This is a genomic window from Streptomyces sp. NPDC050423, from assembly GCF_040655445.1.
In the GTDB taxonomy this organism is placed as follows: Bacteria; Actinomycetota; Actinomycetes; order Streptomycetales; family Streptomycetaceae; genus Streptomyces.
The window spans coordinates 56930-114600 of sequence record NZ_JBFAJY010000017.1 but is presented as its reverse complement, the minus strand read 5'-3'; the positions used below and the strand labels follow the sequence as shown (position 1 = coordinate 114600).

Annotated in this window: 48 protein-coding genes (2 of these 48 running past the window's edge); 31 read left to right on the top strand and 17 right to left on the bottom strand. The window is 70.7% G+C overall.

The window, feature by feature from the left end; translation table 11 throughout:
* Together recA and recX are read left to right on the top strand one after the other, a co-directional pair.
* Positions 1-938 carry the 3' portion of a recombinase RecA gene (recA, locus tag AB0I52_RS15455; protein WP_363072702.1) on the top strand. Its footprint begins 193 nt before the window's first position, so 938 of the gene's 1131 nt are visible here — the last part of the coding sequence; its start codon lies off the left edge, out of view; the stop codon is at positions 936-938.
* A 3-nt stretch (positions 939-941) separates the two neighbouring features.
* A complete protein-coding gene (recX, locus tag AB0I52_RS15450; RefSeq protein WP_363072700.1) occupies positions 942-1688 on the top strand; it encodes a recombination regulator RecX in 747 nt (248 codons plus the stop codon).
* Between the two features lie 24 nt (positions 1689-1712).
* Here recX and AB0I52_RS15445 read toward each other — a convergent pair whose 3' ends face one another.
* The 9 genes from AB0I52_RS15445 to AB0I52_RS15405 all read right to left on the bottom strand — a co-directional run bounded on the left by AB0I52_RS15445 (position 1713) and on the right by AB0I52_RS15405 (position 9479).
* A complete protein-coding gene (locus tag AB0I52_RS15445) occupies positions 1713-2372 on the bottom strand; it encodes a hypothetical protein (protein WP_363072698.1) in 660 nt (219 codons plus the stop codon).
* Positions 2373-3025: 653 nt separating this feature from the next.
* Complete coding sequence (locus tag AB0I52_RS15440; protein WP_363072748.1) at positions 3026-3394, bottom strand: rhodanese-like domain-containing protein; 369 nt, start codon at positions 3392-3394, stop codon at positions 3026-3028.
* Between the two features lie 140 nt (positions 3395-3534).
* Positions 3535-4071, bottom strand: a complete 537-nt coding sequence (locus tag AB0I52_RS15435) for a cysteine dioxygenase (protein WP_363072696.1) — start codon at positions 4069-4071, stop codon at positions 3535-3537.
* A 74-nt stretch (positions 4072-4145) separates the two neighbouring features.
* The gene (locus tag AB0I52_RS15430; protein WP_311307652.1) at positions 4146-4232 is read right to left on the bottom strand and encodes a putative leader peptide; all 87 of its coding nucleotides are present in this window, start codon (positions 4230-4232) and stop codon (positions 4146-4148) included.
* Between the two features lie 33 nt (positions 4233-4265).
* The gene (locus AB0I52_RS15425) at positions 4266-5879 is read right to left on the bottom strand and encodes an FAD-dependent monooxygenase (protein ID WP_363072694.1); all 1614 of its coding nucleotides are present in this window, start codon (positions 5877-5879) and stop codon (positions 4266-4268) included.
* Positions 5880-6121: 242 nt separating this feature from the next.
* Positions 6122-7030: an amino acid ABC transporter permease gene (locus AB0I52_RS15420; RefSeq protein ID WP_363072692.1), complete on the bottom strand. Its 909-nt coding sequence runs from the start codon at positions 7028-7030 to the stop codon at positions 6122-6124.
* Positions 7027-7692 (bottom strand): amino acid ABC transporter permease, encoded by a 666-nt coding sequence (locus AB0I52_RS15415; RefSeq protein ID WP_363072690.1) that lies wholly within the window; start codon positions 7690-7692, stop codon positions 7027-7029. The genes AB0I52_RS15420 and AB0I52_RS15415 overlap by 4 nt, the downstream gene beginning before the upstream one ends.
* A gap of 74 nt (positions 7693-7766) precedes the next feature.
* Positions 7767-8609, bottom strand: a complete 843-nt coding sequence (locus AB0I52_RS15410; RefSeq protein ID WP_363072688.1) for a glutamate ABC transporter substrate-binding protein — start codon at positions 8607-8609, stop codon at positions 7767-7769.
* Between the two features lie 81 nt (positions 8610-8690).
* Complete coding sequence (locus AB0I52_RS15405) at positions 8691-9479, bottom strand: amino acid ABC transporter ATP-binding protein (RefSeq protein WP_363072686.1); 789 nt, start codon at positions 9477-9479, stop codon at positions 8691-8693.
* A gap of 333 nt (positions 9480-9812) precedes the next feature.
* Between AB0I52_RS15405 and AB0I52_RS15400 the strand changes: the two genes are divergently transcribed.
* Together AB0I52_RS15400 and AB0I52_RS15395 are read left to right on the top strand one after the other, a co-directional pair.
* Positions 9813-10505: a response regulator transcription factor gene (locus AB0I52_RS15400; protein ID WP_363072684.1), complete on the top strand. Its 693-nt coding sequence runs from the start codon at positions 9813-9815 to the stop codon at positions 10503-10505.
* A gap of 15 nt (positions 10506-10520) precedes the next feature.
* Positions 10521-11915, top strand: a complete 1395-nt coding sequence (locus AB0I52_RS15395) for a HAMP domain-containing sensor histidine kinase (protein ID WP_363072682.1) — start codon at positions 10521-10523, stop codon at positions 11913-11915.
* Positions 11916-11947: 32 nt separating this feature from the next.
* On the opposite strand, the gene AB0I52_RS15390 is transcribed toward AB0I52_RS15395, so the two are convergent.
* The gene (locus AB0I52_RS15390) at positions 11948-12949 is read right to left on the bottom strand and encodes a TAXI family TRAP transporter solute-binding subunit (RefSeq protein ID WP_363072680.1); all 1002 of its coding nucleotides are present in this window, start codon (positions 12947-12949) and stop codon (positions 11948-11950) included.
* 135 nt (positions 12950-13084) lie between these two features.
* Here AB0I52_RS15390 and miaB point away from each other — a divergent pair, with 135 nt between their 5' ends.
* Positions 13085-14605 (top strand): tRNA (N6-isopentenyl adenosine(37)-C2)-methylthiotransferase MiaB, encoded by a 1521-nt coding sequence (gene miaB / locus AB0I52_RS15385; RefSeq protein WP_363072678.1) that lies wholly within the window; start codon positions 13085-13087, stop codon positions 14603-14605.
* 87 nt (positions 14606-14692) lie between these two features.
* A complete protein-coding gene (locus tag AB0I52_RS15380; protein WP_363072676.1) occupies positions 14693-15406 on the top strand; it encodes a class III extradiol dioxygenase subunit B-like domain-containing protein in 714 nt (237 codons plus the stop codon).
* Positions 15407-15508: 102 nt separating this feature from the next.
* Here the strand turns inward: AB0I52_RS15380 and AB0I52_RS15375 are convergent, their stop codons facing one another.
* Complete coding sequence (locus AB0I52_RS15375; protein WP_363072674.1) at positions 15509-15745, bottom strand: antitoxin; 237 nt, start codon at positions 15743-15745, stop codon at positions 15509-15511.
* 239 nt (positions 15746-15984) lie between these two features.
* On the opposite strand from AB0I52_RS15375, the gene miaA reads away from it, so the two are divergent.
* The 6 genes from miaA (at position 15985) to hflX (ending at position 24007) form a co-directional block, all read left to right on the top strand.
* Entirely contained in the window at positions 15985-16923 is a 939-nt protein-coding gene (miaA, locus tag AB0I52_RS15370) for a tRNA (adenosine(37)-N6)-dimethylallyltransferase MiaA (RefSeq protein WP_363072672.1), read from the top strand.
* 107 nt (positions 16924-17030) lie between these two features.
* Positions 17031-17471: a hypothetical protein gene (locus AB0I52_RS15365; protein WP_363072746.1), complete on the top strand. Its 441-nt coding sequence runs from the start codon at positions 17031-17033 to the stop codon at positions 17469-17471.
* A gap of 91 nt (positions 17472-17562) precedes the next feature.
* Entirely contained in the window at positions 17563-18435 is an 873-nt protein-coding gene (gene dapF / locus AB0I52_RS15360) for a diaminopimelate epimerase (protein WP_363072670.1), read from the top strand.
* Positions 18436-18666: 231 nt separating this feature from the next.
* On the top strand, positions 18667-20781 hold the full coding sequence (locus AB0I52_RS15355) for an HD domain-containing protein (RefSeq protein ID WP_363072668.1): 2115 nt from the start codon (positions 18667-18669) through the stop codon (positions 20779-20781).
* Between the two features lie 109 nt (positions 20782-20890).
* Positions 20891-22354 carry a M1 family metallopeptidase gene (locus AB0I52_RS15350; protein ID WP_363072666.1) on the top strand — a complete coding sequence of 488 codons (1464 nt, stop codon included), beginning with the start codon at positions 20891-20893 and terminating at the stop codon, positions 22352-22354.
* Positions 22355-22486: 132 nt separating this feature from the next.
* Complete coding sequence (gene hflX / locus AB0I52_RS15345) at positions 22487-24007, top strand: GTPase HflX (RefSeq protein WP_363072664.1); 1521 nt, start codon at positions 22487-22489, stop codon at positions 24005-24007.
* A gap of 80 nt (positions 24008-24087) precedes the next feature.
* On the opposite strand, the gene AB0I52_RS15340 is transcribed toward hflX, so the two are convergent.
* On the bottom strand, positions 24088-25254 hold the full coding sequence (locus AB0I52_RS15340) for a hypothetical protein (protein ID WP_363072662.1): 1167 nt from the start codon (positions 25252-25254) through the stop codon (positions 24088-24090).
* A gap of 225 nt (positions 25255-25479) precedes the next feature.
* Positions 25480-26643 carry a hypothetical protein gene (locus tag AB0I52_RS15335; RefSeq protein ID WP_363072660.1) on the bottom strand — a complete coding sequence of 388 codons (1164 nt, stop codon included), beginning with the start codon at positions 26641-26643 and terminating at the stop codon, positions 25480-25482.
* A gap of 415 nt (positions 26644-27058) precedes the next feature.
* On the opposite strand from AB0I52_RS15335, the gene AB0I52_RS15330 reads away from it, so the two are divergent.
* The 5 genes from AB0I52_RS15330 to AB0I52_RS15310 all read left to right on the top strand — a co-directional run bounded on the left by AB0I52_RS15330 (position 27059) and on the right by AB0I52_RS15310 (position 35056).
* Positions 27059-28438, top strand: a complete 1380-nt coding sequence (locus AB0I52_RS15330; RefSeq protein WP_363072658.1) for a diaminobutyrate--2-oxoglutarate transaminase family protein — start codon at positions 27059-27061, stop codon at positions 28436-28438.
* Between the two features lie 28 nt (positions 28439-28466).
* A complete protein-coding gene (locus AB0I52_RS15325) occupies positions 28467-30359 on the top strand; it encodes an IucA/IucC family protein (protein WP_363072656.1) in 1893 nt (630 codons plus the stop codon).
* Between the two features lie 63 nt (positions 30360-30422).
* A complete protein-coding gene (locus tag AB0I52_RS15320) occupies positions 30423-31019 on the top strand; it encodes a GNAT family N-acetyltransferase (protein ID WP_363072654.1) in 597 nt (198 codons plus the stop codon).
* A gap of 60 nt (positions 31020-31079) precedes the next feature.
* Positions 31080-33035, top strand: a complete 1956-nt coding sequence (locus AB0I52_RS15315; protein ID WP_363072652.1) for an IucA/IucC family siderophore biosynthesis protein — start codon at positions 31080-31082, stop codon at positions 33033-33035.
* Positions 33036-33085: 50 nt separating this feature from the next.
* Complete coding sequence (locus tag AB0I52_RS15310; protein WP_363072650.1) at positions 33086-35056, top strand: ATP-dependent DNA helicase; 1971 nt, start codon at positions 33086-33088, stop codon at positions 35054-35056.
* Between the two features lie 82 nt (positions 35057-35138).
* Here the strand turns inward: AB0I52_RS15310 and lexA are convergent, their stop codons facing one another.
* The gene (lexA, locus tag AB0I52_RS15305) at positions 35139-35933 is read right to left on the bottom strand and encodes a transcriptional repressor LexA (RefSeq protein WP_363072648.1); all 795 of its coding nucleotides are present in this window, start codon (positions 35931-35933) and stop codon (positions 35139-35141) included.
* A gap of 519 nt (positions 35934-36452) precedes the next feature.
* On the opposite strand from lexA, the gene nrdR reads away from it, so the two are divergent.
* Together nrdR and AB0I52_RS15295 are read left to right on the top strand one after the other, a co-directional pair.
* On the top strand, positions 36453-36965 hold the full coding sequence (gene nrdR, locus AB0I52_RS15300; RefSeq protein ID WP_073737717.1) for a transcriptional regulator NrdR: 513 nt from the start codon (positions 36453-36455) through the stop codon (positions 36963-36965).
* Positions 36966-37124: 159 nt separating this feature from the next.
* Positions 37125-40031, top strand: coding sequence for a vitamin B12-dependent ribonucleotide reductase (locus AB0I52_RS15295; RefSeq protein WP_363072645.1), 2907 nt, complete (start codon positions 37125-37127; stop codon positions 40029-40031).
* Positions 40032-40134: 103 nt separating this feature from the next.
* Here the strand turns inward: AB0I52_RS15295 and AB0I52_RS15290 are convergent, their stop codons facing one another.
* Positions 40135-40671, bottom strand: coding sequence for a TerD family protein (locus AB0I52_RS15290; protein WP_363072643.1), 537 nt, complete (start codon positions 40669-40671; stop codon positions 40135-40137).
* Between the two features lie 228 nt (positions 40672-40899).
* On the opposite strand from AB0I52_RS15290, the gene AB0I52_RS15285 reads away from it, so the two are divergent.
* From AB0I52_RS15285 to AB0I52_RS15270, 4 genes are all read left to right on the top strand, one after another.
* On the top strand, positions 40900-41505 hold the full coding sequence (locus tag AB0I52_RS15285; protein ID WP_363072641.1) for a YdbC family protein: 606 nt from the start codon (positions 40900-40902) through the stop codon (positions 41503-41505).
* Between the two features lie 92 nt (positions 41506-41597).
* On the top strand, positions 41598-42257 hold the full coding sequence (locus AB0I52_RS15280) for a histidine phosphatase family protein (protein WP_363072639.1): 660 nt from the start codon (positions 41598-41600) through the stop codon (positions 42255-42257).
* A 10-nt stretch (positions 42258-42267) separates the two neighbouring features.
* A complete protein-coding gene (locus tag AB0I52_RS15275) occupies positions 42268-43164 on the top strand; it encodes an ADP-ribosylglycohydrolase family protein (RefSeq protein ID WP_363072637.1) in 897 nt (298 codons plus the stop codon).
* 233 nt (positions 43165-43397) lie between these two features.
* Positions 43398-45188 carry a DUF4153 domain-containing protein gene (locus AB0I52_RS15270; RefSeq protein ID WP_363072635.1) on the top strand — a complete coding sequence of 597 codons (1791 nt, stop codon included), beginning with the start codon at positions 43398-43400 and terminating at the stop codon, positions 45186-45188.
* A 112-nt stretch (positions 45189-45300) separates the two neighbouring features.
* Here AB0I52_RS15270 and AB0I52_RS15265 read toward each other — a convergent pair whose 3' ends face one another.
* A complete protein-coding gene (locus tag AB0I52_RS15265) occupies positions 45301-46854 on the bottom strand; it encodes an MFS transporter (protein ID WP_363072633.1) in 1554 nt (517 codons plus the stop codon).
* 253 nt (positions 46855-47107) lie between these two features.
* Between AB0I52_RS15265 and AB0I52_RS15260 the strand changes: the two genes are divergently transcribed.
* The 3 genes from AB0I52_RS15260 to AB0I52_RS15250 all read left to right on the top strand — a co-directional run bounded on the left by AB0I52_RS15260 (position 47108) and on the right by AB0I52_RS15250 (position 49265).
* Positions 47108-47734, top strand: coding sequence for a TetR/AcrR family transcriptional regulator (locus AB0I52_RS15260; protein ID WP_363072631.1), 627 nt, complete (start codon positions 47108-47110; stop codon positions 47732-47734).
* 139 nt (positions 47735-47873) lie between these two features.
* Entirely contained in the window at positions 47874-48584 is a 711-nt protein-coding gene (locus tag AB0I52_RS15255) for a ribonuclease HII (RefSeq protein WP_362965758.1), read from the top strand.
* Between the two features lie 60 nt (positions 48585-48644).
* On the top strand, positions 48645-49265 hold the full coding sequence (locus AB0I52_RS15250) for a hypothetical protein (protein WP_363072629.1): 621 nt from the start codon (positions 48645-48647) through the stop codon (positions 49263-49265).
* A 65-nt stretch (positions 49266-49330) separates the two neighbouring features.
* On the opposite strand, the gene AB0I52_RS15245 is transcribed toward AB0I52_RS15250, so the two are convergent.
* Entirely contained in the window at positions 49331-49960 is a 630-nt protein-coding gene (locus tag AB0I52_RS15245; RefSeq protein WP_363072627.1) for a hypothetical protein, read from the bottom strand.
* Between the two features lie 425 nt (positions 49961-50385).
* Here AB0I52_RS15245 and AB0I52_RS15240 point away from each other — a divergent pair, with 425 nt between their 5' ends.
* From AB0I52_RS15240 to AB0I52_RS15220, 5 genes are all read left to right on the top strand, one after another.
* On the top strand, positions 50386-52545 hold the full coding sequence (locus AB0I52_RS15240; RefSeq protein ID WP_363072625.1) for a RecQ family ATP-dependent DNA helicase: 2160 nt from the start codon (positions 50386-50388) through the stop codon (positions 52543-52545).
* 173 nt (positions 52546-52718) lie between these two features.
* On the top strand, positions 52719-54020 hold the full coding sequence (locus AB0I52_RS15235) for a DUF4192 domain-containing protein (RefSeq protein WP_363072623.1): 1302 nt from the start codon (positions 52719-52721) through the stop codon (positions 54018-54020).
* 126 nt (positions 54021-54146) lie between these two features.
* Positions 54147-54911 carry an NUDIX domain-containing protein gene (locus AB0I52_RS15230; protein ID WP_363072621.1) on the top strand — a complete coding sequence of 255 codons (765 nt, stop codon included), beginning with the start codon at positions 54147-54149 and terminating at the stop codon, positions 54909-54911.
* A gap of 243 nt (positions 54912-55154) precedes the next feature.
* Complete coding sequence (locus tag AB0I52_RS15225) at positions 55155-56999, top strand: ATP-binding cassette domain-containing protein (protein WP_363072620.1); 1845 nt, start codon at positions 55155-55157, stop codon at positions 56997-56999.
* 160 nt (positions 57000-57159) lie between these two features.
* Positions 57160-57671: the 5' portion of a FadR/GntR family transcriptional regulator gene (locus AB0I52_RS15220; RefSeq protein WP_363072744.1), read on the top strand. The gene runs 376 nt beyond the window's last position; the window shows 512 of its 888 coding nt (coding positions 1-512); it begins with the start codon at positions 57160-57162; its stop codon lies beyond the right edge, outside the window.

The window sequence follows — 57671 nt, the reverse complement described above, 5'->3', positions numbered from 1 at the left end:
ACGGACCGGAGTCCTCCGGCAAGACGACGCTGACGCTGCACGCCGTGGCGAACGCGCAGAAGCTCGGCGGCACGGTGGCCTTCATCGATGCCGAACACGCCCTCGACCCCGAGTACGCGAAGAAGCTCGGCGTCGACATCGACAACCTCATCCTGTCCCAGCCGGACAACGGTGAGCAGGCTCTTGAGATCGTGGACATGCTGATCCGCTCGGGCGCCCTCGATCTGATCGTCATCGACTCCGTCGCGGCCCTGGTGCCCCGTGCGGAGATCGAGGGCGAGATGGGTGACTCGCACGTGGGTCTGCAGGCCCGTCTGATGAGCCAGGCGCTCCGCAAGATCACCAGCGCGCTCAACCAGTCCAAGACCACCGCGATCTTCATCAACCAGCTCCGCGAGAAGATCGGTGTGATGTTCGGCTCGCCGGAGACCACCACGGGTGGCCGCGCGCTCAAGTTCTACGCCTCGGTGCGCCTCGACATCCGACGGATCGAGACGCTCAAGGACGGCACCGACGCCGTCGGTAACCGCACCCGCGTCAAGGTCGTCAAGAACAAGGTCGCGCCGCCGTTCAAGCAGGCCGAGTTCGACATCCTCTACGGCCATGGCATCAGCCGCGAGGGCGGTCTGATCGACATGGGCGTGGACAACGGCTTCGTGCGCAAGGCCGGCGCCTGGTACACGTACGAGGGCGACCAGCTCGGCCAGGGCAAGGAGAACGCCCGCAACTTCCTCAAGGACAACCCCGATCTCGCCAACGAGATCGAGAAGAAGATCCTGGAGAAGCTGGGCGTCGGTGTGCGGCCCGAGGCAGTGCCCGCAGAGCCCGGGGCGGATGCGGCCGGAACCGCCGCGGCTCCGGCCGACGGCGCGGCGAAGCCGGTGTCCGCTGCGGCCGGCAAGGCCAAGCCGGCCAAGACGGCGGCGGCCAAGAGCTAGACCGTGACGCGTCGTACGGAGTGGCCGGGCAGCGCTGCCGAATCCGGCGCGGGCCCCGGCCCCGAATCCGCCGCCGGACACACCACCGGGCCCGATCCCGAGTCCGATCCTCCCTTCGAGCCGGCGGGGGCCGGCCGGGGCAGGGGGTCGGGTTCGGGCTCCGGATTCGGTGAGGGGGGCGGGCGCCGTTCCCGCTCCCGTTCCGGAAGCAGCGGCTCCCCCTCCCCGCCGAGGGCCGGGAAGGGGGAGCCGCGAGACCCGGTCGAGCAGGCGCGCGACATCTGTCTGCGGCTGCTCACCGGGACTGCGCGCACCCGGAAACAGCTCGCGGACGCACTGCGCAAACGGGAGATTCCCGATGAGGCCGCCGAAGAAGTGCTGTCGCGCTTCGAGGATGTCGGACTGATCGACGATGCCGCGTTCGCCGATGCCTGGGTGGAATCCCGGCATCAGGGCCGGGGGCTCGCCCGCCGCGCACTCGTCCGTGAGCTGCGGACCAAGGGGGTGGACTCGGCGGTCATCGACGAAGCCGTCGGTCAGCTCGACCCGGAGCAGGAGGAGGCGACAGCGCGTGAACTCGTCGCGCGCAGACTCCGGTCCACCCGGGGGCTGGACCGCGACAAGCGACTGCGCCGGCTCGCCGGCATGCTCGCCCGCAAGGGATACGGGGAGGGAATGGCCCTGCGTGTGGTGCGCAGAGCACTTGAGGAAGAGGGCGAGGACACGGAAGGGCTGGACGATCCCTTCTGACCGGCCGGCATCCCTGCTGTGTGCTTACTGCCCGGCGCGGGCGGCGCGGCTGATGGTGGCGTCGATCAGGGCGACGGCTTCTGCGGCGGTGCGCCCGGGGTACCGGTTCCACGGCCCGATCAGCCCGGTCCAGCCCTGGGAACGGAGCTCGGTGATCAGCCAGGCGCCGGCCCGGTCGACGGTGGCCTGCGAGCCGTAGCCGAGGCGGTGCGCGGTGAGCATGGCACCGCAGACGCAGCGGGCACCCCTGGCGTTGCGCAGCCGGTACGGGGTGTTCTGCCAGCCCCACTCGGTCAGGATCTGCCGCGCATGGGCGAGATGGGTGGAGGGGCGCACCTCGGCCTGTCCGATGCGCCGCCAGGAGTGGAGCCGGTCGGGCAGAACCGCACCGATGCGCCCGGGGAGCGGACGCTCGCGCGGCGCGGTGGCGGGCAGGGCGCGGACCGTATCCGCGATGAGCTGACCGACAGGGACGGACAGCAGGTCACGCCAGTCGGCCGGGGCCCCCTGCGACGGATGCGGCGGGTGTGACGGGCCGGCCGGATCGGACCCGGCCGGGACGGGACGCACGGGTTCCTGGGCCGTGAGGTCCCAGCCCGTGACGATCTGCCGCCACGCATCGGTGTCGTGGAGACGAGCGGCCTGGACGTCGAGTTCATCAGGGGTGTGGGCGGTGGTCGGCATGGGTGCGGGCTCCCCGTCATAGCGGTCCTTGTCGTTGAGGCGAATGTCCGTCCCGCACGGGGATCGCTCCACCGGAGCGAGGCCATACGGGTGTGTCGCTACGGATTCGGGCCGGGAATCGCCCTTTGACGCGCGGGCCGGGAAGCGCCTTGGTGCGGGGGAAAGCCCGCACGAAGACGACGGAACGCTCCGTGCACAGGCACCTGTGCACGGAGCAGTGTGTGACGCGTGCCGACGAGCAGCCCGTTGGTACCGAGATCAGGGATCCGGCAGGCCCCCGTGGACACGGCGGGCCCGGCCTCGGCATCGGCACATCAGCCGGCACCCCAGAGTCCCGGCAGTAAACTGGAGCCGTACCCCGGCGACGGGATACCCGCTGCCCTCACGGTCGGCGCCGTCTACCACCGCCGTCTACCACCCAGGCCTGGGCTCCGGGGATCTGACGTTGCCGCACGACCTGACCGCCCCCTGTACCGACGGCGGTGGGCGCCGCGGCGCTGCTGGCCCGGACTGTCTGCCGCGGTGCTGACGGCCCTGACTTGCCACGGCACTGCCGGGCGGAGTGGCGCTGAAGGCCCGCCCGGTGGAGGCCGTCACGTCGAGTCAGTGACCCGAGCCGCCGTCGGCCCGGGAGCCCCGCCCCGGGTTCCCGGTCACGCGTCGACCGGGAGCCCCGCCGCGCGCCAGGCCCGGAAGCCGCCGACCAGATCGGTGGCCCGGTACAGCCCGAGCCGGTGCAGGGACTCGACGGCGAGGCTCGACGCGTAGCCCTCGTTGCAGATCACCACGACCTGGAGGCCGTGGCTCACCGCCTCCGCCACGCGATGGCTCCCTCGCGGGTCCAGCCGCCACTCCAGCTCATTGCGTTCGACGACCAGCGCTCCCGGGATCAGCCCGTCCCGGGTGCGCAGCTCCGCGTAGCGGATGTCGACGAGCAGGGCCCCCTCGGCAGCCGCCGCCCTCGCCTCGTCGGGGCCGAGCCGCTCGTACCCGGACCGGACCCGCTCCAGCAGTTCATCGATCCCGACTCGCTCCGTACCGGCCTGACCCGTACCGGCCTGACCCGTACCGGCCTGACCCGTACCGGCCTGACCCGTACCGGCCTGTTCCGCACGAATCCGTCCTGTGACCGCTCGTTCCGTACCGTCGTGCGGTTCGTCGCTCACTGCCAGTCCTCCGGGCTCTCGGTCTGTTCGAGGCGGAGTACCGCGCCCGTGCGGCTGTAGCGCCGGATCTGCGGCAGCGGCGGATAGTACGCGTGGACGGAGACGGCGTGCTCCGCGGTGGACTCGTTCAGCACCTCGTGCACATGGTGCCTGCCGAAGGCCCTGCCCCGACCTGCCGTCAACTCCCGTGAGCGGTCGATGTCCTCGGCCAGTTCCAGGGTCTTCCACCCGTCGGTGGGCAGCCTCGCCGCGAGCGAGTGCTCCCTGAGGGTGCCGCTCGCGGTCAGGAAGGCGCCGATCGAGTCGGCGTGGTCGTGCCAGCCGGTGCCGGTGCCGGGCGGCCAGCCGATCAGCCAGGCCTCGCTGCCACCGGGCCCGTCGAGCCGGATCCAGGTGCGGCCCTCGGGATCGAGGGGGAGCGAGGCGGTGAGGCCGGCGTCCGCGGCGGTACGGCGGACGAAGTCGAGCAGTTCCGCAGCCGTCGGACCGGAAGCGGACGTGCGTACGGAAGCAGGGGAGGGGGAGGCAGACACGGGGACCGTCCTGAGAGTTCGCGCGGACGCTCACGCCGTACGTCGTGGGGCACGGCGGAGCGGGAGAAGGCGATTCAGCAGGACGGGCGACACACGCAGCCCGCATAGCGGAGCAGGTCCATATGGACCCTCCGCCACAGGCGCACATCGGTGTCGGTCATGTTCCGGAGTAGACCATGTGCGCCTGCGGAGGGTCAATTGATGTCTGCGGTGCGGTCGGTGCGGTCGGAGGTGCGGGCCGCGCCGCCGCGCGTCGCTTCGGCCGCCGCGAGGAGTTCGGCGGGCTGTACCCCGCCGAAGGACTCCACGAGGTGGCCGTCCGGTCTGACCAGCAGAACGGTGTGCGCGGACGCCCCCGGATAGCTCTCCGCCACCAGCAGCTCACCCTTCACCGGCAGGGCGTCCACCGCCTCGACGAGCCGGGGCATGACCCCTGCCCGCATCCAGTGCCGCCGGTCCCACACACCCGTACCGGGGGCCACCAGGACCACCAGGAGCTGTCCTTGCCCCAGCCGTTCGCGAAGCCGTACGGGCGTGCCGTCCGGCGCCGTCACCCGCACATCCGCGACCGGCGCACCGAGGGGCGTACCCACGGAGGCGTGCGCCTCGGCGCGTGGGGGCGCAAGGGGGGACAGGGAGTAGGAAGGGGGCGCACCGAGGGGGCCGCAGCCCAGATGTCCGTCGGTGAGCAGCGAATCGTGCCCCCGTGCGCTCCCCGGGACCAGGGTCCGCAGCCCTCCGCCGCCCCGCAGTATCGGCAGCGACTGGTCGGCGGCGCGCAGCCGCGAGGCGACCGCGGCCCGGCGCTCGGCCTGGTAGCTGTCGAGGAGCGCGTCGGACGCGCCGTGATGCCAGGCCAGCGCCAGCTTCCAGGCCAGGTTCTCGGCGTCCCGCAGCCCTTCGTCCAGTCCCTGGGTGCCGAGCGCGCCCAGCAGATGGGCGGCGTCCCCGGCCAGGAAGGCCCGTTTCACCCGCCACCGCCGGGCGAGGCGGTGGTGCAGCGTGTAGACGCCGGTGTCCAGCAGCTCGTACGGCGGTGTCTCGCCGCACCAGCCCGCCAGGGTGTCCCGGACCCGGGCGACCAGGACGTCGGGCGTGACCAGCTCGCCACGCGGCGGCAGCAGCCAGTCCAGCCGCCAGACATCGTCGGGCAGCGGGCGTGCGGTCACCTCGGCGCCACCGGTGCGCCACGGCGGCAGCCGGTGCAGCACGGCCTCGCCGGGCCAGGGAAGTTCGGTGCGCAGGGCGGCGACGGCATGCCGTTCCACTGCGGTACGTCCGGGGAACCGGATGTCGAGGAGCTTGCGCACCGTGGACCGCGCACCGTCGCAGCCGACCAGGTAACTCCCGCGCCACCAGGTCGAACCCGGCTCCCTGGTGTGCACGGTGACCCCGGCCGGGTCCTGCTCCAGCGTGTCGATCCGGCTGAGCCGAGCCACCTGGACGAGATCCTGCGCGGCCACCGCGTCCCGCAGTCCGCGTACCAGCGCGTGCTGCGGCATATGGACGGGGGCGGCCGGCGGGCCTCCGGGCGGAGCGCCTTCGTCGAGCGGCAGTTCGCGTACCAGCTGTTTGCGCCGCATGGACCGCCAGCCGGACCAGCGAAGGCCCTCGTCCTGGAGCGTCTTGCAGCCGAGCCGTTCCACCAGGGCCGCGGTGTCCTCGCGCAGCACGACCGTGCGGGCCGGGCGCGTCTCGTCCCTGCCGGGGTCCTCGTCGAGGAGCACGGACGGCACACCCTGCGCCGCGAGGGCGAGCGACAGCACCAGGCCGACCGGCCCGGCACCGACGATGATCACCGGGTCCACGGCGCGGCTCCCGGAACGTGTGCGGTCGGACGCGTGGAGGCGCACAGGGAGAGCGGACGGGCCGGGGCGGCCCACGAGGTCGGGGACGGCGGCGACGGGGATGCGGCGGCGTAGGGGGCTCGGTGCGCGATCACAGAACGTATGCAACCTACTGCCGGTGCGTGCGTCAAGTGACACCGGAACGCGGCGAGGGGCGATGGCGGATGCGCCACCGCCCCTCGCGGCCGTCTGCCGACGAGCCGTCAGGCGGCGGACGAGTCCATGACGACCACCGGCGCACCGATCGTCTCGGGCGCGCCCCCCGGGCCGGTGCCGACGACGGCGCCCGTGCTCTTCTTCCCGCGCCGGAGCCGGCGCTCCAGCCAGCTCGCGAGCGAGGTGAGGGTGAAGTTCACCGCGATGTAGATGACCGCGATGATGGTGAAACACGCGATGGTGTTCGCACCGTAGTTCGCGGCCATCGGCCGGACCGATGCCAGCAGTTCCGGGAAGGTCATCACGGCGCCACCCAGCGCGGTGTCCTTCAGGATCACCACGAGCTGGCTGACGATCGCGGGGAGCATGGCGGTGACCGCCTGCGGCAGCAGCACGAAGACCATGGTCTGGCCCTTGCGCATACCGATCGCCTTGGCCGCGTCGGTCTGCCCCTGCGGGAGGGACAGGATGCCCGCGCGCACGATTTCGGCAAGCACCGAGGCGTTGTAGAGCACCAGTCCCGTGACCACGGCGTACAGCAGGCGCGTGTCGGTGCTGATGTTCGTGTACTCGGAGTACACCGCGTTCGCGATGATCATCAGGATCAGTACGGGGATGGACCGGAAGAACTCCACGACCACCCCGGACGGCATCCGCATCCACCGGTGGTCCGAGAGCCGGCCGATCCCGAACAGCGCACCCAGCGGCAGGGCGATGATCAGGGCGAAGAAGGCAGCCTTCAGCGTGTTCTGGAGCCCCGGCCAGATGAACGTCTCCCACGGCTGGGAGCTGGTGAAGAAGGGCTTCCACTTGATCCAGTCGAGCTGGTGCTTGGAGGCCAGGCCGTCGTAGACCCACCACACCACCGCGGCGGCGACCAGTGCGAACAGCACCGTGTACAGGATGTTCCGTCGCTTGGCGCGCGGTCCTTGGGTGTCGTAGAGGACGGAGGTCATCGCTTCACCGCCACCTTCTTGCTCACCCAGCCGAGGATGAGGCCGGTCGGGAGGGTCAGGACGACGAAGCCGAACGCGAAGACGGCCGAGATCGCAATGAGCTGGGCCTCCTTCTCGATCATGCCCTTCATCAGGTACGAGGCCTCCGCCACCCCGATCGCGGAGGCGACGGTGGTGTTCTTCGTCAGCGCGATCAGGACGTTGGAAAGCGGATTGACGACCGAGCGGAAGGCCTGCGGGAGAATGATCAGCCGCAGTACCTGGGTGAAGCTCAGGCCGAGGGCGCGTGCGGCTTCGGCCTGGCCGACCGGCACCGTGTTGATGCCGGACCGCAGCGCCTCGCACACGAAGGCGGCGGTGTAGGCGCTCAGCGCGAGCACCGCGAGCCGGAAGTTGATGTCGGTGAAGTCGCTTGCACCGAGCTTGACGTTGAGCGTCTGGAACAGGCCCAGTGAGGAGAATACGATGATCACGGTCAGCGGAATGTTCCGGACCACGTTCACGTAGGCGGTGGCGAAACCGCGCATCAGGGGGACCGGGCTGACCTTCATGCCGGCCAGCAGCGTTCCCCATATGAGGGAGCCGAGGGCTGAATAGACGGTGAGTTGCACCGTCACCCAGAAGGCCCCCAGCAGGTCGTAACCATCAAGAAAGTCGAACACGATCTCCCGTGCTTCCGCGTGTAGGAGGGCACGGCGCGCCGCCGTCAGCGGCGGCGCGCCCGGTCAGCCCTGCTTCACTTGACGACGTTGCCGATCTTCGGGGCGGGGTCGTTCTTGTAGTTCGCCGGGCCGAAGTTGGCCTTCACGGCCTTCTCCCACGAACCGTCCGAGACCATCTTGGTCAGCGCGTCGTTGATCTTCTTCTTGAGGTCGGCGTCGCCCTTCTTCAGGCCGATGCCGTAGTTCTCGTTGGTCATCTTGAAGCCGGCCAGCTTGAACTTGCCCTTGTTGGCGTCCTGCGAGGCATAGCCGGCCAGGATGCTGTCATCCGTGGTCAGCGCGTCGACGGCCTTGTTCTCCAGGCCGGTCAGGCACTCCGAGTAGCCGCCGTACTCCAGGAGCTGAGCCTTCGGGGCCAGGGTGTCGTGGATGTTCTGCGCCGAGGTCGAGCCGGTGACCGAGCAGAGCTTCTTGTTGTTCAGGTCCTTCGGCGACTTGATCGAGTCGTCGCCCGCGCGGACCAGGATGTCCTGGTGGGCGAGGAGGTACGGGCCCGCGAAGTCGACCTTCTTCAGGCGCTCGTCGTTGATCGAGTAGGAGGCGGCGATGAACTTCACGTCACCACGCTCGATCGACGTTTCGCGGTCCTGGCTCTTGGTCTCCTTGAAGTTGATGTCCTTGGCGTCGTAGCCCAGTTCCTTGGCGACGTACGTGGCGACATCGACGTCGAAACCGGTGAACTTGCCATCCGGGGTCTTCAGCCCGATACCCGGCTGGTCGATCTTGATACCGATCGTGATCTTCTTGCCGCCGCCCGAACCGGACGAGTCGTCCTTGTCGTCGGAACCACAGGCGGTGGCGGTGAGAGCGAGAGCGAGCACGGCGGCCGAGGCGGCGGTGACCTTACGAAGCTGCATGGTGAAATTCCCTAGAGTTGACGCGATGTGAGTGATCAGCCGGTCCGGAAACCGGCGCTGAAGGCCACGACGGCGGCTTCATCAGTGGTGAAGGATCTTCGACAGGAAGTCCTTGGCCCGGTCACTGCGCGGGTTGCTGAAGAACTGGTCGGGCACGGCCTCTTCGACGATCTTCCCGTCCGCCATGAAGATGACGCGGTTCGCCGCGGAGCGGGCGAAACCCATCTCGTGGGTGACGACGACCATGGTCATGCCCTCGCGGGCGAGCTGCTGCATGACCTCCAGCACCTCGTTGATCATCTCCGGGTCGAGTGCGGAGGTCGGCTCGTCGAACAGCATGACCTTGGGGTCCATCGCCAGCGCCCGCGCGATCGCCACACGTTGCTGCTGACCGCCGGAGAGCTGCGACGGGTACTTGTCGGCCTGGGTCGCCACGCCCACCCGGTCGAGCAGCGAACGCGCCTTGTCCTCGGCCGCCTTCTTCTCCGTCTTGCGGACCTTGACCTGGCCCAGCATCACGTTCTCGAGCACCGTCTTGTGGGCGAAGAGATTGAACGACTGGAAGACCATGCCGACATCGGCGCGCAGCCGTGCCAGCTCCTTGCCCTCCTCGGGCAGGGGCTTCCCGTCGATCGAGATCGCGCCCGAGTCGATCGTCTCCAAGCGGTTGATCGTGCGGCACAGCGTGGACTTCCCGGACCCGGAGGGCCCGATGACGACCACGACCTCGCCGGAGGCGATCGTCAGGTCGATGTCCTGGAGCACATGCAGCGCGCCGAAGTGCTTGTTGACGTTGCTCAGCACGACCAGGTCGTCGCCGGCCGCGGGTGCAGCGTCCTCGGCGCCCTTGGTCACTGAAACTCCGCTCATCGGCTTTTTGCTCCGTCCTCCTCGGTTGGGAAGGACCCTAGTGACGCAGTGCGACCAGCGTCATTACATCTGAGCGGAAATTGAGCATAACGATCCGGCCGCAACCGGACACTCCGTGTGAACGGGACGCCCTGCGGGCCCTCCGGGCGTACCGGGTGCATAACGGAAACATGGATGCAAGGGGTGAGCACTTGACTGGTTCACCGGTCATCGGAGTGGATGCCCTGGTACACCCTGATGTGAAACGCCTCGAAACGGGGAAGTGACCAGAGGCCCACGCGACCGCACCGACACACGACCGCACCGACACCGCACCTTCGGAGAGGGGGGCCCATGAGACTGCTGCTCGTCGAGGACGACAACCACGTCGCCGCCGCCCTGTCCGCGATCCTCGGCCGGCACGGCTTCAAGGTGGTGCACGCCCGCAGCGGCGAGGAGGCCCTCCAGGCCCTCCTTCCCACGGACACGGAACCCTTCGGCGTCGTGCTCCTCGATCTGGGGCTGCCCGACCAGGACGGCTACGAGGTGTGCGGGAAGATCCGCAAGCGCAGTTCCGTGCCGGTGATCATGGTGACCGCACGGGCCGACGTCCGCTCCCGGATCCACGGGCTGAACCTCGGCGCTGACGACTACGTGACCAAGCCGTACGACACCGGCGAGCTCCTCGCCCGTATCCACGCCGTCAGCCGACGCAAGCCGGCCGGTGAGGAGACCGGGCCGGCCCCCGTCGCCGCGCTGCGCCTGGGCCATGTGCACATCGAGCTGCCGACCAGGCGAGTCAGTGTCGACGGGAGCGAAGTCCAGCTCACCCGCAAGGAGTTCGATCTCCTCGCCCTCCTTGCGCAGCGGCCCGGCGTGGTGTTCCGCCGGGAGCAGATCATCAGCGAGGTCTGGCGCACGAGCTGGGAGGGGACGGGGCGCACGCTTGAGGTGCACGTAGCCTCCCTGCGCGCCAAGCTGCGGCTGCCCGCACTGATCGAGACCGTGCGCGGGGTCGGCTACCGCCTCGTCGCCCCGTCCGCGTAGAGGCGTACGTCTCCGGTGCGTACCAGGCTGCTTCCGCTGCTCATCGTGCTCATGGCGAGCGTCCTGCTCGCGCTCGGCTTTCCGCTGGCCGTCAGCGTGGCCGCCGCCCAGCAGCAGGGCGTCGTGATCGACCGGATCGACGACACGGCACGCTTCGCCGCACTCGCCCAGTTCATCACCGAACGCACCCACGGCTACGACGAACGGCAGCGCACGCTCCAGACCGAACTGGAGACGTACGACTCGGTGTACGGCATCCGGGCGGGCGTCTTCTACCGTGACGACTCCGCGATGGCGAAGGCCCCGGCGAGCTGGCGGCTGCCGGCCGAGGGCGAGGGCCGCGAGGCGTTCAACGAGGCGCTGCTCGGCCGTCGCAGCCACGATCCGCCGCAGGTCTGGCCCTGGCAGAACGGCCGGGTCGTCGTCGCCTCGCCCGTGGTGCGCGACGGTGACGTGGTGGCCGTCGTCGTCATCGACTCGCCCACCGCGCAGATGCGTTCCGACACACTCCGCGGCTGGCTGGTGATCGCGGCGGGCGAGGTGGTCGCGATGCTGGTGGCCGTCGGCGCGGCGATCCGGCTCACCGGCTGGGTCCTGCTGCCGGTGCGGACGCTGGACGTGGCCGCCCACGACATCGCCAGCGGCCGGATGCGGTCCCGGGTGGCGGCTTCCGGAGGGCCGCCGGAACTCAGGCGGCTGGCCCGTTCGTTCAACGAGATGGCCGACAACGTCGAGGACGTGCTGGAACAGCAGCGCGCCTTCGTCGCCGACGCCTCGCACCAGTTGCGCAACCCGCTGGCCGCGCTGCTGCTGCGGATCGAACTGCTCGCGCTCGAACTCCCGGAGGGCAACGAGGAGATCGCCTCCGTGCGCACGGAGGGAAAGCGCCTCGGCCAGGTCCTCGACGATCTGCTCGACCTGGCCCTGGCCGAGCACGCCGCGGCCGATCTCCAGCTCACGGACATCGGCGCCCTCACCGCCGAGCGCGTCTCGTCCTGGCGGCCGGTGGCGGAGGAGAGGGGCGTACGGCTCAGGGCGGACGGCATGCCCGCCGTCACCGCCTGGACGGACCCCATAGCCCTGTCCAGCGCGCTCGACGCCATCATCGACAACGCGCTCAAGTTCACCCCCGCCGACGAGGAGGTGCGGGTCACGGTCGCCTCCGGCAGCGAATGCGTCACGGTCGTCGTCGCGGACCGGGGGCCCGGTCTCACCGAACAGGAGCTGGAGCGCGTCGGAGACCGCTTCTGGCGCAGCTCACAGCACCAGAACGTGCGGGGGTCCGGGCTCGGCCTCTCCATCTCCCAGGCACTCCTGGCCGCGAGCCGCGGCTCCCTCACCTATGAGCGGCACGAACCGCACGGGCTGCGGGTGACGGTGTCGGTGCCGCGCAACGGACCGCACGGCTGAGCGCACTTCCGCGGAGCGGCCGGGACCGGACGTCAGGGCTTGACCGAGCGGTAGTAGCGCTTGGCCCCTTCGTGCAGCGGCAGCGGATCCGTGTAGATCGCGGTCCGCAGATCCACCAGCTGTGCGGCGTGCACCTCACGCCCGATGCGGTCCCGGCTGTCGATCACGGTCCGGGTGAACGCCTCGGTCATCGCCGCATCCGTACGGTCGGTGGTCACCAGCACGTTGGCGACCGCCACGGTGGGCACCGCCTGGCCCTGCTGCGCGTTGCGGTAGGCGTCCGCAGGCATCACGGCCGAGCGGTAGTAGCGGGTGGAGCCGCCCGCCGCCTGGAGCTCCTTGATCAGCGGGTCCTCCAGCGGGACCAGCCGGATCGCGAACCGGTCCGAGAGGTCCGCCACCGCGGTGGTCGGCAGCCCGCCGGACCAGAAGAACGCGTCGAGTCTGCCGTCCTCCAGCAGCTTGGGCATGGTGTCGATACCCGCCGGTATCGCCGTCACATCGTGAACCGGGTCAAGGCCGGCGGCCGTCATCAGCCGGTCGGCGACCAGCCGCACCCCCGACCCCTGCTGTCCGACCGCGACCTTCTTGCCGCGCAGGTCCGCGACCTTGCGGATCTCCGAGCCCCGGTCCACGACCAGCTGTATGTAGTCGTCGTACAGCCGGACACAGCCGCGCAGCCGCTCGGCGCCCGGCTTCCCGTCCCGCAGATAGGTGGCCACGGCGTCGGTGGTCGCGATGGTGAAATCGGCCTTCCCCGCCGCCACCCGGGCGATGTTCTGCTGAGATCCCTCGCTGGTCTGCAGCTGTATGGACACATCGGGCAGGTCCTTGGCGAGTGCGCCCTTGAGCCGCTCGCCGTAGCGCTGGTAGACGCCGCTGCGGACCCCGGTACTGAACGACAGGGTTCCGCTCGGGGCGGACTCCCCGAGCGGAACCAGCCACCACAGGAGCAGCCCGAGCACGACGACGAGGGCGGCGCCCGCCCGGAAGGAGCGGCGCCGGCCGATTCGGGACAGTGCGGCCGGGAGCATGGCGGCGATCCTGCCAGGTCGTTCCCGGCCATGGCCAGGGGTGCCGACGGATCTCCCGGCCGCCGCGACGGCCCGGAGAAGGGTCCGCGGGCCGCCCGCGACGGGAGGTGTCCGGGCAGCGCCTACCCTTGTCGCATGAGCAGCGGCAACCGGAGCGAAGCAGTGGACGTCAGAAAAAGCTACGAGGTGCGTACCTACGGGTGCCAGATGAACGTCCACGACTCCGAGCGGCTGTCGGGGCTGCTGGAGGACGCCGGCTACGTACGGGCGCCCGAGGGCTCCGACGGCGACGCCGACGTCGTCGTCTTCAACACCTGCGCGGTGCGGGAGAACGCCGACAACAAGCTGTACGGCAACCTCGGCCGGCTCGCCCCGATGAAGACGAAGCGCCCCGGGATGCAGATCGCGGTCGGCGGCTGTCTCGCCCAGAAGGACCGCGACACCATCGTCGCGCGGGCTCCCTGGGTCGACGTCGTCTTCGGTACGCACAACATCGGCAAGCTGCCCGTGCTGCTGGAGCGCGCCCGTGTCCAGGAGGAGGCGCAGATCGAGATCGCCGAGTCCCTGGAGGCGTTCCCCTCGACGCTCCCCACCCGCCGCGAGTCCGCGTACGCGGCCTGGGTCTCCATCTCCGTCGGCTGCAACAACACCTGCACCTTCTGCATCGTCCCGGCGCTGCGCGGCAAGGAGAAGGACCGCCGGACCGGCGACATCCTGGCCGAGATCGAGGCCCTGGTCGCCGAGGGCGTCTCCGAGATCACCCTGCTCGGCCAGAACGTGAACGCCTACGGCTCCGACATCGGCGACCGCGAGGCATTCTCCAAGCTGCTGCGCGCCTGCGGGCGGATCGAGGGGCTGGAGCGGGTCCGCTTCACCTCGCCCCACCCGCGCGACTTCACGGACGACGTGATCGCCGCGATGGCCGAGACCCCGAACGTGATGCCGCAGCTGCACATGCCGATGCAGTCCGGGTCCGACACGATCCTGAAGGCGATGCGGCGCTCGTACCGGCAGGAACGCTTCCTCGGCATCATCGAGAAGGTGCGCGCCGCGATGCCGGACGCCGCGATCTCCACCGACATCATCGTCGGCTTTCCCGGGGAGACCGAGGAGGACTTCGAGCAGACCATGCACGCAGTCCGGGAGGCGCGTTTCGCCAATGCCTTCACCTTCCAGTACTCCAAGCGCCCCGGCACCCCGGCCGCCGACATGGAGGGGCAGATCCCCAAGGAGGTCGTCCAGGAGCGTTACATGCGCCTGTCCGTCCTCCAGGAGGAGATCTCCTGGTCGGAGAACAAGAAGCAGGTCGGCCGCACGCTGGACGTCATGGTCGCGGAGGGCGAGGGCCGCAAGGACGGCGCGACCCACCGGCTGTCCGGCCGCGCCCCCGACAACCGCCTGGTCCACTTCACCAAGCCGGACCAGGAGGTTCGGCCCGGCGACGTGGTGACCGTCGAGATCAGCTACGCCGCCCCGCACCACCTGCTCGCCGAGGGCGCAGCCGTCGCCGTGCGGCGCACCCGGTCGGGGGACGCCTGGGAGAAGCGCAACGCCGCCGCGGCCGCGAAGCCCGCCGGCGTGATGCTGGGCCTGCCCGGGATCGGCGCCCCGGCACCGCTGCCCCCCGCCTCGGCCCCGGGCTGCGGCTGCGACTGACGGGGGCCGCACCGCTCCGCCTGCCACGGCCGCTCGGGGGCGCGTGCGCCGAGGGGCGGGCGACCCCCAGCCAGTACGCTGCCCACCATGCTTGTCGCCGCCGCTGTCTGCCCCTGTCCGCCCCTGCTGGTCCCCGACGTCGCCGCCGGTGCCGCGCCCGAGCTCGACGCCGCGAGGACCGCGTGCACGGACGCCCTGGGCGTCCTGGCCGCCTCCCGGCCCGATCTGCTGATCGTGATCGGCCCGGCGGACCTCGCGGGCCGCGGACCCCACCCCGAGGGCGCCACCGGCACCTTCCGGGAGTTCGGCGTCGATCTCGCGGTACGGCTCGGGCGGGACCTGGGCACGGCCGCGGACCGGCCTCTTCCGGCGTCACTCGCGGTCGGCGCCTGGCTGCTGGCCCGTACCGGGTGGGCGGACGCCCCGGTCGAGGCGCTGGGCGTGGGGGAGCCGCTGGAGACCGGCCGCTGCACGGAGACCGGGCGGGCGCTGGCCGCCCGAGCGGACCGGGTCGCGCTGCTGGTGATGGGCGACGGCAGTGCCTGCCGCACCCTCAAGGCCCCGGGCTACCTGGACGAGCGCGCCACGGAGTTCGACGCGGCGGCCTCGCGTGCGCTGGGCGCGGCGGACACCGATGCGCTGATCGCGCTGGACGAGGCGCTGGCGTACGAGCTGAAGGCCGCGGGCCGCGCACCCTGGCAGGTGCTCGCGGGGGCCGCGCAGGGCGCCGGTCTCGACGGCCGCCTGCTGTACGACGACGCGCCGTACGGCGTGGGCTACCTGGTCGCCGCCTGGTCCTGACCCCGTTGCGGCCCCGACCGCGAGGGGGCCCGCCGTACTGGCGCACGACGGCCGCGGAGCTATGCCGCTCTGCGGCCGTCACGGTGTCCTGCCGGACCGGGGTCAGGAAGCGGGCGGTGTGGTGCCCCCGTCCTTGTGGGACAGTCGCTCCACCGCGTCCTTGGCCTTCTGGGTGCCGGACTCGATCTTGTCGCTGTACTTGCCCTTGGTCTTCTCGTCCACCGTCCGCGCGGCCTTTTGGAGCCCCTGGTCGATCTTGTCCCCGTGCTGCTGCGCGAGGTCGCTGACCTTGTCCTTCGCCGGGCTCAGCTTCGCCTTCAAATTGTCCATGAAGCCCATCGGACACCTTCTCTGCTGGGGGACTGCGTGCGAGTGTTCTCTCCGGCCCGGATACCCGCCGTGCTGTGACGCACTCTCCCGGCCGCGGTATCGGCGGTCGTGGAAGACGGACGGCAGAACCGTAAGAAAACGCCCATATGTACTCGATATTTTACCTGACGGGGCATCCGGACGCGTCCCCGTCCCGGCTGCCCCGTCGTCCATTCGGGAACGGCCCCCGGGTTTGCGAGACTGTCTCAGTGAGAAGTCCAGCTCCCGCACCGCGGGTCATCGCCGTCGTCGGTCCCACCGCAGCAGGAAAGTCCGACCTGGGGGTGTTCCTCGCCCAGCAGCTCGGGGGCGAAGTGGTCAACGCCGACTCCATGCAGCTCTACCGGGGGATGGATATCGGCACCGCGAAACTGACACTCGCGGAGCGCGCCTCCGTCCCGCACCTGCTGCTGGACATCTGGGACGTGACCGAGGCCGCCAGCGTCGCCGAGTACCAGCGGCTGGCCCGCTCCGAGATCGACCGGCTGCTCGCCGAGGGCCGCACCCCGGTCCTGGTCGGCGGCTCCGGCCTCTATGTGAAGGGCGCGATCGACGCCCTGGAGTTCCCCGGCACGGACCCCGGCGTCCGGGCCGCGCTGGAGGCCGAACTGGCCGAACGGGGCTCCGGCGCGCTGCATGCCCGGCTCGCCGCGGCGGACCCGGAAGCGGGCCGCGCCATCCTGCCGAGCAACGGGCGGCGCATCGTGCGGGCCCTCGAAGTCATCGAGATCACAGGCAAGCCCTTCACCGCCAACCTCCCCGGTAACGATGCGGTGTACGACACCGTCCAGATCGGCGTCGACGTGGCCCGCCCCGAACTCGACGGGCGCATCGCCCAGCGGGTCGACCGGATGTGGGACGCGGGGCTGGTCGACGAGGTGCGCGCCCTGGAGGCGCGGGGGCTGCGGGACGGCCGCACCGCCTCCCGGGCACTGGGCTATCAGCAGGTGCTCGCCGCGCTGGCCGGGGACTGTACCGAGGATGAGGCCCGCGCCGAGACCGTGCGCGCCACCAAACGGTTCGCGCGCCGCCAGGACTCCTGGTTCCGCCGCGACCCGCGCGTCCGCTGGCTGAACGGCGCCGCGGCGCACCGTGGGGAACTCCCGGGCCAGGCGCTGGCGTTGGTCGAACGAGCGGTCACAGCCTGATCACGTGATGGCATCGGGAAGCCCTGCCCGTCAGTTCGGCGAGTCCCGGCGTGCCATCATCGAGCATCGATCGACCAGTGGAGTCCGAGTTGGGAGGGCGCGTGGCGATGGAGGCCGGCCCTCGCGACACAGAGCAAGACGCACCGGACACGCAGCACGAGGCAGGACGATTGAGCCCCGACGGGCCCGATGAGCTCGAAGTGACCCCTGAGGTCCAGGTCGAGCTGCGTCCCGCCCGCCGGCTGCGTATCTGGCAGCTCGCGCCGATCGTCACCCTCGCGGCGCTGGGATCGCTGATGTTCGCCTTCCCGCTCGCCTTCGAGTTCGGTGACGGTGGTGCGGTGGTCGCCATGCTGGGGCTGCTGATCAGCTGCTGCGCCGCGGGCTGGGGCATGATGGCCGCCCGCCGCGTCGGACACACCTGGCCCGGACTGCCGGCCAAGGGCTCGGGGGAGCGCCCCGACTGGCGCGTGATCATGCTGTACGTCGCCGTGTGCGCGGCGCTGGTCGCGCTGGCCGTGTGGCGCGTGGCGCGGCTGCGTTCCTGACACCGGGCCGGACCCCGCCGGGCCGGCGGCAGCCCGTCCACGCGGGTGGCCGGTTCGCGGCGCTGTCGGCGCCGCCTCGTACAGTTGTCCCGTGACCACCTCGCAGATCGCCTTCCTCAAGGGCCACGGCACCGAGAACGACTTCGTGATCGTTCCGGACCCGGACAACGCCGTGGACCTGCCCGCCTCTGTCGTCGCCCGGCTCTGCGACCGCCGGGCCGGCATCGGCGGGGACGGCCTGCTGCACGTCGTGCGGTCCGCCGCCCACCCCGAGGCGCGGGCCATGGCGGACGAGGCCGAGTGGTTCATGGACTACCGCAACGCGGACGGCTCGATCGCCGAGATGTGCGGCAACGGCGTACGGGTCTTCGCCCACTACCTCCAGCGCTCCGGCTCGGTCGGGCAGGGCGATGTCGCCGTCGCCACCCGCGGCGGGGTGAAGAAGGTGCACCTCGCCAAGAACGGCGACATCACCGTCTCCATGGGCCGCGCGGAGCTCCCCGCCGACGGCGTCACCGTCACCGTCGGCGACCGCAGCTGGGGCGCCCGCAACGTGAACATGGGCAACCCCCACGCGGTCGCCTTCGTCGACGATCTGGCGCACGCCGGCGATCTGCTCTCCGAGCCGTCCTTCGGCCCGGCCGCGGTCTACCCCGACGGGGTCAACATCGAGTTCGTCGTGGACCGCGGCCCCCGCCATGTCGCGATGCGCGTCCATGAGCGCGGCTCGGGGGAGACCCGCTCCTGCGGCACCGGCGCCTGTGCCGTGGCCGTCGCCGCGGCCCGCCGGGACGCGGCCGACCCCACACTGACCGGCACCCCGGTCACGTACACCGTCGACCTCCCAGGCGGCACGCTGGTGATCACCGAGCACCCGCACGGCGAGATCGAGATGACCGGACCGGCCGTGATCGTCGCCGAGGGCACGATCGATCCGGCCTGGCTCGAAACGCTGAACGGATAGGTGCTTTCGCTCCGCCCAGGCCGGAGCAGGGCGGATCAGGACGCGGTGCCGGACCCCGCGAGCCCGGCATGATCCAAACGACAGGCCCTGGAGCTTCGCTCGAATGGGTGATCCGTTTCACGCTGGGCGAGAGCCGGACTCCGCCACGTGGTGGGGTCGGTAGCATCAAGCACCGGCCCGGAGGCGCGACCGCACCTTCTCACCGCCGGTCGACGTTGCCGGAGGTGCCCCATGAGCGCAGAGGCCACCAACCCAGGTGCCCCCATCCGCAGGCGGGGCCGTCCCCGGATCGACCTCCGCAGGCTGGGGCGGGTCGCCCTGCTCGGCCCGGTCTCCCGGGACCGGCTGCCGGACGCCATCGGCCATGTCGCCGAGGCGCACCGGGCCCACCATCCCGACGCCGACCTCTCAGTCCTGCGCCGGGCCTACGTCCTCGCGGAGTCCTCCCACCGCGGGCAGATGCGCAAGAGCGGCGAGCCGTACATCACACACCCGCTCGCGGTCACCCTGATCCTCGCCGAACTCGGCGCCGAGACGACGACGCTGACCGCGTCGCTGCTCCACGACACGGTTGAGGACACCGAGGTGACCCTCGACCAGGTGGGGGAGGAGTTCGGCGACGAGGTCCGCTATCTGGTCGACGGCGTCACCAAGCTGGAGAAGGTCGACTACGGCGCGGCGGCCGAGCCCGAGACGTTCCGCAAGATGCTGGTGGCCACCGGGGACGACGTCCGGGTGATGTCGATCAAGCTCGCCGACCGGCTGCACAACATGCGCACGCTCGGCGTGATGCGCCCCGAGAAACAGGCCCGGATCGCCAAGGTCACCCGCGACGTACTGATTCCGCTCGCGGAACGGCTCGGGGTGCAGGCGCTCAAGACCGAGCTGGAGGATCTCGTCTTCGCGATCCTCCACCCCGAGGAGTACACACACACCCGCGCCGTGATCTCCGCCGCCACCACCGCGGCCGACCCGCTCACCGCCACCGCCGGGAACGTCGCCTCGGTGCTGCGGGAGGCCGGTATCCCCGCCGAAGTCCTCGTCAGACCACGGCACTTCGTCTCCGTCCACCGGGTCAGCATCAAACGCGGCGAGCTGCGCGGAACCGACTTCGGACGGCTGCTGGTGCTCGTCGGTGAGGATGCCGACTGCTATGCCGTCCTCGGTGAACTCCACACCTGCTTCACCCCGGTGATCTCCGAGTTCAAGGACTTCATCGCGGCCCCGAAGTTCAACCTGTACCAGTCGCTGCACACCGCGGTGGTGGGCCCCGAGGGCGAGGTCGCCGAGGTCCTCATCCGCACCCACCGGATGCACAAGGTCGCCGAGGCGGGCGTCATCGCACTCGGCAATCCGTACGCCGCGGACAGCGTCGCGCAGACCGCCGAACCGGCCGACGGGGAACGCGCGGACCCGACCCGGCCCGGCTGGCTGTCCCGGCTCCTCCAGTGGCAGCAGTCCGCGACCGACCCCGACACCTTCTGGACCACACTCCGCGCCGACCTCGCCCAGGACCGCGAGATCACCGTCTTCCGCACCGACGGCGGCACGCTCGGCCTGCCCGCGGGCGCCAGCTGCGTCGACGCCGCCTACGCGCAGTACGGGGACGCGGCGCACAGCTGTATCGGGGCCCGGGTGAACGGCCGGCTGGCCACGCTCGGCACCGCGCTCGGCGACGGCGACACCGTGCAGCTGCTCCTCGCCGAGGACGCCGCCTCGGGGCCTTCGCCCGGCTGGCTCGACCACGCCCGGACACCCACCGCCCGCATCGCGATCACGGGCTGGCTCGACGCCCATCCGCAGGATCCGGAGGCCGTGCCCGGCAGCCGCCCCGCAGACCCCAGGCCCGCACCGCAGCCCGCGCCGCCGGGATCCGTGGAGCCGGGCGGCCGTACCGCGAGCGCCCTGGTCGACCGGCCGGACGCCACCGTACGGCTCGCCGGCTGCTGCACCCCCGTACCGCCCGACGCCGTCACCGGCTTCACGGTGCGCGGCGGCGCCGTCACCGTCCACCGGCTGGCCTGCCCCGCGGCGGCCCGCATGGAGGCCGTCGGCCGGGTACCTGTCGCGGTGAGCTGGGGCGACGCGTCCGGATGCCGGGTGACGCTGGTCGCGGAGTCCTTCGGACGGCCCCGGCTGCTGGCCGACCTCACCGAGGCGATCGCCGGCGCCGACGCGGCGGTCATCTCCGCCACCGTCGAACCGCCCAGTGAACAGCGCGTGCGGCACACCTACACCCTGCACCTCCCCGACGCCGCGGGACTGCCCTCGCTGATGCGCGCCATGCGCGACGTGCCGGGGGTGTACGACGTGAGCCGCGCCCAGCACCCGGCCGCCGTTCTTTGACCCGGCGGGCCCCGGGCCCGGCCTGCGTCGTCCGCCACCGCGGATCTCGTTCGAGTGGCGCGGCGCGCGCCGTCCCGTGACGGGCGGGCGGCGCTGGTAGCCGTAGTCCATGCCGTTCCTCCCCCGCCGTCTGCGGACCGCTCTGCTGGCCACCGCATCGGCCGCTCTCGTCGCCGCCACCCTGCCCGCACCGGCGCCGCTCGGCATCGGTGACCCGCTCTTCCCCCACCTCGGCAACCCCGGATACGACGTACTCGCCTACGACATCGGCCTCGACTACCCGGGGCGCAACGATGAACCGCTCGAAGCCGTCACCACGATCGACGCGCGGACGACCGGGCCGCTGGACCGGATCAACCTCGACTTCACCCGGGGCACCGTGCACTCCGTCGAAGTCAACGGCCTGCGCGCCGGCTTCGCGGTCGAGGACGAGGACCTGATCGTCGAGCCCCCCGGCCGGCTCCCGGCCGGCGTGCCGCTGCGGATCACGGTCCGGCACACCAGCGATCCCCGGGGGGAGCGGAACAGCGGCGGCTGGGTGCGGACCGCCGACGGACTCGCCATGGCCAACCAGGCCGACGCCGGGCACCGCGTCTTCCCCAGCAACGACCACCCGGCCGACAAGGCGTACTTCACCTTCCGGATCACCGCACCCCAGGACCTGACGGTGGTGGCCAACGGTCTGCGCACCGGGCGTACCCGGCACGGCGACCGCACCACCTGGACCTATCGCACCGACCACCCGATGGCCACCGAACTGGTCCAGGTCAGCATCGGGAAGTCCGCCGTCGTGCGGCGGACCGGGCCGCACGGACTGCCGGTGCGCGACGTCGTGCCGGCGGCCGACCGGAAGCGGCTGGAACCGTGGCTGAGGAAGACACCCGGGCAGCTGGCATGGATGGAGAAGCAGGTCGGCCGCTACCCCTTCGAGAACTACGGCGTGCTGATCGCCGACACCGACACCGGCTTCGAGCTGGAGACCCAGACCCTGTCGCTCTTCGAACGCCGCCTGTTCACCGACGACGGCTTCCCCGAGTGGTACGTCGACTCGGTCATGGTCCATGAACTGGCACACCAGTGGTTCGGCGACAGCGTCTCGCCGCGGACCTGGTCCGATCTCTGGCTCAACGAGGGACACGCCAGCTGGTACGAGGCACGCTACGCGCAGGAGCACGGAGACAAGCCGCTCGAACGACGGATGCGTGACGCCTACACCAGGTCCGACGGCTGGCGCGCCGACGGAGGGCCGCCCGCACGCCCCGACGCGCCGGCCCCGGGCGAGAAGATCAGCCTGTTCCGCCCGGTGGTCTACGACGGCAGCGCCCTCGTCCTGTACGCGCTCCGCCAGGAGATCGGCCACAGCGCCTTCGACCGGCTGGAGAGGCTCTGGGTGCGCGGGCACCGCGACTCCAACGCCGCCACGGCGGACTTCACCCGGCTGGCATCCCGGGTGGCGGGACGCGACCTGAGCACGTTCTTCGACGGCTGGCTGTACGGGACACGTACGCCGCCCATGCCCGGCCACCCGGACTGGCACAGCACCACACCGGCGGGCGGCGGTAAACCCGCGTGACGGGCGGGGAGCGCCATGTCACTATCGACGGGTCGCCGCGGCGGCCGGCCCGGAGCCTTCCCCGTGCGGGAATCATCCGGGGAGGTCACACGTTGTGACTGTTGACGACCATTCCTACGACGTAAGGATCCAATGACCTCCTCTTCTTCCCTTCCCCAGGACGCGCAGGACGCGCAGAGCGCCACGGAGAATGTCACCGAGAGCCTCAACGAGCCCCTTCGGGCCGACGCCCTGATGGAAGAGGACGTCGCCTGGAGCCACGAGATCGACGGAGAGCGGGACGGCCAACAGCTCGACCGCTCCGAGCGCGCCGCACTGCGGCGGGTGGCGGGACTCTCCACCGAGCTCGAGGACGTCACCGAGGTCGAGTACCGGCAGCTGCGCCTGGAGCGCGTGGTGCTCGTCGGTGTCTGGACCTCGGGCACCGTGCACGACGCGGAGATCTCGCTCGCCGAGCTGGCGGCTCTCGCCGAGACGGCCGGAGCCCAGGTGCTCGACGCCGTCTTCCAGCGCCGCGACAAGCCCGACGCGGCCACCTACATCGGTTCCGGCAAGGCCCTGGAGCTGCGCGACATCGTCCTCGAAACCGGGGCCGACACCGTCGTCTGCGACGGTGAGCTCAGCCCCGGCCAGCTGATCCACCTGGAGGATGTCGTCAAGGTCAAGGTGGTCGACAGGACCGCCCTGATTCTCGACATCTTCGCCCAGCACGCCAAGTCCCGTGAGGGCAAGGCACAGGTCTCGCTGGCACAGATGCAGTACATGCTGCCGCGGCTGCGAGGCTGGGGTCAGTCGCTGTCCCGTCAGATGGGCGGCGGCGGTTCCAGCGGCGGTGGCGGCATGGCGACCCGTGGCCCCGGTGAGACCAAGATCGAGACGGACCGGCGCCGGATCCGCGAGAAGATGGCGAAGATGCGCCGGGAGATCGCGGAGATGAAGACCGGCCGCGAGATCAAGCGCCAGGAGCGCAAGCGCAACAAGGTGCCTTCGGTCGCGATCGCCGGCTACACCAACGCCGGTAAGTCCTCACTCCTCAACCGGCTGACCGGCGCGGGCGTGCTGGTGGAGAACTCGCTGTTCGCCACCCTCGACCCGACCGTGCGCCGGGCCGAGACACCGAGCGGCCGGATCTACACGCTGGCCGACACCGTCGGCTTCGTTCGGCATCTGCCGCACCACCTCGTCGAGGCGTTCCGCTCCACCATGGAGGAGGTCGCCGAATCCGACCTGATCGTGCACGTGGTGGACGGCTCGCACCCGGTGCCGGAGGAGCAGCTCGCCGCCGTGCGCGAGGTGATCCGCGAGGTGGGTGCGGTGGACGTGCCCGAGATCGTGGTGATCAACAAGGCGGATGCCGCGGATCCGCTGGTGCTCCAGCGGCTGCTGCGCATCGAGAAGCACGCGATCGCGGTGTCGGCCCGGACCGGCGCCGGAATCGACGAGCTGCTCACGCTCATCGACAGCGAACTGCCCCGGCCCTCGGTCGAGATCGAGGCACTCGTGCCGTACACCCAGGGCGGCCTGGTCTCCCGGGCGCACGCCGAGGGCGAGGTGATCTCCGAGGAGCATCTGCCGGAGGGCACCATGCTCAAGGCACTGGTGCACGAGGAACTCGCTTCGGAGCTCTCCACGTTCGTGCCCGCGGTGCACTGACCGCTGCGCAGCCCCGTACAGACCGACGGCCCGCTCCCCATCCAGGGAGCGGGCCGTCGGCCGTTCGTCGTGCGGCGTCGTCACTGACCGCCGAACTTGTCGCTCATCATCGTGAAGATCTGCTCGGCGCCCCGGCCCAGGTGAGGTCCGGCCAGCCAGCCCGAGGTCACCGGGCCGATGGAGGTATTGGAGACCAGCGCCGGCTTGCCGTCGGTGCCTTCGCTGAACCAGCCGCCGCCGGAGGAACCGCCGGTCATGGTGCAGCCGATGCGGTACATCGTGGGGGTGGCGGGGCTGATGGAGAGCCGGCCGGGACGGTCGACGCACTTGTGCATGATCAGGCCGTCGTACGGCGGGGCCGCCGGGTAGCCCCAGGCGCCCATCGAGCTGATCTGCTTGGCCTCGGGGGCGTCGAAGTCGACCGCCAGGGCGTTGCCCACGGTCTCCTCCAGGGACTTCGTGCCCTTCTCCGGCCGCACGTGCAGAACCGCGTAGTCGTACGGCGCGCCCTCGCCACCGGTGGGGCCTCCGTCGGCCAGCCACTCGCCGGAGGTGGTGGCCCAGTCGGCCCAGTAGGCGCCGTAGGGGGCGATCTCCTGGGGCTGCGCGTTCCGGAGCGCGGCGGCGTCCTTGCCCTGGTCGTTGTACGCGGGAACGAAGACGATGTTGCGGTACCAGCCGCCCCGGGAGCCGGCGTGGACGCAGTGGCCGGCGGTCCACACCAGGTTGGACCTGCCGGGGTTCTTCGGGTCCTTGACTACCGTGCCCGAGCAGACCATGTGGCCCTCGGGGGAGTCGAAGAACACCTTGCCGACCGGTGCCGCGTAGTCGTGGTACGGCGTCCTCTCGCGCTCGGCGCCGACCGGCTTCGGCTCGGGGTCGCTGACGCCCTGGCCGCCGGAGAGGTCACCGGCGGACATGGTCTTGGCCGGGTCCTTGGCGGACTTCATCCGGTCGGGCTTCCACAGCCCGTCGATGACCGGGTTCACGAAGTCCTTGGCCTCACGCAGCCACTTGTCCTTGTTCCAGTTCTTCCACTCGCCGTTCTTCCACTTCTCCGGGTCGACGCCGTGCTTCTTCAGCGTGTCGGCCAGACCGGCGGACAGGCCGCCGTCGCCGGCACCGGCGGTCTCCGTGGCAGCGGGCTTGTCGGCCGCCTTGTCCTCGCTCGGACCGCAGGCCGTGGCGGTCAGGGTCAGCGCGGCGACGAGGCCGGTGGCCGCGAGCAGCGGACGTATGGATCGCATGGAAAAGATTCCCCCTGAAATCTTGTGAATGGCATGAGCGTGTCATGCAATACGCCGGCCGGGCCGGCTGTCGATGATGATGCGGGACCACCCCGTGCGGGGTGTGGCGGGACCTGGGGACAAAGCCTGGACAGGCCAGGGGCCTTCGGCTCCGGCGGACGGCGTTCCCGCCGGGCCGAAGGCTGACCGGCCGTCACCCGTGCCTGGACGGGTGACGGCCCGTCCTCACTGTCCCGCGTACTTCTTGCTGACCGAGTCGTAGACGCCCTTGGCCTCCTTGCCGAGGCGCGGACCGGCCAGCCAGCCGGCCGTCACCGGGCCGATGGAGGTGTTCGAGACCAGCGCGGGCTTGCCGTCCCGGCCCGCCGCGACCCAGCCGCCGCCGGAGGAACCGCCGGTCATGGAGCAGCCGATGCGGTACATCGTCGGGTCGGCCTCGGTGAGCGAGAGCCGGCCCGGCTTGTCCTTGCACTGGAACAGCTTCTGGCCGTCGTACGGCGGTGCGGCCGGGAAGCCGGTGGCCGTCATCTCGGCGATCTCGGGTGCGGCCGGGGCATTGAACTCGACGGGCAGCGCCGAACCGACCGTCTCCTCCAGGGACTTCCCGTTCGAGCCCTTCTCCGGTGTCACGTGCAGCACCGCGAAGTCGTACGGGGCGCCCAGACCGCCCACCGAGGAACCCTGGTCGATCCACTGCTCGGAGGTCTGCGCCCACGCGCCCCACCACACGCCGTACGGGGCGACCTTCTCCTTGGGCGGGTTGTTCCGGAGCTCATCGGTCGACAGGCCGCTGTCGTTGTACGACGGCACGAAGGCGATGTTGCGGTACCAGCCGCCCTTCTTGCCCGCATGGACGCAGTGGCCGGCGGTCCACACCATGTTGGACTTGCCGGGGTGCTCGGGGTCCTTCACCACGGTCGCCGAGCAGACCATCGAGCCCTCGGGGCCGTCGAAGAACAGCTTTCCGGACTCGGCGGCGTTGTCGTGGAGCGGAGTCCTCACGCCCACGGCCCGGACCGGCGCCGGAGTCGGGTCGGTCACGCCCTCGTCACCCGAGATGTCGTTGTCGACGGGCTTCTCGGGCGACTTGTCGGCGTCCCGCATCCGGTCCGGGTCCCAGAGGCCCGCGATGATCGGATTGATGAAGTCCTTGGCCTCACGCAGCCACTTGTCCTTGTCCCAGTTCTTCCAGTCGCCGTTCTTCCACTGGCCGAGGTCGATCCCGTGCTCCTTGAGCCGGTCCTTGAGATCGTCCGGGACGGTGATCTTGGTGTCCGACGTCTGGCCCGCGGAACTGCCGCTCGGCTCGGCGCTCGCACCGTTGTCGTCCGGCCCGCAGGCGGTCGCGGTGAGCGCGAGGACGGCGGCGACCGCCGCGGTGGCGAGCACGGGGGAGGAGCGACGGGCGCTCCCCCCACGGCGTGCGGCGGCTGCTGGTCGAATGAGTCGCATCTGGTGATCCCCCTGGGACTTCGTAACTCAACGCTTCTGTACTGCACTTCCGCACGGCGCACCGGACGGTTCTCCGGACGGCGTTCCGGGACCGCTCCGGAGGTGCCGCGGCCGCCGGGAAGCTGTCCCGGAGGCTCGGCGCGGTCCCCCACTATGCCGGTGCCGGTGTGGACGGTGTGCGGCAGGGGCATGGTTCCGCTCCGCAAGGATCTTCAGATTTACCCGTGATCCCCTGCGTCCTGCGTCGTTGGTACGTACGGGGGACACAGGGACAGAGTTCACCCCCGCAGCCCGTCCCTGCGGAATCGTGCTGACGTGCAACGCAACCGTTACAGCGGGAGGATCAAGAGCCGTGGCCGTGACCGAACCAGCTCCGGCGGCGCCGCCCACGGCGTACGAGGGAATCCTGCGCCGCCAGGCGATGCGCGAGTCGGCCGCCCGTACCTACGCCCGGTCGCTGCCGATCGTCCCCGTACGGGCCCGGGGGCTGACGGTCGAGGGCGCGGACGGGCGACGCTATCTCGACTGCCTGTCGGGAGCCGGGACGTTGGCCCTCGGGCACAACCACCCGGTCGTCCTGGAAGCGATCAAGAAGGTCCTCGACTCAGGCGCACCCCTGCATGTGCTCGACCTGGCCACCCCGGTCAAGGACGCCTTCACGACGGAGCTGTTCGCCACGCTGCCGTCCGAGTTCGCGGACGACGCGCGGATCCAGTTCTGCGGACCCGCCGGTACGGACGCCGTCGAGGCGGCATTCAAACTGGTCCGCGCCGCCACCGGACGTAACGGCCTGCTCGCCTTCACCGGCGCCTATCACGGCATGACGGCCGGCGCCCTCGCGGCATCCGGGGGCGCCCAGGACGTACGGGTGACCCGTCTCCCCTTCCCGCAGGACTACCGCTGCCCCTTCGGTATCGGCGGTGAGCGCGGCGCGCGGATCGCCGCGCGGTGGACCGAGACCGTGCTGGACGACCCGAAGAGCGGAACGCCCGCCCCGGCCGGAATGATCCTCGAACCGGTACAGGGGGAGGGCGGCGTCAACCCCGCCCCGGACGGCTGGATGCGCCGGATGCGGGAGATCACCGCGTCCCGGTCCATCCCCCTGATCGCGGACGAGGTCCAGACCGGCGTCGGCAGGACCGGTGCCTTCTGGGCCGTCGAGCACAGTGGGGTCGTTCCCGATGTGATGGTGCTCTCCAAGGCCATCGGCGGCTCCCTCCCGCTCGCAGTGATCGTCTACCGCTCCGAACTCGACACCTGGCAGCCCGGCGCTCACGCGGGCACCTTCCGCGGCAACCAGCTCGCGATGGCGGCGGGCACGGCCACCCTCGCCCACGTCCGGGAGAACGGGCTCGCCGAGCGGGCCGGGATCCTCGGCGCCCGGATGCTGGCGAGCCTGCGGGCACTCGCCGCGGACCACCCGTGCATCGGCGACGTCCGAGGACGGGGCCTGATGATCGGGGTGGAACTCGTCGACCCCGAGGCGGCCCCGGTGGACGGAGGGGACGAGCCCCCGCCCGACCCGCTCCTCGCCGTCGCCGTCCAGCAGGAGTGCCTGCGCCGAGGTCTCATCGTCGAACTCGGCGGCCGCCACTCCACGGTCGTACGCCTGCTACCTCCCCTCACGCTCACCGACGAACAGGCAACAGCGGTCATCACCCGCCTCGCCGACGCCATGGCAGCCGCGGAGCGCTCACCGCACCGACGGACCGCGACCGGGTCGATCCGCTGATCCGGACACCATCACAGGAAAGACCGCCGTGAACCCCACCCCCGCGCCCGAGGCCGACGGCCCTCCCTCCAGCCCCCACCGAGGAGAGGCCGGAACATCCGGCCACCTCGCTGTCGAGCCGACGACCGTGCCGCGTCAGAAGGAGGTGCCGCACGGCCAGTGGTACGCCTCCAGGGCAACGCCCATCTGCCCGGCACCGGCCGCCGACCCCCTGGACCACCCGGACCCGGTCCAGGCCGCGGATGCCGCCGGCATCGAGAACCTGCTCCGCTGCTGGGTCCGCGAATGCGACCTGGCCCGCCCGGAGGGGGAGACCCTCCGCATCCCGCTGCCCGCGAGCGGCACCGCCCTGCTCGTCCCCGTCCGCCACTGGTCGGCCACGGGCTGGCACCGCTTCGGCGCGCCCGTCCTGGAACAGGCACCCGACGGGGCGCCCACCGCGGACGCCGTCACCGTCGCCGCTCTCCTGGGCCGCGAGGCCGACCACCACGAGGGCGCCGACATGGTGGCCAGGGTCGCCGACTCGGTACGGCGAACCGCCGGATTCATCGACGTCCAACGCCGCCGCCCCGCTGCTCCCGCCGAGGCCGACCTCTTCCTCACCGCGGAGCAGTCACTCCTCCTCGGACATCCCCTCCACCCCTCTCCCAAAAGCCGCGAAGGCCTCTCCGACTCCGAATCCCGCCTCTACTCACCTGAGTTGAACGGCTCCTTCCCCCTCCACTGGATGGCCGTCGACCGGTCGGTACTGGCATCCGACTCCGCGTGGACCGACCAGGGCCGACCGGTGCCGGCGACGGAACTCGTGGCCCGGCACGCCGATGGGCTCCGATTCCCCGAGCACACCGCGCCGATTCCGCTCCACCCCTGGCAGGCCCGGGAACTGGGGAACCGGCCCGAGGTCGCCGCCCTGCTCGACGCCGGACTCGTGCACGACCTGGGGCCGTACGGCGCGCGCTGGCACCCCACCTCGTCGGTGCGCACCGTGCAGCGGCCCGGCGTCGACACCATGCTGAAGCTCTCCCTCGGACTGCGCATCACCAACTCCCGCCGGGAGAACCTCCGCAAGGAACTCCACCGGGGGGTGGAGGTCCACCGGCTGCTGCGCAGCGGACTCGCCACGCAGTTGCACCTGGCCCAGCCCGGCTTCGACATCGTCCGGGACCCCGCATGGCTCGCGGTCGACACCCCGGACGGCGAGCCCGTCCACGGCTTCGACGTCATGCTGCGCCACAACCCCTTCGGCCGGCACGACGACGCGGTCTGCATCGCCGGACTCACCGCGCCGCGCCCCTGGCCGGGCCGGGAAGGCATGTACTCACGCCTCGCCGACCTCGTCCGCCGGCTCGCCGCAGGCACCGGACGGACCACGACCGCCGTCGCCGCCGAGTGGTTCCTGCGCTACCTCGACCGTGTCGTCCGGCCGGTGCTCTGGCTCGACGCACACGCCGGGGTCGCCCTCGAAGCCCACCAGCAGAACACCCTGGTCATGCTCGACGCCGAGGGCTGGCCGGTCGGCGGCCGCTACCGCGACAATCAGGGCTACTACTTCCGTGAGTCACACCGCTCGGCCCTTGAGCGCAGGCTCCCCGGCATCGGATCGGTCAGCGACACCTTCGTTTCCGATGCCATCACCGACGAGCGCTTCGCGTACTACCTCGGCATCAACAACGTGTTCGGACTGATCGGAGCGTTCGGTGCCCAGCGGCTCGCCGACGAAAGGATGCTCCTCGCCGCCTTCCGCCGGTTCCTGGGAGCGGCCGCCGGGCTGGGATCCCCGCTCCCCGCGCACCTGCTGGAGACTCCGCGCCTGCGCTGCAAGGCCAACATGCTGACCCGGCTGCACGGCCTCGACGAACTCGTCGGCCCCGTCGACACCCAGTCCGTCTACGTCACCATCACCAACCCCCTTTGCGGCTGAAGGAATTACACCGGGCCCGAAGCCACCTCGTCGTCCGAATCGCTGAGAGAGGAGAGCATCACCGTGCCTCCCACCGATGCACACGTCTCCGAACTGCTCGACCGGCCGGCCGCGTGGAAGCCCGTCACCACGCCGGCCGGAGTGTTCCAGCTCGTGCCCGTGCGGCTGGAGCGCGACCTCGCGGTGATCAGCCGTTGGATGAACGACCCTGCCGTGGCGGCCTTCTGGGAACTCGCCGGAGCCGAAACCGTGACTGCCGAGCATCTGATGCCCCAACTCGGCGGCGACGGACGCAGCCTTCCCTGTCTCGGGGTGCTGTCAGGAATCCCCATGAGCTATTGGGAGATCTACCGCGCCGACCTGGACCCGTTGGCCCGCCATTACCCCGCCCGCCCGCATGACACCGGAATCCACCTCCTCATCGGTGAAGTGAACAAGCGCGGCCATGGAGTCGGCACCACGCTGCTCCGCGCCGCCTCCGACCTCGTACTCGACAACCGCCCCCTGTGCCCACGAGTCGTCGCCGAACCGGACCTCCGGAACACCCCTTCCGTCTCCGCCTTTCTCAGCGCCGGCTTCCGCTTCTCCGCGGAGGTCGAACTCCCGGACAAGCGGGCCGCGCTGATGATCCGCGACCGAACCCACCGTGCCCAGCTGTGAACCAACTGCCGCCTTCTCCACACCGCTCGAACCCCATCGGTTCCACCCCGAGGAGTCCCCGTGCCCACATATCCCGCGAGCCATGATTCAGCGGAGTCGCCCGCGCTGCGCAGCACTCCAGAACTCACCCGGGCGGTGTGGGACCGAGCCGCCGCCCGGATGCTTGCGAAGATGCTCGGCGAATTCGCCTACGAGGAAGTCATCCAGCCGGTTCCGCGATCCGTCGGGGGTGATACGTACACCCTCGTGCTGGACGACGGCGGGAGCCTGATCTTCACCGCCGGGCGGGGGGTCTACGGCAGCTGGCGGGTCGCCCCCGACTCGATCCGCGAGGCGACCACCGCGGAGACCGAGGCACACGCACTCGCCGCGCCCCCGGCCGAAGCGCCCGCCGCGCCCGCCGCACCGGGGCCGGACGCGCCCGCCGAGCCCGGCCGCGCCGGACACACCGATCCGGCCAGGGACCCTGCCCCAGCCGGCGTCCCGTTCCGCGACCCGCTGCTCTTCCTCGCCCGCGCCCGCCGTCTCCTCGGGATCGACGGCGCCACCCTCGGCCACCTCGTCCGCGAGCTCACCACCACGCTCACCGCCGATGCCCGCCTCGACCACGGCGCGCTCACCGTCGCCGCGCTGGCCGACCTCGACTACGCGGAACTCGAAGGGCACCAGACCGGCCACCCCTGGATCGTCGCCAACAAAGGGCGGCTCGGATTCTCCGCCACCGACGCGTCCCGCTTCACGCCCGAGGCCCGCAGGCCGGTCAGACTGCCGTGGATCGCGGTCTCCTCCCGGATCGCCGCCTACCGGGGAGTGAACTCGCTCGCCTCCGCCGAGCAGCTCTACGCCCAGGAGCTCGACCCAGCGGTCCGCGAGTCCTTCGCCGCCGCCCTCCGCGCCCGGGGCCTGGACCCCGACGACTACTACTGTCTGCCCGTCCACCCCTGGCAGTGGGACGAATGGATCGTGCCCCTGTTCGCCCCGGCCATCGCCGCGGGCGACATCGTCCCCCTGCACGCCGACCCGGACCTGCGGCTGCCGCAGCAGTCCATCCGTACCTTCGTCAACCTTGAGCGGCCCGACCGGCACACCGTCAAGCTGCCGCTGTCGATCCTCAACACACTGGTCTGGCGCGGACTCCCGACCGAACGCACCCTCGCCGCCCCCGCCGTCACCGGATGGGTCCAGGGGCTGCGCGACGGCGATCCCTTCCTCCGCGACACCTGCGGCGTCATCCTGCTCGGAGAGGTGGCGTCGGTCACGGTCGAGCACCCGCTGTACGACCACCTCCCCGAGACGCCGTACCAGTTCAAGGAGATCCTCGGCGCGATCTGGCGCGAGCCCCTCCTTCCGCGTCTGGCACCCGGCGAGCGTGCCCGCACCCTCGCCTCGCTGCTGCTCACCGATCCGCAGGGCCGTGCCTTCACCGCCGAGCTGGTCGCCCGCTCGGGACTGACTCCCACCGCGTGGCTGACCCGGCTCTTCGCCGCGCTGCTCCCGCCGCTCCTGCACTTCCTCTACCGCTACGGCACCGTGTTCTCACCGCACGGCGAGAACGCCATCGTCGTCTTCGACGGCCAGGACGTCCCCGTCCGTCTGGCGATCAAGGACTTCGTGGACGACGTGAACATCAGCGCCCGGCAGCTGCCGGAGCACGACACCATGCCGCACGACGTACGCCGCGTCCTGCTCACCGAGGAGCCGGCCTTCCTCACCCAGTTCATCCACTCCGGGCTCTTCACCGGAGTCTTCCGCTTCCTCTCCCCGCTCTGCGAGGAGCAGCTGGGCGTCCCGGAGGCCGAATTCTGGTCACTCGTCCGGGCGGAGATCCTGCGCCACCACGCCCGCTTTCCCGAGCTGAAGGACAGGTTCGAGATGTTCGACATGCTGACGCCGCGCATCGAACGCCTCTGTCTGAACCGCAACCGCCTGCATCTGGACGGCTACCGGGACCGCCCCGAGCGACCGCACGCGGCGGTCCACGGCACGGTGCCCAACCCGCTCCACCCCTCCGCGTGAGGCCGGGAGTGATCGCCGTTGTCAGTGGCGCCCCGTAGGCTGGTCGGGCTATGACGAAGCCATCCCTCCCCGAGCTCCTGCACGCCGCCGTGACCGCCGTCGGCGGTACGGAGCGGCCCGGTCAGGCCGCCATGGCCGACGCGGTCGCCGTGGCCGTAGACGACCATTCCCACCTGCTCGTCCAGGCCGGTACCGGCACGGGCAAATCGCTCGGCTACCTGGTGCCCGCCCTGGCCCACGGCGAGCGTGTCGTGGTGGCCACGGCGACCCTGGCCCTCCAGCGCCAGCTGGTGGAGCGCGATCTGCCGCGTACGGTCGACGCCCTGCATCCGCTGCTGCGCCGCCGCCCCCAGTTCGCGATGCTCAAGGGCCGGTCGAACTACCTCTGTCTGCACCGCCTCCACGAGGGAGTGCCGCAGGAGGAGGAAGAGGGGCTCTTCGACCAGTTCGAGGCCGCGGCCCCGTCGAGCAAGCTCGGCCAGGACCTCCTGCGGATGCGGGAGTGGTCGGACGAGACGGAGACCGGCGACCGTGACGACCTCACCCCGGGCGTCTCCGACCGTGCCTGGGCGCAGATCTCCGTCTCCTCGCGCGAGTGCCTGGGCGCCAGCAAGTGCGCGTACGGGGCGGAGTGCTTCGCCGAACAGGCCCGTGAGCGGGCGAAGCTCGCCGATGTGGTGGTCACCAACCACGCGCTCCTCGCCATCGACGCCATCGAGGGCGCCCCGGTGCTCCCGCAGCACGAGGTGCTGATCGTCGACGAGGCCCATGAGCTGGTCTCCCGGGTCACCGGCGTGGCCACCGGCGAGCTCACCCCCGGCCAGGTCGGCCGAGCGGTGCGGCGCGCGGCGAAGCTGGTCAACGAGAAGGCCGCCGACGCGCTGCAGAGCGCGTCGGAGGGTTTCGAGCGCGTGATGGAGCTGGCGCTCCCCGGCCGGCTGGAGGAGGTGCCGGAGGATCTGGGCTACGCGCTGATGGCCCTGCGCGACGCGGCACGTACGGTGATCTCCGCCCTCGGCTCCACCCGGGACAAGTCCGTCCAGGACGAGGACGCCGTCCGCAAGCAGGCACTGGCCTCGGTGGAGACCATCCACGGTGTCGCCGAACGCATCACGCAGGGCTCCGAGTACGACGTCGTCTGGTACGAACGCCACGAACGCTTCGGTGCCTCCGTACGGGTCGCCCCGCTCTCCGTCTCCGGACTGCTGCGGGAGAAGCTCTTCACGGACCGCTCCGTCGTACTCACCTCGGCCACGCTGAAGCTCGGCGGCGATTTCAACGGGGTGGGAGCGTCACTCGGGCTCGCCCCCGAAGGCACCGCGGGCGACGACATCCCGCAGTGGAAGGGGCTCGACGTCGGCTCGCCCTTCGACTACCCGAAGCAGGGAATCCTGTACGTCGCCCGGCATCTGGCGACACCCGGCCGGGAGGGCTCCCGCACCGACATGCTGGACGAGCTCGCCGAGCTGGTGGAGGCCGCGGGCGGCCGCACCCTGGGGCTGTTCTCCTCCATGCGGGCCGCCCAGTCGGCCGCCGAGGAGCTGCGGAGCCGGCTGGACAGGCCGATCCTGCTCCAGGGCGAGGAGACGCTGGGAGAGCTGATCAAGAACTTCGCGGCCTCTCCGGAGACCTGTCTCTTCGGCACGCTCTCGCTCTGGCAGGGCGTGGACGTCCCGGGGGCGAGCTGTCAGCTGGTGGTCATGGACCGGATTCCGTTCCCCCGGCCCGACGACCCGTTGATGAGCGCGCGCCAGAAGGCGGTGGAGGAAGCGGGGGGCAACGGCTTCATGGCGGTCGCGGCGACGCACGCGGCGCTGCTGATGGCGCAGGGCGCCGGCCGGCTCGTCCGTGCCACCGGTGACAAGGGTGTCGTCGCGGTGCTCGATCCGCGGCTCGCCAATGCCCGGTACGGGAGCTATCTGCGCGCCTCGCTCCCCGACTTCTGGTACACGACCGACCGCGATCAGACGCGTCGCTCGCTCGCCGCGATCGATGCCGCCGCGATGGCGGCGGAGAAGTAGTTCCGTACGGGGCCGGGTCGCACGGACGGGGCCCCGGGGTCGGTACGGCCGATCCCGGGGCCCCGTCGGAGCGGTCGAGGCCTCACACCCGCCGCAGCACCGCCACGACCTTGCCGAGGATGGTCGCCTCGTCGCCGGGGATCGGCTGGTACGCGGAGTTGTGGGGGAGCAGCCAGACATGACCGTCCTCCCGCTTGAAGCGCTTGACCGTGGCCTCGCCCTCCAGCATCGCCGCGACGATGTCTCCGTTCTCCGCCACGGGCTGACGCCGGACGGTGACCCAGTCGCCGTCGCAGATCGCCGCTTCGATCATCGAGTCACCGACGACCTTCAGTACGAAGAGCTCTCCGTCACCGACCAGCTGGCGGGGGAGCGGAAAGACGTCCTCGACGGATTCCTCGGCGAGGATCGGACCACCGGCAGCGATCCGGCCGACCAGCGGCACATAGGAAGCCGCCGGCTTCCCCGTGGTGTCCGTGGGCTGTGTGCTGGACTGATCCGAACCGCGCACCTCGTACGCCCGGGGGCGGTGCGGGTCACGGCGCAGGAAGCCCTTGCGCTCCAGGGCCATGAGCTGGTGCGCGACGGAGGACGTACTGGAAAGGCCCACCGCCTGACCGATCTCCCGCATCGACGGGGGATACCCCCGCCGCTGCACGGAGTCCCGGATGACCTCGATCACTCGCCGCTGGCGGTCCGTGAGCCCCGAGCTGTCCGCCCGGATTCCAGGAGGTCGCCCGGGAAGCGAGCGCGCTGGGCGCGCGGGCTCCGGCCCCTCCGTGTTCGTGACTGAGTCATTCATGGCATGCACCGGCTCGAGTCGGCTCTGGGAGCGGTCCTGGGCAGTGATGATGGCACTGTCTGCGGTGGTGGTCACGTCGGCCCCTCTCGAATGGTCTCCCTAGCTGCACAACGGTAGTAGCTTTCGAAAGGTTGCGCCAAACACACGTTCGAGTGAAAAACAAATAAAAGCCTGTTGAGCGTTCATTGCTAGGTGTATGCGCGAAGCCGGAGGGGTGCTGCCCGTCGCTGGGTCGAACGGCAATTCGAGCCATTACGGTAGCGTTCGCGGCCGCGGTGGCGCCGCGCGGGGTCGGCTTCCGGTCCTCCTCGCGCCCCGGAAGCCGCCGACCCGCAATCGGTGGAGCCGGATGCTTCCCGTACCCTCTTGCTCGGTCGTACGCTGCCTTCCGGCCGCCCGTGACGCGCGACACGCGCTAGGGCCAAATGCGCGGCTAAACCCAAGATCTAGTGGTTGGATTGTTCCAGCCGCCCAGAAGTTGTGGTCCCCGTCTTTCGGGGGTGCGGTCATCGCCTATGCTTGAGACTGCTTCGAAGGCCCCTCGCGGGGCCTGATGAGGCCATTCAGTCGTGCTGTGAAGGAGGGTTGGGAGCCATGCACTGCCCCTTCTGCAGGCACCCCGACAGCCGGGTCGTCGACAGTCGCACCACCGACGACGGGACCTCGATCCGACGGCGCCGTCAGTGCCCCGACTGCTCCCGCCGTTTCACCACGGTGGAGACCTGCTCGCTCATGGTGGTGAAGCGCAGTGGCGTGACCGAACCCTTCAGCCGCACCAAGGTCATCTCCGGCGTGCGCAAGGCGTGCCAGGGGCGGCCGGTCACCGAGGATGCCCTCGCCAAACTCGGCCAGCGGGTCGAGGAGGCGGTGCGTGCCACCGGCAGCGCCGAGCTGACCACGCACGACGTGGGCCTGGCCATTCTCGGCCCCCTGCAGGAACTCGACCTGGTCGCTTACCTGCGGTTCGCATCCGTGTACCGGGCGTTCAACAGCCTCGAAGACTTCGAGGCCGCCATCGTGGAACTCCGCGAGCAGCGGCCTCCCGTAGAAGGATGCGGGACCGGCGAGACCCTTGAGGTCCCCGTTCCCGCCGTCGCCGCCGACTGAGCGGCGCAGGCCGATCGCCGCCGGTCCGTGGACCGGCGGCCGGGCGGCACACAGACCTGCTCCGGATGCCCTGCGCGGCGTCCGAAGTACCAGACACACACTGTGCCCGGGGAAGCTCTCGGCACTTCAGGGCGTTTTTGCCCACATATGGGAGGCGGCATGACAGAGACGGCGAGCGGCCCGGCACGAGGTTCCCGCAACAAGGGGACCAAGTCGACTGCGACCAAGCAGGGCCTGCGTATCGAGCGCATTCACACCACCCCCGGCGTGCATCCGTACGACGAGGTGGCGTGGGAGCGCCGTGACGTCGTCATGACCAACTGGCGCGACGGCTCGATCAACTTCGAGCAGCGTGGCGTCGAGTTCCCCGACTTCTGGTCGGTGAACGCGGTCAACATCGTCACCAGCAAGTACTTTCGCGGGGCCGTAGGCACCCCGCAGCGCGAGACCGGTCTGCGACAGCTCATCGACCGGATCGTGAAGACCTACCGGAAGGCCGGCGAGGACTTCAACTACTTCACCTCTCCGGCGGACGCGGAGATCTTCGAGCACGAGCTGGCGTACGCCCTCCTGCACCAGATCTTCAGCTTCAACTCGCCGGTCTGGTTCAACGTGGGCACGCCCCAGCCGCAGCAGGTCTCCGCCTGCTTCATCCTGGCCGTCGACGACTCCATGGAGTCGATCCTCGACTGGTACAAGGAAGAGGGGATGATCTTCAAGGGCGGCTCGGGCGCAGGCCTGAACCTCTCCCGTATCCGCTCCTCCAAGGAGCTCCTCTCCTCCGGCGGCAACGCCTCCGGTCCGGTCTCCTTCATGCGCGGCGCCGACGCGTCCGCCGGGACGATCAAGTCCGGTGGCGCCACCCGCCGTGCGGCCAAGATGGTCATTCTCGACGTCGACCACCCCGACATCGAGAACTTCATCGAGACCAAGGTGAAGGAGGAGGAGAAGATCCGCGCCCTGCGTGACGCGGGCTTCGACATGGACCTGGGCGGCGACGACATCACGTCCGTCCAGTACCAGAACGCCAACAACTCGGTCCGGGTGAACGACGAGTTCATGAAGGCCGTCGAGGCCGGCGGGAAGTTCGGGCTGCGTGCCCGGATGACCGGTGACGTCATCGAGGAGGTCGAGGCCAAGTCCCTCTTCCGCAAGATGGCCGAGGCCGCCTGGGCCTGTGCCGACCCCGGCATCCAGTACGACGACACGATCAACCAGTGGCACACCTGCCCCGAGTCCGGCCGGATCAACGGCTCGAACCCGTGCAGCGAGTACATGCACCTGGACAACACCTCGTGCAACCTGGCCTCGCTGAACCTGATGAAGTTCCTCAAGGACGACGGCAAGGGCAACCAGTCCTTCGAGTCCGAGCGCTTCGCCAAGGTCGTCGAACTGGTCATCACCGCGATGGACATCTCCATCTGCTTCGCCGACTTCCCGACCGAGAAGATCGGTGAGAACACCCGCGCGTTCCGCCAGCTGGGCATCGGTTACGCCAACCTCGGCGCCCTGCTGATGGCGACCGGCCACGCGTACGACAGCGACGGCGGCCGCGCGCTCGCCGGGGCCATCACCTCGCTGATGACCGGCACCTCCTACCGTCGCTCCGCGGAGCTCGCGGCGGTCGTCGGCCCGTACGACGGCTACGCCCGCAACGCCGAGCCGCACCAGCGCGTCATGAAGCAGCACTCCGACGCCAACGCCGTGGCCGTCCACGCGGACGACCTCGACAATCAGATCTGGGCCGCCGCGACGGAGGCCTGGCAGGACGTCATCCGCCTCGGCGCGAAGAACGGTTTCCGTAACGCGCAGGCCTCGGTCATCGCGCCCACCGGCACCATCGGTCTCGCGATGTCCTGCGACACCACCGGCCTGGAGCCCGACCTCGCCCTGGTCAAGTTCAAGAAGCTGGTCGGCGGCGGCTCGATGCAGATCGTCAACGGCACCGTCCCGCAGGCCCTGCGTCGCATGGGCTACCACGAGGAGCAGATCGAGGCGGTCGTCGCCCACATCGCCGAGAACGGCAACGTGATCGACGCGCCCGGCCTGAAGCCCGAGCACTACGAGGTCTTCGACTGCGCGATGGGCGAGCGTTCCATCTCCGCGATGGGTCACGTGCGCATGATGGCGGCCATCCAGCCGTGGATCTCCGGCGCGCTCTCCAAGACGGTGAACCTGCCGGAGACGGCCACCGTCGAGGACGTCGAAGAGGTCTACTTCGAGGCGTGGAAGATGGGCGTCAAGGCGCTCGCGATCTACCGCGACAACTGCAAGGTCGGCCAGCCCCTCTCCGCGAAGACCAAGGAGAAGGAGAAGACGGCGGTCACCGCCAAGGCCGAGGACACCATCCGTACCGCGGTCGAGAAGGTCGTCGAGTACCGTCCCGTCCGCAAGCGTCTGCCCAAGGGCCGCCCCGGCATCACGACCTCCTTCACGGTGGGCGGCGCCGAGGGCTACATGACCGCCAACTCCTACCCGGACGACGGTCTCGGTGAGGTCTTCCTGAAGATGTCCAAGCAGGGTTCGACCCTCGCGGGCATGATGGACGCCTTCTCCATCGCCGTCTCGGTCGGTCTGCAGTACGGCGTCCCGCTGGAGACGTACGTCTCGAAGTTCACCAACATGCGCTTCGAGCCGGCCGGCATGACGGACGACCCGGACGTGCGGATGGCGCAGTCGATCGTCGACTACATCTTCCGTCGCCTGGCGCTCGACTTCCTGCCGTTCGAGACCCGCTCGGCGCTCGGCATCCACTCGGCCGACGAGCGTCAGCGCCACCTCGACACCGGTTCGTACGAGGCCTCGCTGGACGACGACGAGCTGGACGTCGAGAGCCTGGCCCAGTCCGCCCCCGTGCGGACGCCGGAACCGCTGAAGGCGGTCGCCCCCGTGCGGGAGGCCGAGAAGCCGGACCCGAAGACGGCGCACACCTCGGCGGAGCTCGTCGAGATGCAGCTGGGCATCAGCGCCGACGCCCCGCTCTGCTTCTCCTGCGGTACGAAGATGCAGCGCGCTGGATCCTGCTACATCTGCGAGGGCTGCGGCTCGACCAGCGGTTGCAGCTGATCCCGGCAGCCTGAGGCGCAACGGCTGAGCCGCGCACAGAGGCCGGCCAAGGGGCGGGAAGATCTCCTCGGAGACCTTCCCGCCCCGACCCATAACCGGAGTCTCACGCTCCGGACGGGCGGCTTCCCATCGTCGCGGCGAACGAGTCGGCGTCCCCGTCGAAGCCCCGTACCGTGTCGTGGAACAGCCAGACTCCCGAGGCGTCCCGGACGAACTCGGCGACGACGGCCGCGGTCGAGGCTCCGACCGTCGAGAAGTCGTCCTCGGCCAGGGTGTCGTACCCCTCGCGGATCTGCACCGCGGTGTTCTCCACGGCGTCGAAGTTCTTGTGGCCGTCGCGCTGCTGGATGGCCACACCGACGATGACCCGGGTGTACGACTCCGACAGCCGGTCCAGTTCCAGCGTCATCACCTCGTCGTATCCCAGGCCCTGACCGGTCCGGCTGTCCCGGTTGAGCGTGATCGTGCCGTCGGGGGCACGGCTGTCGAAGTGCACGAGGTAGGCGGGGCTGCCGTACGGCTCCTCGGCCGGGTAGGTCGCCGCGATGATGTCGAGGTCATTGGGGGACTCGCCCTGGGAACTGGGGTCCCACTTGAGCCTGACCTCGACCTTCTCGATGTCCTTGTTGGGGGTGCTCATCGGACTTCCCTCCTGCGCGCGCGGGGCCGTCGCTCCGGTTCTGTCACCCGATCATGTCGGTAACTGTCGGTGAAACCAACCGGCTTGGCGACGTGCGGCCGAATCGGGCCACCGAACTTCCCCGGACCGCCGCGGGGGTGTGCTCCTGTTGATCATTCCGCGGGCCGGTTCCGGTGCACTCCGCCGGAGCGTGACCCACGCCACGCCCGGCACCCGTACGATGGGGCCGTGCTGGTCAAGTGGATTCGCTGCAATGTGGTCGACCGTCGCGGTTTCGAGCGGGGGCAGCGGAAGTGGGCGGGGCTGCTGGGGGAGCCGGGCTTCAGGGGGCAGGGTGGCGGCTGGAGCCGTGGCCGGCCGGAGGTGGCGCATGTCTTCGCGTTCTGGGAGAACCGGGTCTTCTACGACTCCTTCATGGCACGCGGGCACGACGCGCTGGCCGCCGCGCAGTCGGGTACCTGCAACGACATACAGGTCAAGCTGTTCGAGTACCGCTTCGACGTGAAGACCGGCTTCGAACCCGGTTTCACCGACGCGGACGTGCTCAGGGTGGCGCACAGCAGGGTGCACGAGGACCGGGTCGAGCACTTCGCGCTGATGCAGCAGCGGGTGTGGAATCCGGCGATGGCCGGATCGCCCGGGATGCTTCGGGGAGTGTTCGGAGAGGCGCCGGGCCATGAGTTCCTGGTCCTTTCCATGTGGCAGTCGAGCGCGGAACGCGGCAAGTACCGGGCGGGGAGCGTCGAACGGCTCTCGCAGCGGGCGCAGACCGAGGACGACGTCGCGGCACTCGCGGGTGACGTGGTGCAGCTCGAACCGTCATGGACGGTGTGAGCGGACGCGGCGCGGGTGTCGCGCCCGCGACATGCGACCGCCGCGATCCGGACAATTGCTCGAACGGCGGCGACTCGATCTAGGGTCGGTACATGGCAAGACCGAAACGCATTGTCCTCGTCCGGCACGGCGAGTCCGAGGGCAATGTCGATGACACCGTGTACGAGCGTGAGCCCGACCATGCGCTGAGGCTCACCGCGAACGGGCTGCGGCAGGCTCGCGAGACGGGGGTGCGGCTGCGCGAGCTCTTCGGCGACGAGCGGGTCAGCGTGTACGTCTCGCCCTACCGCCGTACGCACGAGACGTTCAGGTCCTTCGGCCTCGACCTCGAACGCGTGCGGGTGCGGGAGGAGCCCCGGCTGCGCGAGCAGGACTGGGGGAACTGGCAGGAACGGGAGGACGTCAAGCTGCAGAAGGCGTACCGGAATGCCTACGGGCACTTCTTCTACCGCCTCGCGCAGGGTGAGTCCGGGGCAGATGTGTACGACCGGGTGGGAGCTTTCCTGGAGAGCCTGCACCGGAGTTTCGAGGACCCGGACCACCCGCCGAACGTTCTGCTGGTCACGCACGGTCTGACCATGCGGCTGTTCTGCATGCGCTGGTTCCACTGGTCCGTGGCCGAATTCGAATCTCTCTCCAATCCGGGCAACGGGGAGTCCCGCACGCTCGTGCTCGGCAAGGACGGGCGCTACACACTTGACCGGCCGTTCGAGCGCTGGCGTACCCCTGAGCCGTACGGCATCACCGGATAGAGTGGAAGCGATGACCGAATCCGCTTCCGACCAGCGCTTCGACCGCGCCCTTGCCAGCCTGCGCGGCCTCTCCGTGGGAGACGCCCTGGGCTCCCAGTTCTTTGTGCCCGCCAACTATCCGCTGCTGAAGGACCGCTCCCTGCCCCCGGGACCGTGGCAGTGGACCGACGACACGGAAATGGCCTGTTCGGTCCTGTCCGTGCTCCGGGAGCACCACCGTATCGACCAGGACGCGCTCGCCCGCTCCTTCGCGGTGCACCACGATTTCGACCGGGGATACGGCCCTGCCGTCAACCGCCTGCTCAGGCTGGTCCGGGAGGGCGGGGACTGGCGGGAGCTGGCCTCCGCGCTGTTCAAGGGCCAGGGGTCGTGGGGCAACGGCTCCTCAATGCGCATCGCACCGCTCGGCGCCTGGTACGCGGACGACCCGGAGCAGGCCACGCACCAGGCCGAGATCTCCTCGTACCCGACCCACCAGCACCGGGAAGCCGTCGTGGGCGCGATGGCCGTGGCGGCGGCCGCCTCGCTCGCGGCGTCGCCCGGCGGACCGCCGAAGCCGGCGGACCTCCTCGACGGAGTCATCGCGCTCGTACCGCGCAGCGCGGTCGGTGCCGGCCTGCGCCGCGCCCGCGACATGCTCGACTACCGCGACGCCGGCACGGTCGCCGCGGTCCTCGGCAACGGCCGTCGTACCAGCGCGCACGACACCGTCCCGTTCGCACTCTGGTCCGCGGCCCGCAGCCTCGGCGATTTCGAGCAGGCCTTCTGGGTGACCGCGCAGGCGGGCGGAGACATCGACACGACCTGCGCGATCGTCGGCGGAGTGGTCGCGGCGGGCACGGCGGGAGCGCCACCGGCGGAGTGGACGGCCGAGACGGAGCGGCTTCCGGGCTGGCTCGCCCGCTGAAGGCTGTCCCGCCAGGGAACGGGGGACAGCCGCTTCGAAAGCGGCGCGCCGTACCCGAGTGTCACGGTACTGCCACAGAGCTTCCCTGTTCGGCCGACGCCGGTAACGGGGGGTTACTCTTTCGGCCACGCCGCCCTCGATGATCATTACGACGGGTGCGCACCGAATGAGACGCCGGGGGGCCGCGCGCTGCCCAGGGCTCGCGTGGGCGGACCTCGGTGGGGAGGGGTCCCATGTCCGATCACAGATCAGAGTCACCCCGGCCCGAGCACGCGCCGGGGCCTCCGGAGCCGGCGGATCCGCCCGGAGCGGCCGAGGCCCGGACACCCGAGCCGGCTCAGGCACAGATGTCCAAGCCCGTGCGGATGCCCGCGCAGTCCGGTACGCCGAACCCCGCCGTCCCGGACGAGCGCGACACCGTGCCGGAGCCTCCGAAGGTGCCGGCCTACACGCAGCAGCCGCCCGCTCCCGGGCCGCGCACCGCCAAGCGGACGCCCTCGGAACTCACACGGATCCGCCCCGCCGAGCCGGGGGTCATCCCCGCGGCCACGCTCTGGTCCGTCCTGGCCACCGCACTGCTCAGCGCCCTGCTGCTCGGTGACGGGATCGGCCCGAACCTGCTCGTCGTGGCGGTGCCCGCGGCACTCGCGGCGTACTTCGCCGCACGGGCGGCCGGTCGCCGGCTGCGCCCGTGGACCGCTGTCCGGGCGGTCGGCGGCCTCTCGCTCCTGGTCGTCCCGGCACTCCGTGACGCCGGCTGGCCGGTCTTCCTCGCCATCGTGTCAGCCGTGGCGGTGGGCTCACTCGCGCTGCACGGCAGCCGGGGCTGGCTCGGGATCTTCCTCGGCTCGCTGGGACTCCTGACGTCCGTCGCCGGATCGCTGGGCTGGGGCGCCCACGGCGTACGCGACCGGATGGCCGGCTCCCGGGGCCGCTGGGGCGTCGCGTTCCGCTCCACGGCCGCGGCGGTCGTGCTGCTCATCGTGTTCGGGGCGCTCTTCGCGAGCGCCGATGCCGCGTTCGCCGATGTGCTCGGCAGCCTGATTCCCGATGTGTCGCTCGGCGAGGGCCCGTGGCGGCTGTTCCTCGGCGCGATCGGGCTCGTGGGTGCGCTCGCCGCCGCGTACACCGCCGCCGCTCCGGTGCGCTGGGACGCGCTGACCGTGCCTCCCGGCCCGGCACGCGGGCGGCTGGAATGGGCGCTTCCGCTGATCGTCCTGAACCTGCTCTTCGCCGTCTTCCTCGCCATTCAGCTCACGGTGCTGCTCGGCGGGTACGGCAAGGTGATGGCCGAGACCGGTCTCAGCGACCAGTACGCCCAGTACGCCCGCGAGGGCTTCTGGCAACTGCTCTGGGCCACCCTGCTCACGCTGGGCGTCATCGCGCTCGCGCTGCGCTGGGCACCTCGCGGCGGACCACGCGACCGTACGCTCGTGCGGGCCGTGCTCGGCACGCTGTGTCTGCTGACCCTCGTCGTCGTCGCCTCCGCACTGCGGCGCATGGATCTGTACGTCGAGGCCTACGGTCTGACCCGGCTGCGTATCTCCGTGGCGGCGGTGGAGCTCTGGCTGGGTGTGGTCCTGGTGCTGATCATGGCGGCCGGGGTGTTCGGCGCCAAGCTGCTTCCGCGCGCCGTCGCGGCGAGCGCCGCCCTCGGGGTGCTGGCCTTCGGGCTGGTCTCGCCGGACGCCCTGATCGCGGAACAGAACGTCCACCGTTACCGCCAGGGCCACTCGATCGACATCCAGTACCTCCGTGGCCTCTCCGCCGACGCGGTACCGGCTCTGGACGCCTTGAGCGAGCCGCTGCGCTCCTGCGCGCTTCAGGAGATCCAGCGGTCGCTGAGGAGCTCGGACACGCCTTGGTACGCGACGAGTTGGGGCGAGGCGCGGGCCCGGGACATTCTCGGTGACTGGGATCCCGGTGCGCGGGTGCTGAGCTGTCAGGGCGTGGGGCCGGGCGATGAGGAGAGCGGCCGAGGCGGCGACGGGGGCGACTCGTACGATCCGTACGACCCCTACTGATCCGCACGATCCGTACGGCCCATACGCCTCTGCTGATCCAATTCGAGCCTGTCCGGCGGATCGACGCCGGACAGGCCCCGTGCTTCCTTCCGTCCATCCGGACGGCTGCGCGTTACGCGGCCGGCCCTCCCGCCGACGCCTTGCCGCTCAGCGCGTCCAGATCGCTCTTGCGCACACGGATCACCAGCGCCGCGGTCAGCAGGGCGAGGGCCGCCATGGCCACCGCCGCGATGAACGCGCTCGAGATGCCCTGGGCGAGCACCTCGTGCCCCCAGCTCCCCGGCAGCTCCCGACTCCTGGCGAACGCCGCCTTCTGTTCGGGCGTCGCCTTCGCCAGGAACTGCGGAACCTGCTTCTCCGCCTCGTTGCGGCTCGCCGTGCCGAAGACCGTGACCAGGATCGAGAGCCCCAGCGAACCGCCCACCTGCTGGCTCGCGTTGAGCAGGCTGGACGCCGCCCCCGCCTCGTGCTGGGCGACGCCGGAGACCGCGGTGAGGGTGAGCGTCACGAAGTTCAGCCCCATGCCGACGCCGAAGAGCAGCATCGGTCCCAGCACCCCCGACAGATAGGAGCTGTCGGGGGATATGAGCGTGAGCCAGCCGAGACCCGCACCGGTGAGCGCCGAGCCGGTGACCATGAAGGGCTTCGGTCCGAGCACCGGAAGGAGCCGCTGCGAGAGTCCGGCCCCGGTGGCGATCGCGACGGCTACGGGCAGGAACGCCAGACCCGATTCGATCGGACTGTAGGCCAGTACGTTCTGTACGAACAGCACGATGAAGAAGAACATGCCGAGCATGGCCGCGGACAGGCTGAGCATGATCACGTACGTTCCGGAGCGGTTGCGGTCGGCGAACATCCGCAGCGGGGTGATCGGCTCCCGGGCACGCATCTCGATGAGGACGAACGAGGCGAGCAGCACGACTGCGGCGCCGAACGAACTCAGCGTGAGTGAGTCGCTCCAGCCCTCCTCGGACGCCCGGATGAACCCGTAAACGAGCGAGGCCATGCCGAGGGTCGAGGTCAGGGCACCCGATATGTCGAAACGGCCCGGATGCCTCTTCGACTCGTCGATGTACAGCGGAGCGAGCACGGCGATCAGCACACCGATCGGCACGTTGACGAAGAAGACCCAGCGCCAGTCCAGCCATTCGGTGAGCATTCCGCCCGCCAGCAGGCCGATCGCGCCGCCACCCGCCGATACGGCGGCGAAGACACCGAAGGCGCGGTTGCGCTCCGGGCCCTCCGGGAATGTGGTGGTGATGAGGGCGAGTGAGGTCGGTGAGGCGATCGCGCCGCCGATGCCCTGGAGGGCGCGGGCCGCGAGCAACTGCCAGGGTTCCTGGGCGAATCCGCCGAGCAGCGAGGCCAGGGTGAAGATCAGGATTCCGGCCATGAAGACCCGGCGGCGGCCGAGGATGTCCCCGGCCCGGCCACCGAGCAGCAGAAGCCCGCCGAAGGTGAGCGTATAGGCACTGAGGACCCAGGAGAGATCGGTGGTCGAGAAACTCAGGGCGTTCTGGATGTGCGGGAGCGCGATGTTGACGATCGTGGCATCGAGCACAACCATCAACTGGCAGGCGGCGATGACGGTCAGGGCGATGCCCGGGCGGCCTTGCCGGCGTGCTCCGCCCGGTGCGCTCAGAGCTTCTAACTGAGAGGTTGTCACTATGGGTCCCCCACAAGTGAATTAGTGAACGGATCCGTTCACTGTTCCGGCAACGGTAGTGAATCCCCTTCAGTGAACGCAAGCGTTCACTGAATCCGCTGTTGCACGGTCATGCCCGGAGCCGCCGCCCCGGCCGGGACTGCTCGGTCCCGTCCGGTCCCATGCGCCGCCCTGTTCCGCTGTCCCTGCCCGGGTCCGAGTGCCGGCCGGGCCGGTGCGGGTGCGGCGAACCCGTTTCGATGGAGAGAAGCTCATGGTTACTTCGCGATCGGCAGCCGCCGCCCGGCCGCCGGTGGAGTCCCTTCGCCGCCGAGGCCCCGTGCTGGAGCGCGCGATCCTCGAAGCCGCACTGGAGCGGCTGAGTACGGTCGGCTGGAACGGGCTCACGATGGAGGGGGTCGCCGCGGGCGCCCAGACCGGGAAGGCGGCGATCTACCGGCGATGGTCCTCCAAGGAGGATCTGGTCGTGGACGCGTTGCGCTGTGCGCTGCCGGCGATCGGCGATGCGCCCGACTCGGGCAACATCCGTGACGATCTCTATCAGCTGTGCCGGATCCTGCGTGACGGCATGCTCTCCAAGTCCGGCACCGCGCTGCGGTCGGTCCTTCACGAATGTGATGCGAGCGCGGCTGAGCGGTTCCAGTCGGTGATCCTCAACGGCGTGATCGCGCCGACGACCGATCTCATCAGGGAAGTGGTGCGCCGTGGTGTCGACCGGGGCGAGGTCCGTCCCGATGCGCTGCGCGGGCTGGCCTTCGACGTGATCCCCGCGATGATGATGTATCGCAGCAAGGTGTGCGGCAGCGAATGGAGCGACGGCGACATCGCCGAGCTGATCGATCAGGTCGCGATGCCGTTCTTCCGCTCCGGCGCCCGCTGACCGCCCTGCCGGACGCCGCTCGGTGCTCCTCCCGGCGGCGGCGTCGTGATCCGTCCCGGGGTGCGGCACCGGACTGTGGAGGCCGGCACGCGCCCCGGGGTGTTCTCGGCGGCCGCATCGGCGTACGCTTGCTGGCGCCATGCCGTATGAACCACCCACGCACACCGTCGAGCGCTCACTGCGCGCCACCACCGGTGCCAGGACCGTCGCCGGTGTCGACGAGGTCGGGCGCGGGGCGTGGGCGGGTCCGGTCACCGTGTGTGCCGCCGTCACCGGTCTCCGTAAGCCGCCCGCCGGACTCACCGACTCCAAGCTGATCAGCCCCAAGCGCCGCGCCGAACTCGCGCCGCTCCTGGAGCGGTGGGTCACCGCGTACGGTCTCGGTGACGCCTCGCCGCAGGAGATCGACGAGCTCGGGATGACCGCCGCCCTCCGGCTCGCGGCCGTCCGTGCCCTGGAGGCGCTTCCGGTCCGTCCGGACGCGGTGATCCTCGACGGCAAGCATGACTACCTGGGCCGGCCCTGGCAGGTCCGTACCGTCATCAAGGGCGACCAGTCCTGCGTCGCGGTCGCGGCGGCCTCGGTGATCGCGAAGGTCCGCAGGGACACGGTGATGGCCGAACTCGGCGCGGAATCGGGTGAGTACGAGGACTTCGCGTTCGGCGCCAACGCCGGTTATCCGTCCCCCGTGCACAGGGCCGCACTGGAGGAGCGGGGCCCCACGGCCCACCACCGCCTCTCGTGGTCCTACCTCGACGCGCTGCCCAGGTGGCAGCACCTCAAGAAGGTCCGCTTCTCCGCCGAGGCGGCCGCACTGGAAAGCGGGGGCCAGCTCGGCTTCGACTTCTGATCGCACACACGTACCCACCCGCTGATGTCTTGTGCGTCGGCGTTTGATAGACAATCACCCATGCCTCTCATCCCCGAGGAGCCTCAGATTCACGAGAGCGCCCAGGGTCCCCGCGTCACTCCGGCCACCGGCCGTACCGCGTCGACCCCTCGTCCCGTACCCGGTCCGCGTACAGCGGCCATGCCGCGCCCCGGTCGTCCGGGTCCCGGCCCCGCGAGGCCAGCGCCCCCGGCGCAGCGCCCGCACCCCACCTCCGGCCGGCCCCAGGCCGCTCCGCCGGAGAATCGTTCCTCGCCGCAGCTCCAGCTGATCCCCGCCTCGGCCGACGGTGCGCTCGCCGCCGCCGACGAGGCGGTGGACCTGCTGCTCGACTCCGGTCGGGCACCCGGCGACATCCTGGTGCTCACCACGGGCGAGCAGCACCCGTGGGCGACGCACGAGCTGTCCTTCGGCGAGGACGCCTACTGGGCCCAACACGAAGCCGGCGACGACGTGTTCTTCGCCGGAGCCGCAGCCGCGGACCGGGTGAAGCCCCGGCCGGTGGTGATCATCGCGGTCAACGCTGCCGTGGATGACGCCGCCACCCGTGCGCTGTCCACCGCGCAGCGGAACGCCGGAGCCCTGCTGATCGTCTGCGGTGACCCGCAGCCGGTCAACGCGGCGCTCGGCGCGGGCGTCTGACCCCGGCGCGAGCCGGTCTGTGGTGACCCGGCTGCCCCGAGGGGCGGCCGGGCCCACGACCGGGGTCAGCGCGCCGCGCTGCGGTGCAGAGCCTGGGCCGCCCCGCCGCCGGAACGCGACGGCGCCGGATCCCGGGCCGGCGCGGTGTCGGAGAGAGTGGCCGGCTGCGAGGTGGAGCTGGGGCGACGGCCACCCCGGCCCTCGCCCAGCACCTGCCAGCCGCCGCGGGTCAGCGTGATGTACGCGCCGCACCTCAGACCGTGCAGGGTGCAGGCATCCCGCAGCCCCCACATCCATGCCCCGTCCTCCTCCGTCCAGCGCTCGTCCCCCTCGCGGCAGTAGAGAAGCACCGCGGTACGGACGGGTGTGCGGCGGCGGAGATCGTGCGGGATGACCCGGCGCAGATGCGCCAGCAGTGAGTTACGCAATTCCCAGCCGTCCGCCGTCACCGAGCGGCGGGCGAACGAGGCGCTGGCCGTCAGGCGTTCCTCGTGATCGAGCACGGCGACGACGGCGGTCGCCGGAGTCGGCCGGTGTCTGGCGTGCAGGCCGCTGACGACCTCGCGCGGGTTGCGCAGCAGCGGTATGCCCGCCGCGGCCCACTCGGCCGGTTCGAGTATCCGGGCAAGGCGGTTGGCGGAGTCGGCGGCTGCCGACAGCGAAGTGGCTGCGGACGGAGCGAATCCGAAGGTCACGGTCCTCCCTTCGCATACACGCCCACGATGCGGGCAGGGTCGGGTGAGGGCGCGCCGCGGCACAGCCCTTCCGGGCCGCGAAAGAAACCGTGCGGGGAGCGAGCCCAATTCTTCCTGGCGTATCGGCGGGCGGCAACGAGCAATTGGCGCAGCTGACGGTAATCAGCTGGAATGACACGCATATCCCTGCCCAATCGAGCCCCGGATGACGCCACCCGTCCCGCCCGAACAGCGAGGACCAGCGGAAACACGGCGTCCGCTCCGGCTCGTCACAGCTCCGGCCCGTGACAGCCGCCCCGTCGCGGCTCAGGCCTGTGAGACCCGGCGGCCGCACATCGCGGCACCTGCGCGTGCGCGGCTGGTGAGTTGGTTGTCACGCGGGGTGAAGTGGTCGATTGTCCGTGCCATCGGGTTGCATGGGGGGCATGGACAACCTGGAGCTCCGCACTGAAGCCGATGCCATCCTCGCTGAGCTCGTCGGCGACCCCGGGGGGTCGGCACGGCTGCGCGAGGATCAGTGGCAGGCGGTGGCGGCTCTGGTGGAGGAGCATCGTCGTGCGCTGGTCGTGCAGCGGACCGGGTGGGGCAAGTCGGCCGTGTATTTCGTGGCCACCGCTCTGTTGCGGCGGCGTGGCGCGGGCCCCACGGTGATCATTTCGCCGCTGCTGGCGCTGATGCGCAACCAGGTCGAGTCGGCGGCGCGGGCCGGTATCCAGGCGCGCACCATCAACTCGGCCAACCCGGAGGAGTGGGAAACGATCTACGGGGAAGTGGAGCGCGGCGAGACCGACGTTCTCCTTGTGAGCCCGGAACGCCTTAATTCTGTTGATTTCCGCGATCAGGTCTTGCCGAAGCTCGCGGCCACGACCGGTCTGCTGGTGGTCGACGAGGCGCACTGCATTTCCGACTGGGGGCACGACTTCCGGCCCGACTACCGTCGGCTGCGCACCATGCTCGCCGAGCTGCCGGCGGGGGTACCGGTGCTCGCCACGACGGCGACCGCGAACGCCCGGGTGACAGCGGATGTGGCGGAGCAGTTGGGCACGGGGAGCGGGGACGCCCTTGTTCTGCGGGGGCCGCTGGACCGGGAGAGCCTTCGGCTGGGCGTGCTGGAGCTGCCGGACGCCGCGCACCGGCTGGCATGGCTGGGGGAGCGGCTGGGGGATCTGCAGGGTTCGGGGATCATTTACACGCTGACCGTGGCGGCGGCGGAAGAAGTGGCGGCATTCCTGCGTCAGTGCGGGTACCCGGTGGCCTCCTACACGGGGAAGACGGAGAACGCCGACCGGCTGCAGGCCGAGGAGGACCTGCTGGCGAACCGGGTGAAGGCGCTGGTGGCGACCTCCGCCCTGGGGATGGGGTTCGACAAGCCGGACCTGGGATTCGTGGTGCACCTGGGGTCGCCCTCCTCCCCGATCGCCTACTACCAGCAGGTCGGGCGTGCGGGGCGCGGCGTGGACCATGCCGATGTGCTGCTGCTTCCGGGCCGGGAGGACGAGGCGATCTGGGCGTACTTCGCCTCGGTGGGCTTCCCGCCCGAGGAGCAGGTGCGACGCACCCTCGACGTTCTTGAGCACGCCGGCCGGCCGCTGTCGCTGCCGGCGCTGGAGCCGCTGGTGGAGCTTCGGCGCTCACGGCTGGAGTCGATGCTGAAGGTCCTGGACGTGGACGGGGCGGTCAAGCGGGTGAAGGGCGGCTGGACGGCCACCGGGCAGCCGTGGACCTACGACGCGGAGCGTTACGCGTGGGTGGCGCGCCAGCGGAAGGCCGAGCAGCAGGCCATGCGGGACTACGTGGCGACCACGGGGTGCCGGATGGAGTTCCTGCAGCGGCAGCTCGACGACGAGAAGGCCGCCCCCTGCGGTCGCTGCGACATCTGCGCAGGGCCCTGGCTCGACACCGCCGTCTCACCCGGCGCTCTTGCCGGAGCGGCCGGCGAGCTGGACCGCCCGGGGGTCGAGGTGGAGCCGCGCCGCATGTGGCCCACGGGCATGGCGGCGGTCGGAGTCGACCTCAAGGGCCGTATCCCCGTGGGCCAGCAGGCGGCCATGGGGCGTGCCCTCGGCAGGTTGTCGGACATCGGCTGGGGCAACCGACTGCGCCCCCTGCTGTCGGAGCAGGCACCGGACGGGCCGGTCCCGGAGGATGTGCTGGCCGCCGTCGTGACGGTGGTGGCCGACTGGGCCCGTTCACCGGGCGGCTGGGCCAGTGGTGCCCCTGACGCGGTGGCGCGGCCGGTCGGTGTCGTCGCCATGCCCTCCCGCACCCGCCCGCAACTGGTCTCCTCCGTGGCGGAGGGTCTGGCACGCGTCGGCAGGCTCCCGCTGCTGGGCAGCCTGGCCTACACCCCGCAGGCCGACGAGTACGCGGGCCACCGCAGCAACTCCGCCCAGCGGCTCAGGGCCCTGGCAGCCTCGTTCACCGTGCCCGACGAACTCGCGGCTGCCCTGGCCGGCACCCCCGGTCCGGTCCTGCTCGTCGACGACTACACCGACTCCGGGTGGACCCTGGCCGTCGGCGCACGCCTCCTCCGCCAGGGCGGGGCCGGCCAGGTGCTCCCACTCGTTCTCGCACAGGCCGGATAGACGGAGCCGGCGCGGACCGACTCGAAGGGTCGGCCCGCCAGATCGACTCAAGCGTCGGCTCGACAGATCGACTCAAGGGTCGGCTCGACGGGGTGATTCGGCAGGCCGACCCCCTGTGGATAAGTTATCCACAGGGGGTCGCGGATTCTCGCCCGGCACGAGACGGTCATGCCATGAACAAGCACCACGAATCCACCGGCCCGTCCGACGAACAGCAGATCATCCTGCGAGGCCCGGCCGAGCTGGCCGATGCCCTCCCGTATCTCATGGGGTTCCATCCGAGCGACAGCGTGGTCATGGTTGCCCTGCACGGTGGCCGGGGCCGCTTCGGCGGGCGGCTCAGGCTCGGCATCCCGCAGTCCGCCCAGGAGTGGCCGTCGGTTGCCGAGCAGCTCGCGGAGTGCCTGATCAAGGGGAGCGAGCGGCGCGGCGGCCGGCCCGACGCGATCGTCGTCTTCCTCTGCCAGGATCCGGCCGACGGAGAGACCGGCGGCCAGGTCATGGAGCGTCTGCGGCCCTTCGCCCAGCGTCTGCGCACCGCCTGCGGCGCACTGGACGTGCCCGTGCTCGAAGCGCTCTGCCTCTCCGGCAACCGCTACTGGTCCTATTGCTGCCCCGACGCCCGGTGCTGCCCGCTCGACGGCAATCCGCTGGCCGTGCCCGGCACCTCGGTGATGGCGGCGGCAGCGGCCTACGCGGGCATTCAAGTACGGGGATCGCTGCGTGAGATGGAGGCGAGGCTGGCACCCCTGACAGCCACGGCGGGTACGGAGCAGCAGCAGGCGCTCGATTCCGCGGGGGCCGCGCTGCTGCCGAAGCTCCTCGACGAGGAGGGTCGCAGGGAGGTCGGCGGCTCGACGGTGAAGCTCGCCCGACGGCTCATGAAGCGCCTCGGGGAGGCGCCGGCGGCGATGCCCTCGCTCGCCGACCTCAACGATGACCGGCTGATCAGTCACGAGGAGGCCGCCGCGGTGATTCTCGGCCTTCAGGACCGGGAGACCCGCGACAGGGTCGCGGAATGGATGGAAGGGCCCGAGGCGGAGTCCGCGCTGAGGCTGTGGCGGGCGCTGGCGCGCCGTTGTGTCGCGCCGTACGAGGAGCACGCGGCGGCCCCGCTCACGCTGGCGGGCTGGGTCGCGTGGTCCACCGGGGACGAACCGGCCGCACGGGTCGCGCTGGGCCTCGCCCTGCGGCTGGATCCCGGCTACACCTTCGCGCAGCTCCTGCACGAGGCGTGCAACCAGGGCCTCGACCCGGAGACGCTGCGCCGCTGCCTGCGCGGTGAGCGGACCACGCGTACGGTGCGGCGCGGCCGGCGTACGGGCGGGGTCGAAGGGGCCCCTTCCGTACGTGCGCGTGCTGCCGGGCGGCGCGGGACGCAGCCGCGGGCCGCCGGACCCGGAACGGCGACCGGAAGGCGCCGCGCCGGACAGCCGCGGACCCACGGCCGCCGGGGGACCAGGGCCCGCCGGTGACGGAGGGCGCGGCAGTGGAACGTGGCCGGGGCGGTCCCGGCCGGTCCGGGGGCGGGCGGTGCAGGGACGGACGAAGAGCGCGACGAAGCGCGTGTTTATCGTCAGGCAGACGACTATGATCACGACATGCCGCCCTACGACCCGTCGACCTTCCCGCCCTTCGCTGTCACCGTCGACCTGGTCGTGCTCACGGTGCGCCGTCATGCGCTCTGCGCGCTGGTGGTGCGCCGAGGTGAGTCGCCCTTCCAGGGCAGGTGGGCGCTGCCCGGCGGCTTCGTCAGAGCCGATGAGGATCTCGGTGCCGCCGCGGCGCGTGAGCTCGTCGAGGAGACGGGGCTGTCCGCGCACGACCCGGCGGTCCCGGCCGTCGGGAACGGCGCCCATCTCGAACAGCTCGCCACCTACGGGGACCCCGGGCGTGATCCGCGGATGAGGGTCGTCAGCGTCGCCCACCTCGCGCTGGCCCCTGATCTGCCCGCTCCCCGGGCGGGCGGGGACGCGAACAGCGCGCGCTGGGCACCTGTCGAGGACGTGCTCGGACCGGAGGGCGGGTACGGCCGTGACGGCGAACACCGGGCGCCGTTGGCCTTCGATCACGCGCAGATCCTGGCCGACGGGGTGGAGCGGGCCCGCTCCAAGATCGAGTACTCCTCGCTGGCCACGGCCTTCTGCCCGCCGGCGTTCACGGTCGGGGAGCTGCGCAGGGTGTACGAAGCGGTGTGGGGCGTGGTGCTCGACCCGAGGAATTTCCACCGCAAGGTGACAGGTACTCCCGGCTTCCTGGTGCCCTCCGGCGGCACGACCACCAGACAGGGCGGCCGTCCCGCCCAGCTCTTCCGGCCGGGCGCGGCCACCGTGCTCAACCCGCCGATGCTCAGGCCCGAGGTCTGAGCCTGCTTCGGCGGTAGCGCGGTGCACCGGCTAGGTGTCCGTATCCGGTGAGTGCCCGTCCACGGGATACGTACCCGTACACCGGATGCGTGCCCGGGTGCCGGATGCGGCAGCCGTCGCGGTCCTGCGCGGGTGAGGCCGGAACGCCACAGGTACAGTGCTGCGCGAAAAGTCGCATATGTCGGGTTATCTTGCTGCGGTACCCACTGCCGTCGAGCGGTCTCACCTCCTGCGAGAGAAGCGATGCTCCAGGCCATCGGACTCACCAGCACCCGCCGCCGCGGACTTCGGCCCGCCGTGGACGACCTCACGTTCGAAGCCGCCTCCGGCTGCGTCACCGCACTTGTGGGCGCGCCGGGCTCCGGTAAGACCGCAGCCCTGCGGCTGATGCTCGAACTCGAGCCGGGCCGGGGGATCACCTACTTCCGGGGCAGAGCGCTGCACCGCGTCGCACACCCCGCCCGCGAAGTGGGAGTGCTGCTCGGGGACGTGCCGGGCCACCCGGTCCGCACCGCCCGCGGACAGCTCCGCATGCTCTGTGCCGCGGCGGGCGTACCGGCGTCCAGAGCCGACGAACTGCTCGACACCGTAGGCCTCGCCGGGCTCGGCGATCAGCGCATCGGCTCGCTCTCCCACGGCATGGACCGCAGGCTGGCCCTCGCCTCCGCGCTGCTCGGCGACCCGCACGCGCTCATCCTCGACGACCCCACGGAAGGACTCGCCGCGCCGGAGGCCGACTGGCTGCACGGGGTGCTGCGGTCCCACGCCGCCCGGGGCGGCGTCGTGCTGTACACCACCAGCGATCCCAAGGAGGCCGCACGGTCGGCGGGGCACGTGGTGTCCATCGACGGCGGACGGCTGGTCGCGGACCAGGGCGTCGCCGACTTCGCCCGCACCAGGCTCCGCCCCCGCGTCGCGGTCCGTACCCCGCACGCCGCCCGCCTTGCCGCGGTCGTCAGCCGCGAGGCGCGGGCGGCCCGGCGCTCCGTCGAGGTTGTCACCGAGGCGAGCCGCAGCCGCCTCTCCGTCTACGGCAGCACCTGTGCGGAGATCGGCGACACGGCATTCCGGCACGGGCTTCCCGTTCACCAGCTCGCCGACGAGGTCGGCGACACCGGCCCGGTCGTCGACCACACGGTTCCCGGTGGTGTCACCCCCGCGCCCGGTGCCGACGGGACAGGCGGCGACGGGGCCGATGGCCGCGTGACCGAGGCCGACGAGGCCGGCGGCAAGGGGGCAGGGGCTGTGGCCGCACCGCAGCCGGCCGTGCGCACCGCCGGGGCCGAGCTTCCGCCGCCGATCAGGCGGCGGCCCGCCCGCGGTCCGCTGCGTCCGGTGCGTTACGAACTGCGCCGCCTCTTCGGGGTCAGGACCACGACCCTGATCATGGCCGTCGGCCTGGTCGCCTCGGCCGGCATCTCCGTCCTGCTCGCCCGCGACGGCCGTACGCCGCTGCCGAACGTGCTTGCCGCCTGGCCGTCCCTGCTCCCGCTGCCGCCGGCCGCGCTCTGTGCCGGGCTGCTCGGGGCGCTCTCCTTCGGAGACGAGTTCCGCTACCCCGCGCTCGCCGCCGGCCGCGGCACCGTACCCCGCCGCCTCGGACTTCTCCTTGCCAAGCTGGCGGTGTCCGCGGGCGTCGCCCTGCTGCTCGCCCTGCTTGTCGTACTGGCCTCCGCGGCTTCCCTTCGCCTCGTCTACGGCGGTGACTTGATCAGGATTCCGCCGAATGTGATGTCGCTGGCCGTGAGTTGGTCGGGCCTGACCGTCGGCTGCGCCTGGGCCGGACTGCTGGCCGCCGGGGTGTTCCGGGTGACGGCGGCGGGTGTGGCCGCGGTGCTCGCCGTTCCGGTGCTGATGGTTCCGCTCGTCCAGCGGATGCCGAAGGCTCCGACCGCCCGTTCGATGGCCGGACTTCCGGGCCGGCTGTGGGAGCTGGCCTGGCCGCGGTGGCCGCACGAGACGGACCGGTGGGCGCTGGCCGCGATGCGGGTCGTGGCGCACCCCGTGGGGACCGCATTGACCCTGTCGTTGTCGGTCCTCATCTGCGCGTATCTGTTCACCAGCCTTCGCGGGAGGGTGCGTTGGTGATCACAGGACGGCGCCGGAACGTCAAAAATCCCACAACTCCATTGAGAATGCCTGGTTCGCACCAATAAGGCGTCAATTGGGAAGCAGGTGCCGATCACCCTTTCGTGTGCTTTTCACCAAAGACCTCAAGGGGCGGCTGAGCCGCGCCGACAAAGGATGCGTGAGTACCCTTGCGCACACCATGATGACCGCCGCCCGCGCTGCCGACTCCGGCCTCGCCGGCTCGGGCGAACTCGACCGTTACCCCTACGCGGAGGCGCCGGCCGGCGAGCGTGCCGCCACTCGTTCCTGGGGCGGTCCCGACAACGAGCTCGGCAGGGTGGGCCGACGGGGATCGGCCAGTCGTGGCCGAGGCCTGCACGGCCAACTTGTCCAGCAGCTCGGACAGATGATCGTTTCCGGGGACCTGGGTGCTGACCGCCCCCTGGTGCCGGAGGAGATCGGCCAGCGTTTCGAGGTCTCGCGCACCGTCGTGCGGGAGTCGCTGCGCGTGCTGGAGGCGAAGGGGCTGGTCAGCGCCCGGCCCAATGTGGGTACCCGGGTCAGGCCCGTCAGTGACTGGAATCTGCTCGATCCCGACATCATCGAATGGCGCGCCTTCGGCCCGCAGCGCGATGACCAGCGTCGCGAGCTGAGTGAGCTCCGGTGGACCATCGAGCCGCTCGCCGCCAG

Excerpts from the sequence above, each read along its gene's own strand:
- AB0I52_RS15445 (WP_363072698.1), bottom strand. The coding sequence starts at position 2,372 with ATGCCGACCACCGCCCACACCCCTGATGAACTCGACGTCCAGGCCGCT.
- AB0I52_RS15430 (WP_311307652.1), bottom strand. The coding sequence starts at position 4,232 with ATGACCGACACCGATGTGCGCCTGTGGCGGAGGGTCCATATGGACCTG.
- AB0I52_RS15420 (WP_363072692.1), bottom strand. The coding sequence starts at position 7,030 with ATGACCTCCGTCCTCTACGACACCCAAGGACCGCGCGCCAAGCGACGG.
- AB0I52_RS15410 (WP_363072688.1), bottom strand. The coding sequence starts at position 8,609 with ATGCAGCTTCGTAAGGTCACCGCCGCCTCGGCCGCCGTGCTCGCTCTC.
- AB0I52_RS15405 (WP_363072686.1), bottom strand. The coding sequence starts at position 9,479 with ATGAGCGGAGTTTCAGTGACCAAGGGCGCCGAGGACGCTGCACCCGCG.
- AB0I52_RS15400 (WP_363072684.1), top strand. The coding sequence starts at position 9,813 with ATGAGACTGCTGCTCGTCGAGGACGACAACCACGTCGCCGCCGCCCTG.
- AB0I52_RS15390 (WP_363072680.1), bottom strand. The coding sequence starts at position 12,949 with ATGCTCCCGGCCGCACTGTCCCGAATCGGCCGGCGCCGCTCCTTCCGG.
- miaB (WP_363072678.1), top strand. The coding sequence starts at position 13,085 with ATGAGCAGCGGCAACCGGAGCGAAGCAGTGGACGTCAGAAAAAGCTAC.
- AB0I52_RS15380 (WP_363072676.1), top strand. The coding sequence starts at position 14,693 with ATGCTTGTCGCCGCCGCTGTCTGCCCCTGTCCGCCCCTGCTGGTCCCC.
- AB0I52_RS15375 (WP_363072674.1), bottom strand. The coding sequence starts at position 15,745 with ATGGGCTTCATGGACAATTTGAAGGCGAAGCTGAGCCCGGCGAAGGAC.
- AB0I52_RS15365 (WP_363072746.1), top strand. The coding sequence starts at position 17,031 with ATGGAGGCCGGCCCTCGCGACACAGAGCAAGACGCACCGGACACGCAG.
- AB0I52_RS15355 (WP_363072668.1), top strand. The coding sequence starts at position 18,667 with ATGAGCGCAGAGGCCACCAACCCAGGTGCCCCCATCCGCAGGCGGGGC.
- AB0I52_RS15350 (WP_363072666.1), top strand. The coding sequence starts at position 20,891 with ATGCCGTTCCTCCCCCGCCGTCTGCGGACCGCTCTGCTGGCCACCGCA.
- hflX (WP_363072664.1), top strand. The coding sequence starts at position 22,487 with ATGACCTCCTCTTCTTCCCTTCCCCAGGACGCGCAGGACGCGCAGAGC.
- AB0I52_RS15340 (WP_363072662.1), bottom strand. The coding sequence starts at position 25,254 with ATGCGATCCATACGTCCGCTGCTCGCGGCCACCGGCCTCGTCGCCGCG.
- AB0I52_RS15310 (WP_363072650.1), top strand. The coding sequence starts at position 33,086 with ATGACGAAGCCATCCCTCCCCGAGCTCCTGCACGCCGCCGTGACCGCC.
- nrdR (WP_073737717.1), top strand. The coding sequence starts at position 36,453 with ATGCACTGCCCCTTCTGCAGGCACCCCGACAGCCGGGTCGTCGACAGT.
- AB0I52_RS15295 (WP_363072645.1), top strand. The coding sequence starts at position 37,125 with ATGACAGAGACGGCGAGCGGCCCGGCACGAGGTTCCCGCAACAAGGGG.
- AB0I52_RS15290 (WP_363072643.1), bottom strand. The coding sequence starts at position 40,671 with ATGAGCACCCCCAACAAGGACATCGAGAAGGTCGAGGTCAGGCTCAAG.
- AB0I52_RS15280 (WP_363072639.1), top strand. The coding sequence starts at position 41,598 with ATGGCAAGACCGAAACGCATTGTCCTCGTCCGGCACGGCGAGTCCGAG.
- AB0I52_RS15275 (WP_363072637.1), top strand. The coding sequence starts at position 42,268 with ATGACCGAATCCGCTTCCGACCAGCGCTTCGACCGCGCCCTTGCCAGC.
- AB0I52_RS15270 (WP_363072635.1), top strand. The coding sequence starts at position 43,398 with ATGTCCGATCACAGATCAGAGTCACCCCGGCCCGAGCACGCGCCGGGG.
- AB0I52_RS15260 (WP_363072631.1), top strand. The coding sequence starts at position 47,108 with ATGGTTACTTCGCGATCGGCAGCCGCCGCCCGGCCGCCGGTGGAGTCC.
- AB0I52_RS15255 (WP_362965758.1), top strand. The coding sequence starts at position 47,874 with ATGCCGTATGAACCACCCACGCACACCGTCGAGCGCTCACTGCGCGCC.
- AB0I52_RS15250 (WP_363072629.1), top strand. The coding sequence starts at position 48,645 with ATGCCTCTCATCCCCGAGGAGCCTCAGATTCACGAGAGCGCCCAGGGT.
- AB0I52_RS15240 (WP_363072625.1), top strand. The coding sequence starts at position 50,386 with ATGGACAACCTGGAGCTCCGCACTGAAGCCGATGCCATCCTCGCTGAG.
- AB0I52_RS15235 (WP_363072623.1), top strand. The coding sequence starts at position 52,719 with ATGAACAAGCACCACGAATCCACCGGCCCGTCCGACGAACAGCAGATC.
- AB0I52_RS15230 (WP_363072621.1), top strand. The coding sequence starts at position 54,147 with ATGCCGCCCTACGACCCGTCGACCTTCCCGCCCTTCGCTGTCACCGTC.
- AB0I52_RS15225 (WP_363072620.1), top strand. The coding sequence starts at position 55,155 with ATGCTCCAGGCCATCGGACTCACCAGCACCCGCCGCCGCGGACTTCGG.